Origin of the sequence: Polycladidibacter stylochi (assembly GCF_001562055.1) — a bacterium.
Lineage (GTDB): Bacteria > Pseudomonadota > Alphaproteobacteria > Rhizobiales > Stappiaceae > Pseudovibrio > Pseudovibrio stylochi.
Genome location: NZ_LLWE01000029.1, coordinates 1 through 54,871 on the forward strand (window position 1 = coordinate 1; position 54,871 = coordinate 54,871).

Consider the following 54,871-nt stretch of genomic DNA (forward strand, 5'->3'; position numbering starts at 1 on the left):
CGGCCCAACATGGCCATCGGCGGCATAACACCTGCCACTAAACTAAAACTGGCAGCGTAACTCTACAGCCAAGCTCCTCCAAAAATGGGGGGATTTCCGGGATACAGTAGTTTGATGATAGTTAAATATTGAATGTTCCGATTTTTTTACATATTTTATAGTAGATTGGGTTATCACTATTAGATTTTTCTTTCATAAGGAGAGCTATAGTTGTCTCAAATAGTGGATTGAATTTATAAAGAGATTTCTTTTTCGCCATTTGCCAGTCATTACATTTTGAAGCAATCTATAGCTGCAAACACCTATCGAGCTTTTCCTATTGAAAGTGCGTAAGCGTGAAGCAATCCAAGAGCCTCGAAAAGTGGTCGACAATAGTTAGGCCATTAAAATTTTTCAGTTTTTCGGAATACGGGTACACAATAGGTACATATTCAAGATTATTTGCTTCCTGCCTACTGCCTAGTAGTACAGCCACCATTATCGTATTAACTAATCATTTTAATTAAGCTTAGAGCTCTTATCGTCTATTGATTTCTAATTGCATAAAGCTGATAACACTGAATTTATTGAGGCCTATTTTGGACCAACTACTTCTTGAATAAAATATAAAGCAAATCTTGGATACCTGTATGGCTGCAACAGCCCTTAACAGTTTGAATACCAATTTCCTCTTCATTCGTCCCGCTGATTAACTGCTCTCCTTAACCGCGCTAATTCCCCACTCTATGAAAGTGCAAGAATGTCTCCTATCACAAGCTCATTAGTCTGAAGGCAGTAGATCTTTTGCAAAGCCGCCTACGGCTGCTAAGGCTTCATGCACCACTTCAATGCCTGCACCTTTTTTTGTGGCCCCGGTGGTTAAGATGCGGCGGAAATGGCGGGCACCTGGCACCCCTTGAAAGGTGCCGAGCATATGGCGGGTTATCGCAGCCAAGCGCTCGCCCTTCGCAAGCTGTTCCTCGATAAACGGTAGATACGCCATTACCGCCTGATTTGCTGTGAGCGGTGGCATATCGCTTGCAAATACCTCTTGGTCTACATTGGAAAGAAGCATGGGGTTTTGGTAGGCAGCGCGACCCATCATAACACCATCGACTTGCTTTAGATGCTCTTTGGTTTCTTCTAATGTGGCAATACCCCCATTGATACCAACAAAGATATGGGGCAAGCGCTGTTTCAGGCGATACACAAGCTCATAGTTGAGTGGCGGCACATCGCGGTTTTCTTTGGGGCTAAGGCCCTTAAGCCATGCTTTACGTGCATGAACCCATAGGGCATCGGTACCTGCAGCAACAACTGCGTCGGCCAAAGCATTGAGTGCCGCCTCTTCGTCTTGCTCATCAACACCAATGCGGCACTTGGTGGTAACCGGAATGCTCACCGCGTTCTTCATGGCGGCGATACAATCGGCCACCAGTTGCGGCTCTAACATCAGGCAGGCGCCAAAACGGCCGGATTGCACACGGTCTGAAGGGCAACCAACATTCAAGTTAACCTCGTCGTAGCCCCAATCTTCTATGAGTTTGGCGCATTGCGCCAGTACTTTCGGGTCTGAACCGCCAAGTTGGCAGGCTACCGGCTGCTCTTGCTGGCGATTAAACTGCAAATGGCGCTCTTTATCTCCATGGATAAGTGCGCCCGTTGTTATCATTTCGGTATATAACAATGCCTTTTTGCTGAGTACCCGATGGTAGGCACGGCAATAGCGATCGGTCCAGTCAAGCATCGGTGCAACTGAAAATACCGGCGTGCCCAGGCTATAAAGCGTTTGTTTTTTTTCTGGCATTTCTATTATTCCAACTCAACTTTATAACCCGGTGTTTATTCAAGAGGCCTTGCGTTGCTGACGCAGCCGCTGATTTTAGCGCAACATATAATCAAGATTAGCATGCAATCAAGACCGCTGTTGATTGCCGGCCTTCGGTTTCAAACCTTAAAGCAATGCCCAGCTGCCTTGCATTGGTATTTGCAAGGCATTTAGGCGCAAAAAAGCCACGGCGAGTATCACCGTGGCCAGAATTGCATGCGAACTGCCTTACTTGAGTACAAATGACAGGGCTAAGAACACCCCACCTGACAATAATGCGGTTGCCGGCACTGTAATGACCCAAGCAGCAATAATTGTCATGAAACTGGCGCGCCGTACGAGCAGGCGATTACCGGAATCGCTTTTTTCCTTTTTATAGTCCTGTGTGCCCGTGGACTTTTGTACATAAGCGATTCTGCGTTTTGAGTTCTTGGTGTACCACTCACGGAAGAAACCAACACCAAAAACACCGCCAACAGCGATATGTGTTGAGCTAACCGGCAGGCCAAGCCAAGAAGCGATAATAACGGTGATGGCAGCAGATAGCGCCACACAATAGGCGCGCATGGGGTTGAGTTTGGTAATCTTCTCCCCAACCATTTTGATGAGCTTGGGCCCAAAAAGCAGTAAGCCAAAGGAGATACCAAAAGCACCTATTATCATTACCCAGAGGGGGATTTGCACTTTTGCAGCAATTTCACCGTATTCTATACCGTGTACAATTGCAGCCAAGGGGCCAATGGCGTTGGCAACGTCGTTAGCACCATGGGCAAAGGATAAAAGAGCTGCAGAGAAAATCAGTGGCCCACGGAACAATTTACGCAAGGACTGATTGCGATTTTCTAACCCCTCTGACTGGCGACGAATGATCGGCTTTGTGACGAACCAGCCAACAAAGAACATGGCAACTCCGATCAACAAGGCCATTTGCAAATCGATCTTGACGATTTTCTTAAGCCCTTTAAGTGCTAGATAAGCGGAAAAAGCCCCTGTCATTATAGCAATAAGCAACGGCACCCAGCGCCTTGCTGCAGCTATTTTATCATCCTGATAAATGATAAATGTTTTGATGAAGGCTAGAAAAGCTGCGGCAATCAGGCCGCCGAGCAGTGGAGAGATAACCCAGCTCGCGGCAATGGAGCCCATAGTGCCCCAGTTAACGGCCGCAAAACCAGCAGCCACAATACCCGAACCGGCAACGCCGCCGACAACAGCATGTGTGGTGGAAACCGGTGCACCAATCCATGTGGCGAGGTTTACCCATAAAGCTGCGGAAATAAGTGCAGCCAACATAACATTGACGAAAACATAGCTATTTTGCGTGCTGGCCGGATCGATAATGCCTTTTGATACTGTGGAGACCACATCACCACCAGCAATCAACGCACCAGCACTTTCGAAGATGGCTGCGATGATTAAGGCACCGCCTATGGACAGGGCCTGCGAGCCTACGGCGGGGCCAACATTGTTGGCAACATCATTGGCACCAATATTGATGGCAAGATATGCGCCGATACCTGCGGCTGCAATGATAATGCCACCGCCATAACCGCCGGAAACATAAAAGCTGGCAACCATCATTGCCACAAGAAGGAAAACAAATGCAATTGCAGGTGCCAACAGGCGTCGCGCCATGGTAAAGCCTGCAATTTCAAGCCCGACAAACTTGTCTAAATCTTTGTCCAGCGTAGGTTTTTTTGGTGAATACGACATTCGGCTACTTTGTTACTTCTAATAGCTCTGTTTGCAGGACGCTTTAGAGCGGACGTGGGGTAAAAGGCACATTCCGTTTCTATCGCTTGACCTATTACATTTATAATAAGCCCCTACCTTCGGTTTTCTTTAAAAGCCTGCTTTCGATGCTGTGCCGGTGCTACAGTGGCCGATACATACAAATCAACCACTTGCGACATATGCACAAAAAAAGCATACTTTGCTGGCTCGTTCATACGATTACTTAGCCCCTGTGGGAAGAGCTTTGTCACGAAAACGCAATAAAAAATTATAAGTAATTGTTATTATTAATTAATTTACTGAATAAAATCATAATATTATTCAATATCATAAATATAATTCGACTTACCCATAAAATCTGCTAGTAAACCTCAGGGTGCACCTTGAACAAGACGCTTGTAACTTGTTTCATAGGTGTGAGATGTTTGGTTTCGGCATATTTTGAAGTTATGAGGAAATATCATGAGCGCCAGGATTTATAGCCCAGCTAAAAATGCGATGCAGTCGGGTAAGGGCAAAGCAGGCAAGTGGGTTTTATCTTACGAACCCGAAACTGCCAAAACAATTGACCCGCTTATGGGGTATACCTCTAGTGGTGATATGAGCCAGCAAATTAAAATTACCTTCTCCTGCAAGGAAGAAGCTGTTGCCTATGCCGAGCGTGAAAACATTGCGTATAAGCTAATTGAACCACGCAAGAAGAAAACCCAAATTGCTTCGTATTCAGAAAATTTCCGCCATGACAGAATTGCTCCGTGGACACATTAAATTCAGCATTGAGTTTATAAGTTTTCTGCCTTAAAAGCATCGTCGCTACAAATGTAGCGATACGCGGTCCCTTAGCTCAGCTGGATAGAGCACCGGCCTTCTAAGCCGACGGTCGCAGGTTCGAATCCTGCAGGGATCGCCATTCTTTTCAATAAGTTACAGCATTTAGCAAACCAAACTGACCCAATGTTTTACAGTGTGTTTTACAGTTTTGTTGCTAAGCTGTTGTAGCGCGCAACTTCGTAATGGAAAACGCGCAACTTCGTAATGGAAAATAATGCGCCGCGCATTTCAAAGAAATAACAGCCGATAAGTTATTCCAGTTCACATATCTTCAAATATCGGCTTAAATTTACCAAGAGCCTCATTCACATTAATCAATCCAATAATGCAACGCTGCTGATCTACAATCCATTCTGCAGCTACGCTGAATGGTACGCGTCGCTGCGCTAAAAGTGCCTTCATAATGACTGGATGCATGACGCCTAGCAAATGGGTTACCGCTTGTTCGCTGGCACGCTTTAGTACGTTTTGAATGAGCAGATCCAAAGCTTTTTGTCGCTCTGGGGGCGGCAGGTTCTTTGCGGTGCATATTCTGCTGGCCTCAATTAATCTGGCTGGCTTTATGGATATTGTTGAGGTCTGCTCAATCCAGTGATCATAGGCCATTGTTGCAGAAGTGCAGTTAATTAAACGGCAGCAGGCAATAGCTACACCATCTTTCAATACGACCACATACTCAGCCTCTGGTGTGTCATATTGATCATATTCCCAGCCTTGGTGTTTACGGACCTGTCCCATGGATTTTTGATCGTATGCCAGTCTGTCAATGAAGCTTTCAGCCCTAAGTATATGCTGGGCAGGCCATGCCTTACATCCAGAACTCGCCTGCTTCCAATTTGTTATAATGACTTTCATGGAACCTCTCGTTTCTTGAGGCACTAAAGTCGGTTTCTATAAGTTTGGGCAGGGTGACATCAAACAATGCCCAGTCGTGCTGCTGCAGATATAGCGGTGGCTGCATTTCCATTTTCAAGTTTTGAATAAACTTTGCGCAGGTGCCAATTAATGCCATCGCGGGTGATATTCAGAGTGTCAGCGATTTCTTCGCCGGACATACCTGCGGCAAGATATTGAAGAATTTCCTTCTGGCGCGGACTTAATGATTGCAAAGGGTGTGAAAACAGGTCTGTGTCATAAGTTGCAAGTGATTGAGAGTGAAAAATCGCCCCTGCGCCAATGGCTTGATCTGTCTGCTGACGGTCAATTCTCTGGGTGGATCCAAATGACAGGCAGAACCGAGCGCCACCCGGACCCAGTAGAGGCACTGCAAACCCGTGGCGTAGGCCGTGAGAAGCCGCTGCCTCCAATACCCTTGTCTCCTGCTTGCAGCTAGTAAGTTCATGCCAATCTAGCGCGATACCAGCTTTTACGCAGTTATTGATGACTGGATCGTTCGCGTTCAACTCCTGCTCAAAATACTCGTCCACCCACGCATCTGGATAATTTAAAAGCACCGCAGGAGATCGGTGATCTATCCCTACATGGCCACTCAGGCACCCATAGGCGACGTATTCGATTCCCAATTCATTACATTGAGCAGCAAGTCTGGCAAAACTCATGTGGTCAAACTCCATTAATAACTACACACATGATTAGTTATCAACAGTTGAATGACTTTTCAATTACATTCATTTGGAGTGGTAAATACTCACAAATTGTAAACAGCAATATACATCGCTATTCATGTCATACAGCAAGTGAACGAGTAACAACTCTGGATAGCCGCTCAATCTAACAAAAACTTAATCACATCCGGCAGGGTTGCCAGCTTGTTTTTAGCTACATTGCCCTCTGCATCAGCCTTACTCAGTGCCAATTGATAGGCGCTTGCAAGTATACCGCTAATCTGTGCGCTCTGGAATTCATCTAGAGATTTCCGAGCTTTAAGCTCACTCAGTACGATTTCAAAAACTTGTTTAAATACAGTTTCATTTATAGAGCCGGAAAGCACAGGCACTCTTTCTTCACCTGATATCAGCCAGTTTAGGTCCGTACCAAATTGCTCGGCGTATCTAGCCAGTAAATCAGCCGGTGGCTGGCGCTTATTCAGCTCGTAATTGGAGAGAGTTGATTCAGCTATTCCAAAAAGAGTGGCAACTGATCTGCGCGTGCGTGGCTCACGAGCTATGGCCATGCGCTGCCCTAATGTTTGGTCGTTTGGCATCCATGTCTCCACAAAACACTTGCCAACATAGTCATATGACTGTTAGCTTATTCACAAATGTAACAAAGTGAGCGCAGTTATGAACAAACCGGCCCGCGATAAGTTTGACGTCCAGAGACGATTGGCGGCACAAAATCGCACATTAACAAGCCTTGCTCGTGATGCCGGTTACTCTGAGTCGCTCTGTCGTAATGCTTTTTACCGCCCAACCCTTATAGGTGAAGAGCTAATAATTGCAGCCACAGGCTATTCCGGACACGATTTATGGCCAGATAGATATGACTGCCACGGCAAACGGCACGTCCAACAAGGAAAAACTACGCCGAAAACATTACCCGCACAATGTCAAACAGATTGCCAATATTTAGCTACAGAACAGTGTAGCACGCACGTTTGTAGTTGTTTGCCTACTCATGGGAGCAAGCAATGAACGACCTCTGCAAAACATGGGGGATTGACGACTTGGGAGAGACGCGTGCTCTCCAAGGCACCGAGGTGAGCGCGGCATTAAAACTGGAACTGAGCGAGGCTATGGCTCGCAGCCCTCTCAGCCGCGCCGAAATCGCCCATCGAATGACGCTTTATCTGGGCACTAAAATTAGCGAAGCACAGTTAAACCAGTATGCAGCCCCTTCTGCTGGTGACAAACAAATGTCACTACCCCGCCTTGCTGCTTTTATTCACGCGACGAATGACAGCCATCTCATCCAGTTTTTACCATCGCTATTTGGCTTAACTGTCATCAATCAGCGCCAGCGTGCCCTCTTGGAAAGAGAGCTGTTAAAGGAACGTTTAAAGGCGCTTGAAAGCGATATTGCACTTGCCGACGCCACCTATCGGGGGAGCAGCCAATGAAACAATGGTGGACTAGGCGCGAATTAATTGCCGCTCGTTTACCGGGCTTATCATCGGCTGCTGCTGTATCACGTTGTGCAGTGACGATGAATTGGGCAGAAAATCCCGAAAAGTACCGGCGTAATGCAGGTAGTGCTAGCGGCACTTACGAAGTTCATTACACATTACTACCAAGAAAAGCGCGGGATGCGATAGCGGCCAAAGAGGCTATGGCACGTATAAATAATGCGCCAGTAAACGAAAGCTGTGAGCAAATCGGCTACAAGCACGATGCGGCCAGCAACGCTATTGAGCGAAGCGAACTTGATGCCAGAATGGCAATCCTTTCAGCCATTGAAAACTATCAGAATTCAGCGAATTGCAGCTTTTCCAAGGCGCTAGTGGTTGTTTCCCATCAATACAATACGGGTGAATTTAAAATCGCCACTTGGGTGAAGGACGCAATACCATCCTTTAAAAAATCGGCTGTCTACAATTGGCGATCAGCCATGAAAAATGGTGATTTTTCGGCCCTTGCCAGTACGCGCAAACTGTCGCGTGCACAAACTGGTGTGCTGGAGGTTGCGCATAGCGGTGCTGTCAAACAATTCATCCTCGGGTTGATTGCCAAGCAACCGCATCTGAGCTGCAAACCGATACGCGCCGCGGTGATTGCCAAGTTTGGCGAGTGCTTTGAGCTGGTGGTCCGTTCTGGCGAGGTCAAAACCGTTGCCTGCCCGCCGCTGCGCACCTTCCAGCATCATATCAAGGCATGGAAACAGGAGCACGCCAACGAGCTGCTACGCCTCACCAACCCCGATAAATACAAGGGCAGTGTGCGTATGGTGGCCGCTGGCGGTGCCAGCGCCAATATCCACCGCCTGAACCAGTTATGGGAAATTGATGCATCACCCGCCGATGTCATGACCACCGAGGGCCGCTGGCATATTTACGCCTGTGTTGATGTATTCTCGCGCCGCGCATTGGTACTGGTGACACAAACCCCGCGTGCAGACGCTGTGGGTGTGCTCATTCGGGACGCCATTGCAAAATGGGGTGTGCCAGAGGCCGTAAAAACAGATAATGGTAGCGACTTTGTTGCCAAACAGACAGAGCGGCTGTTCGCCGCCCTTGGCATTGAGGTGCTGACCTGTGATGCCTACAGCCCCGAGCAAAAGCCCCACGTGGAGCGGTTTATTGGCACATGGCAGCGTGGATTTGCCGAGTTACTGCCCGGCTATGTGGGCCACAGCGTTGCGGACCGCTCCGTCATTGAATCGCGCAGGAAGTTTTCTGATCGGCTCGGCACATCGGATGCCGAGATATTTGCGGTCGATCTATCCCCGCAAGAGTTGCAGGAGGCTTCTACCCAATGGGTAGAGACAGTCTACGAGCACAATCGCCACGGCGCATTAGGCTGCACGCCATTTACCAAGGCACAGCAATACACAGGCTCCATTAAAACGGTTGGTGAAACCGCACTCAATGTGCTGCTGGCGCCAATTGCCAGCGGCAATGGTATTCGCACAGTGACAAAATCGGGCATCCGCTGCAACAACGAGCACTATCTGATCGGCAACGTGATGGTGGGCGAGCGGGTGTTCTGCCGCCAAGACCCTCGCGATCTGGGCAAGCTGTTTGTGTTTTCAGATGACGGCGAGCAGTTCCTCGGCCATGCCTTTGCACCGGTGCTGGCTGGGCTGGATCCGGTCAAAACCATCGCGCATGTGCGCAAAATGCAAAAAGCGCTGGAGGAAGAACAGATCACCTCCATGCGTCGCCAGATGCGCAAGATCGGCCCGCGCGATGTGTTGAACGCGGTGCTGGAACAGGGCCAAAGCAACATCACAGCCTTCCCGAAACCAAGCGAGACACACAGCACACCAATGCTTTCGGCCGCTGGCGAGGTGACAAAACTCACCCAGCCGGAACTGCCGGACGGGCTGGATGATGTGATGGCGCAAATAAAAGCCGAGCTGGATAGTGAGGCAGTACAGCCAGTACAGCCAGAACAGCCCGCCCAGCCCTCAAAGACACCAAGACAATCGCGGCCAAGCACGGCCGCAAACACCCGCCCCATTAAGGCAGAGAGCCAGTTCGACCGTTATCGCCGCGCATTGGCCTTGGAAAAACGCATCAGCGCAGGCGATCCGCTGAGTGAGGCTGATGCCCGTTGGCTGGCAGGATATCGCGAAGGTGCGGAATACAAATCCATGAAAATCATGGCTGACGAGTTCGGGGAGAGTTTTCTGGAGGGCTAGACCTTCCCAAAAAAAAGACCGCTCGAAAGCGGCCAATCTTCTAATGAGGACTAAAACATGACAGGTAACCGGAATGTTGTCAATGGCGGCTTTGCACCGCTTAAAAATGTCGCTCTAGCCATGCAACTGGCGAATAAGCTGATTGACCGTGATTTTAGCTTACCCGGCTTTGGTGTCTTTTATGGCCCCTCTGGGTTTGGCAAAACCCAGTCGAGCATTTTCGTCCAGAACAAAACCGGTGCCACCCGCATCGAAATTGCTGATAGCTGGACGAAAAAGAAAATGGTCTCGGCCATCTTGATGGAGCTGGGCGTACAAAAACCGCGCGGCACCATTGCCGATCTCACCGAACAGGCCATTCACCTGCTCTCGGACAACCCGCATCAGCCGCTGATTATTGATGAAGCGGATAAGCTGATTGAGAAAAAGCTGGTAGAGCTGGTGCGCGAAATCCAAGAGCACAGCCAAGCGCCCGTACTGCTACTGGGCGAAGAGCTGTTGCCGCAAAAGCTGGAACAATATGAACGCGCCCATAACCGCGTGCTGGAATTTGTAGGCGCATTGCCATGCGATCTGGCCGACACACAAGCGCTGGCCCGCTGCTATGCCCCAAAACTGGACATCATGGAGGATCTGGCACAGCGCATTTGCGATGAAACCCATGGCCGCGCAAGGCGCATTGCCACCACTTTGGTGGCTGTGCGTGAGTTTGCCACCAATGCCGGGCTGGAGCGCATAGGTAGCGCTGACTACACCGGCAAAATCATCTCTGGTGCGTCTCCGGCAACACGGAGGCTGGGCAAATGAGCAAGATATTCGCAGTTGATGTGAAAACAGCCCAGATCAAGCGTGGTTTCCACCACATCTGGCAGGTTATCCGCGAGCTGGATAAGACACAAACAGTGTTTACCGCCACTGATATTACTCAAAAATGCAGTGCAGGTGCCGATAGCGATGTACGCGACTACCTTAAGAGGCTGGTACTGGCGCAGTTTATCGAGCCGGTACGCTTTGGCCAGATGCAGGGCTACAAGCTGGTGCGCAGGCAACTGGCGTATCCACGTATCCGCCGCGATGGCACGTTGCTGCCCATGAAAGGGCAACAGCATATGTGGAATGCCATCCGCCAGCTCAAATGGTTTTCCGCACAGGATTTGGCTATTGCCAGCACCACCGACTGTTATCAGCCCACCCGTGCGACAGCGCAGGCATACCTGCGCAAACTGGTACAGGCCGGTTATCTCTCGGTACGCGAAACCGGCAAGCTCAAGTCGCATCTTTACCGTCTCAAACCGACGCAAAATACAGGGCCACAAGCGCCGCTGATCTTGAGAACCAAAGTGGTGTTTGACCCCAACCTCAACAAACTCATGGAAACCATCAGCGCACAGGAGGAGAGCAATGACACTGCGTGACATGCGCCCCTTTAGCGAGCAGATCACGGATTTTTGGCAGCCGGTGCCAGACTGGGTGGCCGCACTGGCTGGTGAGTGTGACCGTACCAGCCAAGTTAAGGTCTCCCGCCGCTTGGGCGTATCCAATGCACTGATCTCCGGCACCTTAAAGCGCTCGTACAAGGGCGATCTCAGCCGCATCGAGGAGCTGGTGCGCGGGGCACTGTTAAGCGAGTGCGTCGAGTGTCCGGTACTGGGCGAAATCACCCGCGACATCTGTCTTAACAACCAGAGCCGCGATTTTGTCGCCACCAGCAGCGTGCGCACACGTGTTTATCGCGCCTGCCGCTCCGGATGCCCGCATTCCAAACTGGAGGAGAGCTAATGGAAGTGCCGATCATTATCACGTTGAACTATGTGCGTGAAAAGCTGCTGGAACAGGCAGCGGGCGCACCCATGAGTCAAAAGCTGTGCCTTGATCTTTCCGACATGTGCGAGCAGGCCGCCCGCGCGGCAACGCAGCTGGAATTGAGCCTGCCGCACAGCACCCTTCAAGAGCTTTTTAATCCGGCTTTAAAGGTTGCGGCTGAGCCGGAAAGAGCAGCCACGATCATCCCGTTCAAGCAACGCCCGTTCAAACAGCGAAAGGTTTCCAAATGAGTGAGCAAGCAACCCAAATGAGTGAGCAAGAAGTAATGTGGAAGGATGGCAAGGGCCGCTTGGTGCCGATCAGTGCCATTAAAACAGAACACCAGATTGAAGATGGTCTGGTGCGCACTGTTGCTATCAAAGCCGCCGAGCTATCGCAGCTTTTAACTGAGTTTAAAAGCACTGTTCTTGAAGAAACGGAAGGGTTTAAAGACCTGCTGGCAGGCGAATACGGTATCAAACGTGGTGGCAAGAAGGGCAACATGACGCTCACCAGTTACGACCAGAGCCTCAAGCTGGAAATCCAGAACACAGACCGCATCGTGTTCGGTCCCGAGCTGGAGGTCGCCCAGCAGCTGATAGACGAGTGCATCAAACGCTGGTCGGTTGGAGCCAATGATCATTTAAAGGTCATTGTGCAAAGCGCATTCGAGACCGATCGCAAGGGCAATCTGTCGGTTGCCAAAATTATGGGGCTGCGCAAGCACGATCTGGATGATCCGGATTGGCGTAAGGCCATGGGTGCCATCGCCGATGCCATTCGCCCCTATGAAACGGCCACTTACGTGCGCGTTTATCAGCGCAACGAGCGCACCGGTGCCTTTGAGCCGATCACTCTTGATCTGGCGAAAGCGTAAGGGGGCATTATGGGCGATTTATCACGCGATCAGGATGCCATGACCATGCAACACGCCATGCTCATTCGCGATGTGTGGGCACGTCGTGGCTATCCGCTCACCATTTCTGTGGTGAGCGAGATAACTGAGAACGGCAGAGTAACGTGGATAGCCTCTGGCCTGCGTAATGGCCTGCCCCATGGCTGGACTGGCGTCAAAGCACCGGTGCAGCCGCTGCCAATTACAAGACTGCGCAAGGGAGGCTGCCATGATCCCGCGCATTGACCATTTGACAGCGCAGCAATTAACCAGCATAGTGGCGGGTGAGGCGTCAGAACCTCTCACGAAGCGGACACCGCACCCGTCAGCCTGCGGTATTTTTGTGCCCGGAATCTATCCGGCGCACGATCTCGCTATGGGCGGGAGGGCGGTGAATACAATACCCGTAAGGGGAATAAACCCGCCTTTTCTTTGTGAAGGTTCTGAACCTCCCGCTCACCAGTGGGTCGTCAGAAACTCTCTGTTGAGTGGTTCCCAAACTGCCAACAAAGAGGCTTTTGATATGACCCATGCGAATAGCGCCCACAATGCGCTGAGAGAAATCCGAAAAACCCTTGATGACATGGATGCGGGGCTGCTGGAGATAAGAAGTCTGGCCAGCGCTCTTGTAACTGTTCTCGACCAGAGCAAGCAGGATGCCTCTGCCCATGAAACGGTTCATGTGCTCGCCCGTCTGCTGCACGAGCGTGCAATCTCTCCCGACCTTTCCGCCGATCGCACCAACCACAATCTGTGCGTTGTTTATGACTGTCTGACAGCAAAGGAATTCGGCCATGCATGAGATCAGTTTTATCTATTTCGAACCCTACATCATCCGCATGATCAATCGGCCCACAGCTCCGCTGTTTATGGTCAGCGATATTAGCCGGGTGCTGGGCTATTACAGCAGTATCCACCTGCGCCGTCGCCTTGCCCCCGAACAGCGCCATTTATGCCAGCTGCCCACCCGCTTCGGGTTGCAAACATGCATTTTCACCGATGTTGTCGGGCTGGAGCAGATGTTCAGAACCAGCCACAAACCCCGCACAGCCAAGCTGGCAGCTTTTCTCATGGGGTGCGCGCAGGGGCGTGGGCAACCGCCGCTACAAGTACCTCAATCCATGTCGAGCCGCGAAATTGCCGAGCGTTGCAACAAGCAGCATAAACATGTCATTCGCGATATTGAAAAGATGCTGGATGACCTGTCAGAAGATCGGCTCAAATTTGAGCACATCTCAAAAGACAGCTATGGGCGCGACCAAAAATCCTATCTCTTGCCTAAAGACCTAACTCTCACTCTGGTTACCGGCTACAACGTCAAGCTACGCAAGGCCATCATTGACCGCTGGCAGCAACTGGAAGAACAGGCATGGCAACGGCACTTTGCTGGTCCTTCGCTGGTGCTGGATATGCCCGCCGCCCATAGCGAGTTGCAACGCAAAGCCGCTGCCTATGACAAGGTGGCACAGCTGTTGGGAGAGCACTAATGCCAAGCCACAGTAATCACAAAAGTGTTTGGCAGCCGGTGCAGCTGTCAAACACCATGGAAAAGGGCCTATCAAAAGATCGGCCCAAATTTGAGGTGAGCTATTTTTCCCATAAAGACAAGCGGTTTAAGCACATTACGCAGTGGGTCAATAAACACGTCATTCGTGACATTGAAAAGATGCTGGATGAGTTAGAAATAGGACACCTCAAATTTGAGGGCACCTATCAAACCCCACAGAGCAAAATAGCAAAATGCTACAACCTTCCCAAAGACCTAACTCTCACTCTGGTTACCGGCTACAACTTCAAGCTACGCAAGGCCATCATTGACCGCTGGCAGTTGGCGCAGCTGTCAAACACCATGGAAAATGGCCTGTCAAAAGATCGGCCCAAATTTGGGCCGATCTATTTTTCCCATAAAGACAAACGGCTTAAGCACATTACGCAGCAGGCCAATAAACGCACAGTGATTTTGGAAACCATTGCAAATGGAGGTGTGGAATGACGTCGATAAAAGCCTTGTTTGGCCGCGCCCGCCAGCTTGGACTGGCCGAGGAAGACTTGCGGGATGTGGCCCGCCAGATCACCGGCAGTGACAGTTTGCGTGGTCACAGCCGCGATACCTATGAGGTGATTCTACAGCGCATGGGTCCAGCGCCACGCAGCACCAAAGCATCCTCACCATACCTGACCAAGGCGCGGGCGCTTTGGATTGCCGGATACAATCTGGGTCTGGTGCGCGATAAACGCGATGCCGCTTTGTATGCATTTATCAAGCGGCAAACCGGTTTGGATCATGGTACATGGCTCAGCCGTGAGCGCGATGGCAAGCGGGTAGTTGAAGCACTCAAGGGGTGGCTGGCGCGTGATGGCGGTGTGGACTGGAGCACAGATAACAACCAGCCTGCACCATATAACAACCCGCGCTTTCAGGTGGCGATTGCCATTTACCGCGTGCTCCAGCAAGTGGCGGGAACACAAGAGGAATCAACCTTGCGTGGCCTACAGTGTTTTATCGAGGCCCATACCGGCTTGCAAAGCCTTACGCATCTCACACCCGCACAGTGGATAAGGGTGCAAAACGCACTTGGCGAACGGCTACGTGATGTGCGTGGCGGTCTTGGCAAAGCCGCAATTCGCCGCGCCTCTTGAGGAGAAAGGGATGCCGATGGATCGCCGTTATTTCACACCCAAGATGAATGAAATGATTGAGCTGGCAGGCATATCTCAAGTGGCGGTTGAGATGCTTATCAAAAGCCATGGTGGCTGCCGCATCCGCATCCCGCGCAGCCCCGGTGCGGACCACTGGCTATGCGGGCTGATTGGCGCAAAAAACGCTACGTTACTCTCCGATTATTATGGCGGCGAGGATATCGATCTACCGTTAGGGCCGTTCTCGTCATCTGCAGAGCGGCATCAGGCCATCCGGCGGCTGGATCGTGAGGGCCTGAATTATAACGAAATCGCCAAGCTTACCGGCATCAACCGGCGTACTGCCATCCGCCACGTTAAGGGTACCAGCAACCGCAGCCAGCAAGAACAACCGGACATGTTTGCCGGCCACCACCCGCGACCAAAGCGAAAATAACAATGTCAATGCAGAATAAAGATTCTTTCCCCTAGGGGCGGTGAACCTGTCACCGTCCCTTTTTACTGCACGTAATGGCAATCTTTGAGCGTTGATTGTTTGGAGTTGCGTGCATGAATAATATATTGTCAAAACGTTCTGTGAGTAAGCTTGAAGACATCCACCCGGATTTACTTCAAGTTGTGTTGCGGGCCTGTGAGTTAACCAGCCAGCCCTTTCAAATTAGTGAGGGTCGACGCACACTTGAGCGGCAAAAAAATCTTTTAAAACGCGGAGCCACCCGCACATTGAATTCGCGCCATTTAACCGGCCATGCGATTGATCTCTATGCAACCGAGGAAGACGGCTCCGGCGCGTTATGGCAATTCTCGCTTTATTGCGACATTGCTGATGCCATGTTCGCCGCAGCAGACGAGCTGAATGTGGATCTGGAATGGGGTGGCAATTGGTCATCATTTCGCGATGGTCCGCACTTCCAGCTTTGCTGGCAAAAATACCCCGCTGGCTCCAATCCCGAGTTTCCAAATGCTCAAACGCAAGTAGATAAACAAGGCGTTGTGCTGGCCGCAGGTTGTAGTGGTGATCTGGTGACAGTTCTACAGCAAAGTCTGAAAAAGCTGAACGCAGGTTTCTTGAGTATAGACGGCGATTTCGGCCCGCAAACGCGGCTGGCCGTTAAGCGGTTCCAGCGCCAGCAGGGCCTAGCGCCTGATGGTATCGTCGGTCCGCAAACCCGCAAGGCGTTGCAACGCGCCTTGCAACAATAAACATCAACACATGCACGCGGCCCCATCATCAAACCTCAAAACCCCGGCTTTAAAGGAGCTTTAAAATGACCCCGACCAAATCCGCTTGGGCCTCGAAAATCAACTGGACAGCCACCATCGGCGCACTGGCAGCCGTTGCTACCGTGTTCGGCATTGATATCGACCCGGCATTACAGGCCAAAATCGCCGCTTCCATATCGGCGGTATCCGGTGTGGCGGTGGTGATCTGGCGCACGTGGTTCACCAGCAAAAAAATCGGCTAGCTGATGGGCTGGCTCACCATGATCACCGCACTCGTTAAATTTCTGGGTGCGGTGGCAACATACTCAAAACAGATGCAATCAGAAAAAGCAGGCCGCACTCAGGTGATCGCACTGCTTTTGCAAAGGATGAGCGATGACCTGCAATTGGCCGCGCGAACGCGTACTGAGTTTGATCGTGATTTACTGCGCAATCCTGAGCGGCTGTACGACGATGACGGCTACAAACGCTCCGGAGATGGGTGATTTGCCACGCATGCAATGCCTGATTTTTACGCCGCTCGGCTGGCACGAAAATGACACGCGCCGAACCATTGAGGGCGTCAAACGCCACAACGCTGTTTATGCCCGCCAATGTTCGTCGATCATTCCCATCGCCAAACCGGAGATAGAGTAGTGAACCAAGAGGCCCAGATCGAACAGGCACGAAAGCGTGTTGAAGCCGAGGCCCGCGAGGCGATTACATCTATCCAGCAACAGCTGGATGCCAGAGGGTGCGAGCGCTGTGTCGATTGCGAGGCGGTTATTCCAAAGCGTCGCCGCGCGGCGAGCCCCAGTGCCATTCGTTGCATTGATTGCCAGAGCCGCTTCGAGATTGAGGGAGGCCGGTAAATGTGGAGCGCCGAAGATTTGCGAAACTGGCTGGCGGTATCGCTCTCGACCATCGCCATCATCACCACCATCTGGGGCTGGTTGCAAACCCGTGCCCGTGACAACTCCGGCAAAATTGAGCGCTTGTCAGAGCGTTTGGTGAAAACCGAAGGCACGCTCAAATCATTGGAACGCGAGCTGGAGCATTTGCCGAGCAAAGAGGCGGTGCATCAGATCGAATTGACGCTGGCCGAGGTGCGCGGCGGTCTTAATACCATGGCCACGTCGTTCGAGAGCATCAAGCGCACCACCGAGCGCATTGAAAACCACCTGATGGAGAGCGGTAAATGAATTATGCCGACAAAATAAATTCTGATGTGCGCCTGATTGTATTGCGCGCACTCTATAACGAGCCGGATTATTCCTTGAATTCGTCGATCCTGACCAAAATTCTGGAGGAGTTCGGCCATGTGAAATCGCGTGATTATGTGCACAATCAGCTGCGCTATCTGGAGCGCGAAGTACAGGCGCTCACATTGCGCAGTGCCGGGTCTATACTCATCGCCCAGCTCACACAGTCGGGGCGCGATCATGTGGAGCGCCGCTGTGTACTGACTGGCGTTGATCGCCCCTCTCCGGAGGCATGATCAATGGCAAAAGAGCGTGCCAGTCGTGGGCGTTTGTCCGATATTGATCTGCTGCCGGACGAAGCGCAAAGCGTGGTGGAATGGGCAGCGCAGGAGCTGGCAAAAACCGACCGCACCCAGCAAGACATTCTGGAAGAATTTAACAGCCGGTTGAAGATCATTGATCCAACGCTCGGTCCCATATCCAGATCGGCGTTCAATCGCTACTCCATCCGCCAATCAATCATGACAAGGCGTCAAAAAAACACCCGTGAAATCGCCAAGGCGATGGCGCTCAATCTGGGCACACAAAGCTCTGATGAGGTGACAATTCTGGCTGCGGAAGCCATCAAGACATTGATTTTTGAAATCCTTGGCGATGCAGGCGAAACCGGTCTTGCACCGGTTGAGGCCATGCGGTTGGCCACGGCGCTCAAACAGGCCACAGCAGCCCAGCATATTTCCTCCGATCGCAGGGCCAAGGTCGAGCGCGAGTTTGAAGAAAAGGCGAAGGCGGCCGTTGACCGTGTTGCCAAGAAAAAAGGCATTTCCAAAGACGCGGCCAATACCATCAAATCCGCCATTCTGGGTGTGGACATGGAGGGTAAATAATGAGCGCACCCGTTCGCCAGAAACAGATAGAGAGCGCCGAGCGCTTAACAAAACGGCAATGGGCAGAACTGCGAGCCGATAGTGGGCGCGTAACTCCAGCAGTCGGCAATCTGGCAGACATGGGACAAACAGATGTGCTGCTGGGGTATCAGCAGCGCTTATTGCTAACAACCGCCAGCCATCAGGTGACAGTGGTTGAAAAATCACGCCGAACCGGTGCCACATGGGCGCTGGGGGCCGATGCGGTTTTGACCAGCGCAACGGCAAAATCCGATGGCGGCCAGAACACATACTACATCGGCTTTAATCTGGAGATGGCGCGCGAGTTTATCGATTGCTGCGGCGAGTGGGCGAGTGCCTTCCATAATCTGGCAGTCGAGATCGAGGAGTATTTGTTTACCGATGGCAAATTGCCGGATGGCAAGGACAACAATATCCAAGCCTTCCGGATCCGCTTTGCCTCCGGTTTCCAGATCGTGGCGCTTTCCTCCAAGCCGCGTTCATTGCGTGGCCGTCAGGGCTATGTAATTATTGACGAGGCCGCGTTTCATGACGATTTAAAAGAGCTTTTAAAAGCAGCCCTTGCCCTGCTTATGTGGGGTGGTAAGGTTTGTATTATTTCCACTCATGATGGCGACGAGAACCCGTTCAACCAGCTGGTGAATGACGTGCGTGCGGGACGCAAGCCCTACGCCTTGCTGCGCTTTGATCTGGATGATGCGCTTATCGAGGGACTGTATGAGCGTATTTGCCTGCGCACAGCCGTGGTTTGGAGCGCAGAAGGCGAAGCGCTGTGGCGCGAAAAGCTCATCGCCTCCTATGGCGAGGGCGCAGAAGAAGAGCTGTACTGTGTACCGTCAAAAGGTTCCGGCGCTTATTTGCCAAGTTCGCTTATTCGCGCCCGTATGGAAGACGTGCCGGTGCTGCGCTGGTCCTGTCCGGACGGGTTCGTACATGAGCCGGAAGAAAAGCGCATCGCTGATACCAATGACTGGTTGGAGGAGCATGTGGCTCCGGTGCTGGCAGCGCTTGATCCGGATCTGCGCCATCATGCCGGGCTGGATTTTGCCCGTGTGGCCGATTTGACTGTACTATGGCCCTTGCAGGTGCAGCGCAATATGGCCCTGCGCACACCGTTTGTGCTTGAGCTGCGCAATGTACCGTTCGAACAACAAAAACAAATCCTGCTCTATGTGCTCAAAGCCTTGCCACTATTCTCCTCTGCCGCCCTTGATGGTGGCGGTAATGGTGCCCATCTGGCCGAGGTTATCCAGCAGCAGTTCGGTGCACACTGTATCGAGATCATTCTGTTCAGCCAGAGTTTTTACCGCGACAATTTTCCTGTTCTGAAAGCTGGGTTTGAGGATGGCGATTTTGCTATCCCCAAGGATGATGACATCCACAACGATTTTCGCGCCATTAAAACCCAGCGTGGCATTCCGCAGGTGCCGAGCGACCAGCGTACACTGGAGCTGGCCTCAAAGGGCAAGAAACGCCATGGCGATGGCGCAATTGCAGCGCTGCTAGCCAAATATGCAAGTGATATGGACGTGGCCGAATACGCCTACATTACACAGCTAAATGATGAGCTGGACAGCACCGACGAGGATGACTGGGACGATGAGGCAACCCTTTATAATGCGCGCACAGATGGATTGGTCTGATGGATTTAAAAGAGACTTTAAAGCGCTTTGCAAAGCCTAAAAAACTGGCTCAGCGCCAAGCAACCGCCACCGCGCAGGGTGTGCGCTCGGTGGTGAGCGAACCGGTTGCCAATGCGCTGACCCCGCAAAAACTGGCGGGTATTTTGAAGGCGGCCGTTGACGATGACCCGGCAGATTTTTTCGAGTTGGCGCAGGAGATGGAGGAACGCGACGGCCATTACGCATCCGTGATCTCAACCCGCAAGCTTGCGCTGATAGGGCTGGAAGATGAACTCGGTGCAGAAGACAGTGACAAAAAAGCCTTCGAGATTGCCGAGGCTGTGCGCACGGACATTTTAGAGAACCCGCTGTTTGATGGTCTCAAAATGGATTTGCTGGACGCGCTCGGCAAAGGGGTGGCGCTGGTGGAAATCACGTGGGACACATCCGGCCCACGCTGGAAACCCGCCGCCTTTGACTGGGTGGATCCGCGCTGGCTGCAGTTCGACAAAGAAACACGGCGCGAAATCCGCCTCAAGCAGGATGAAAGTGCAGAGGGCACCGCGCTGCAAGAGTTCAAGTATGTCACCCACTTGCCCAAGATCAAGTCGGGCCTGCCGGTGCGCGGCGGTCTGGCGCGGTTGGCTGTTTGGTCATGGATGCTAAAAAGCTACACGCTCAAGGATTGGGCGGCGTTTGGCGAAATCTTTGGCCAGCCCCTACGGCTTGGCAAATACAGCGCCAATGCTAGTGACAAGGACAAGCGAGCGCTGCTGCAGGCGGTGCGCTCAATCGCCCGTGATGCAGCCGCTATCATTCCGCAATCCATGGATATGGAGCTGATCCAGAGCAAATCCTCTGGCGGGGCCGTATTTAAAGAACTGGCGGAATATCTGGACAAACAGATAAGTAAAGCGGTGCTTGGCCAAACCATGACCACCGATGATGGTTCCTCCCAGTCACAGGCTACTGTGCACGATGATGTACGATCCGACATCAAGGCGGCGGACGCGGCGCAGCTGGCTAGATCGATTAATACCCATTTGATCCAGCCCTATGTGATGCTCAATTTCGGGCGGCAGGAACACTATCCCGTTTACAAGCTGGTGATTGATGAGCCGGAAGACCTCAAAACCGAAGTGGAAATTCTGGATACGTTGCTAAACAATGGTCTGGACGTATCGCGATCGCAGATACGCGATAAATTCGGTTGGCGGGCACCGGAGGATAAGGAGGACGTGTTCCTGGGCAAACAGAAAGAGGAACCGCATAAACCTGCCAATAAGCCGCCTATGAGCACTGCACTTAACCGCCAAAAGCTGCCAAATGACGCGCATGAACACACGCATGATCACCCGGATCACTTGGACACGATCATCCAAGACGGGCTGGCCGATTGGCAAAAGCAAGGTGACCCGCTGCTGGATCCGGTGATTAAAGCGCTGGAGCAAGCCCACGATTACACGGGTTTTTTAAAGGCGCTTGAAAGCTTGATGCAACAGCAGGATATGGGTCCGCTAACCGATGCGCTGACGCAGGCCACCATCACAGCACGCATGAGCGGGGCAGCGGATGAGTGACACATTCCGCTTTGCGCAAGGGCCTGCGCCGGAGGTGGCTGCCTATCTGGATGCCCGCACGGTTGCCGCCAGTTTCGATTGGCGCGACATCTACGGCCAAGAGCACGCGTTTAATTTTACGGTCGCCAAAGCCACGCAGCTGGATGTCTTGACGCAGCTACACACGGCCACACGCACTGCGATTGATCAGGGTCTGCCGTTTGAAGCGTTCAAAAAGCAGCTCACGCCCGAATTGCGCGCTATGGGCTGGTGGGGCAAGCAGGAAATGCGCGACCCGAAAACCGGCGAACGCAAACTTGTCCAGCTGGGTTCCAACCGCCGCTTGAAAACCATTTACTGGGCCAACACCCGCACCGCATATGGCGCGGGCAAGTGGCAGCGGGCGCAGCGTACCAAAAAAGCGCTGCCCTATTTTGTGTATCGGCTTGGGGTGTCCAACGAGCACCGCCCGCATCATGTGGCCAAGGAAAATGTGGTACTGCCGGTTGACCACCCGTTTTGGGATACGTGGTACCCGCCTAATGGCTGGGGCTGTAACTGCTGGCTGCGACAGATCACCAGACGCGAGGCGGAGCACTATGGCGGCGAGAGCACCCCGCCACAGGTGCCAATGCGTGAATGGACTAACAAGCGCACCGGCGAGGTGTTGCAGGTGCCCGAGGGCATTGACGCAGGTTGGCAAACCAACCCCGGCAAGAGCCGCGCCCGCAATCTGGCACAGCATCTCAGCGGCAAACTGGACGCAGCGCCCGCGCCACTTCGCAGTGCAGCCATGCATGACATGCTGAATTCCCAAGTCTTCAAGCAGGTGCAAGGCGGCGCGTTTGGGACCAGTAAAGAGGTGTTTGTGCCAGTTGCCATTGTGCCGCAAAATGTTGCCAAACAAATGGGCGCGACAACACGAGTGGCGCTATTCTCACCAGAAGATGCGGCCAAGCAGATTCGCAAGCGCGACGGCTTGGATGGATTGAACCTGCAGCCTAATGACTATTTGAAAGTTCAGCAACTCTTGGACAATGGTGTCATATTACATGAACGCGAACGCAGTTTCTCGGCTTTCGGCCTTGTCGATAATCGTTACTGGTTTGCAGCCTTCCGGGTGACAAAAGATGGCAAACAGTTGTTTTTGAAGTCATTCCGAAGAGCGAATGATAATGAACCTATTAATAGGCCGCGGAAGTTCAAAACAATTAGGGAAGGTAAGTAGCGCCCTGAGAGCCGGAAACCGCTCCCAGAGGGTTTCCCCTCGCATCGCAGGTGCGATGGTTGTCCGTTGCGTGGGCGCTGTCCTATAGTTAGGTGCATTTTGATTTGCAATCAAGGAGATTTTAAATGCGCTTTCTTTTAGGAATACTCTTTTCTTGCTTCTTAACCATTTCGGCCCAAGCCAAAACATACACCTTGGAGGAAGTCGAAAGCTTTGTTTATCAAGCCAATCAACTACTGGAGTACCAGAACATCGTCTTACTGATGGAGGCAGAGGAGTTTGAAGAATACCTTTACAAGCGGTTTTATCCGCAATTTCGAAAGGCAAGCGATAGAGGACATGACTTTTCTCCTCGTGAATTGCGCCATTGCCAATTGTTAACCGAATTCGTGGTCCTCTACGCAGATGAGGTTATCAGCTACAAACGGGGCAACACAACTCTCGCAAAGTTTATAAGAGAATCCGATAATCAACTCGATTTAATTTACGACATGCAGAGCATTTGTGAAGAAGGCATGGAAGCCTTCAAAAACAACAATTCAGAATAAACGCCATAGAGGCGTCTCTACAACCTCTCTGGTATGTTGGGGCACGGCGAACCCAAACGCCGCCCCAACCTTTCAAAACCCCTTTTAACGGCGAAATACTTCCCGCCACTCCACCCCCACATTACAATTAGCCCGTGTGATGGCCCGTTCCTGCTGTCACCGTGCCTAAAAACGGGTTCGTGCCGCATACTCGCGCCATGAACACGAAACCACACCATCTTGCGGCAACCGGTATTGCTCTGGCGCTCAATCGCGCTGAGGAGAAATCCGCTGTGCCATCCATGATTGAGCTGCTACCCAAGGGGCGCATGCAGGGTATTGACGGGCGCGAGTGGCGCAACAGCCAGCCTGATGCGGTGATTGCAGCGTTTAACAGGCAAGGCAATCCGCTACCTGTCGATTACGAGCATGCCACGCATCTCAATGATGGTCAGTCGGCACCGGCCAGCGGCTGGATCAACCGCCTTGAAAACCGTGATGGCGCGATTTGGGGGCATGTGGAGTGGACCGAGGCGGCCAATAAAATGATCGCCGCGCGTGAATACCGTTTCATCTCGCCTGTTTTTACCTACAGCGCATCTACCGGACAAATTTCCGCGCTGCGTTCTGCTGCGCTCACCAATCTGCCTAATCTCAAATTAACAGCGCTTAACAAGGCAGGCTCTGGCCACACGCCGGAGGCACGCGCTCACATTCCTTTTGAAACACCCCTCTTACCGGAGAGCACCATGAACAAAGATCAGCGGCTGGCGCTGTGTCGCCAGCTGGGGCTGGCCGACGAAGCATCGGACAGTGCCATTTTGCAAGCGGTAACCAAGCTGCAGGATGACACAAAACTGGCCATGAACAAGGCGCAGCAGCCTGACAGCAAGCTGTTCGTGCCGCGTGCCGATTATGAAAAGGTCTCAGGCGATCTTATCGAGGCGCAAAACAAAATCAATGAGGCGCACCACGCATCCATTGAGGCCGAGGTGGATGCCGCAATCAAGGCTGGCAAAATCGCCCCGTCAAGCAAGGACTACCATCTGGCCGCGTGTAAAGCCGAGGACGGTCTAAAAGGATTTCGCGAGCTGGTTGGAATGCAAACCTCCATCAAGGAGCCGGGCGCTGGCAAAAAAGGCGAGCCGGACACCAAACTGGCTCTCAACAAGGACCAGCAGAGCATTCTTGCAAGCCTCGGCGTTGACTTGAATGACGAGAAACAAAAGGCGGCCGCACTGGCTGATTTGAAGGAGGCAGGAGCATGCTGACACGAGGCCGCTTATATGAACGGCGGGCGGGCGAACGCATCACCCTGCCGCTAGCACCGCAAACCGGCATCTATAAAGGTGCACTGGTGATGGTTGAGGGAAACACTGCTGTGCCCGGCAAAACCGCAAAAGGTTTGGTGTGCGTGGGCATTGCCGAAAATAGCGTTTACCCGGCGGCTCCCGGACAAACCGCCAGCGTCGATATTCGCCGCGATGGTTGGTTCCCGTTTGCCAATAGTGCCGATGACCCGATCAGCCGTGCTGATATCGGCCGCGACTGCTTTGTGGTTGATGACACAACGCTCGCCAAAACCCATGGCGGCAACACCCGTTCGGTTGCAGGCATCGTTCGCGATGTGGATGCCACCGGTGTCTGGATCTCGTTTAAATAGGTGCTCCCATGGATTTAAACCATACTAATTTGCGTACTGCCGGTGTCGGTTTTAAAGCCGCTTATAATATCGGTTTTAATAGTGTTGCCCCGCTGTGGCAAAGAATCGCCACCGAGGTGCCATCCTCCACAAGCGAAAACGAATATGGCTGGCTGGGCGCGTTTCCGGCCATGCGTGAATGGCTGGGCGAGCGTGTGATCAACCAAATCGGCACCCATGATTACACACTCAAAAACCGCAAGTTTGAAAGCACTGTCGCGGTGCTGCTCGACAAACTCGCCGACGACAATGTGGGCATTTATCGCCCGCTCATGCAGGGCATGGGCGAATCGGCGGCCCGTCATCCGGACGAGCTGGTATTTGAAGCGTTATTGGCGGGGTTCAGCCAGTCCTGTTATGATGGCCAGAACTTCTTTGATGCCGAACACCCAGTGCTGGATAAAGACAAAAAGGAGCAACCGGTCTCCAACCTGTTTGGCGGCAAGGAAAACAACCCGGCTTGGTTCTTGATGGATACCAGCCGTGCACTCAAGCCGCTCATTAGGCAGGTACGGCAAAAACCTGAATTTGCCACTCTCAGTGACATTAGTTCAGACCATGTGTTCAATCTCGACGAGGTGCTCTACGGCGTCAAATCCCGCGAGAATGTGGGCTACGGGTTCTGGCAGATGGCATTTGCCAGCAAGCAGGAATTTACCGCCGAGCACTTTGCCAAAATGTACACCGCCATGACCTCGCAAACTGGCGACTATGGCAGGAAGCTGGCGCTGCGCCCGAATGTGCTGCTGGTGCCAAGCGCACACGAAGATGCGGCCAAGGTGCTGATGAGCGCCGATAAAATCAATGGCGAGCCGAACCCGCACAAAGGCAAGGTCGAGGTCGTGGTTTCTCCGTGGCTGAACGACTAGCTCTGTGGCTGAACGACTAGCTCTGCCATTACCGCGTAAGTTCAAAGGGTAAAACCATGCAAGAGAACACGACAACGAAACGGGCGGTGACTGTCACCGCCCTGACAGATCGCCGACGTGGTGGGCTAAAGTTCCTCAAGAACCAGCCGGTGACGGTGCCACTTGGCGAGGACGATAAGAAACTACTTGATACGTTGATGGATGATCCAATCCTCAATGTGTCAGCACCGTTCGAGCTGGAGCCGGAGGAAGGTGAAGAAGAGCCGAGTGCTGGGGATGATGCGTCGACTGGCGGGAGTGAACCACGCAGCCGCAAACCGGCCACCAAAGCACCTGCCAGCTAGCACAGCGTTGGGGTGACATTTCGCCTAGACCCGCCGCGCTGGATTCGTTCAACGTGGCAGGTGTTCTCTGACTGCAAATCAACATCTAGATTATTGAGGTGAAGCATGAAGGATACTCAAGATGGTTTTTTGTTTGAGAGCGAGATTGCTGACCAGATGGGGCAGCTGATGCTCGAGGCAGTCGATCGCTTAAAGGTGGTCGATGACCTTTGTCCCGGATCTCAGGCAAAATGGTCATTTGAGTTGGACGGCATAACCTTCCAAGCCTGCATAAGCGTCTTGCCAAGTTCTGAGCCTGAGTGAGATACCAAGGATCAATGGACAAACGCGCCGTTGGCATAACACGTCTTTCGGTTTGCAGGCAAAACAAGGTAACCCCTCTACAAGTTGCCTTTGATGCACATTTTTCTTCATAGCTTAAAGTTTTAAAAGAGGTATGCGATGACTTGTTTGTGCCCTCATTGCGGCTTTGATCATGCCGAGGAGTTTCCAGGGGAGCTGCCCTATGATGATAATGCAGATCCGGAGTTTGGTTGCTTTTCATGTGGTGAGACATTCTTCATAAAAACTCATATTTCTGTAAGCTGGAAAACGTTTGAAACTGAAGACGAATATGATCTCGCTTGAAAATTCAGAGGTAGTTATGCATGAATTTCAAAATGACGCTCTGTCCAGTTCAGAAGTGGTTGAGCACATGGGGCAAATGCTATTGGATACTGCGGATCGGTTGAAAACGATTGATAGTGTGTGTCCCGGCTCACAAGCTAAATGGTCATTTCTGTTGGACGGACAACGCTATGAAGTTTGCTTGAAATTGTTGCAAGAAACCGATCAATCAAGCTAACGGACCCTGCAATGAGCTACGCAAGCATTGACGAGTTAACCCGCGCCATTGGCGAGGACGAGCTGCTGACATTGGCGGACCCGCAGCATAGTGGCAAAGCCGATCTGGCGCTGGTGCAAACGGCGCTGGACGATGCCAGCGCACAGATTGATGGCTATCTGACCATGCGCTACCAACTGCCATTGGCAGGTAAACCGGTGGTGCTGCGCCGCCAAGCAATTGATATTGCCGTTTATCTGTTGGCGCAAAGCCATGCACAGCTCACCGAGGCCATTGAGACCAGATACAAACACGCGGTGCGGTTTCTAGAGCGTGTGGCCGATGGTAAGGCGGGGCTGGGACTGGCAGAGCCGGAGGCCACTAACCCCGGCGATGCGGATGGCAGTGACAATGTGTTGTTCGACGCACCGCCTGAACGGGTGATGACCCGCCAAAACCTGCGCGGTATGTAATGTCTACCGGTTTTACCGTTGATTTTCCTATTGATGAGATCAGCCGAGCGATCAGTGCGCTGACCGATTTACGCACGTTCGAGCTGCGCGATGCCATTGGCGCTCTGGTTGTCAGCCAGACCCAGCGGCGCATTGACGAGGAGAAAACATCCCCCTCCGGCGAACCATGGGCTGCCAACCGCGAGGGCAGCGAAACGCTGGTTAAAACCGGCGCGCTGCGCGATACCATCGACCTCCGGCTGGAGGGGGATGACATTATTGTCGGCACGCCGATGATCTACGGCGCTATCCACCAGTTTGGCGGCACGATAGTGCCCAAGGAAGCGCAGCATCTGGTGTTTAACGCCGGTGGCCGCAAAATCTTTGCCAAACAGGTCACCATTCCGGCGCGGCCATTTCTGGGGCTATCTGCTGACAATACACGGGAAATCGAAGAGCTGGTGACCGATATTTTAACGGAGCTGATTGAATGAGCGCTTACCCCGATCCAGACACGTTGCTAGATAATATCTGCAAGCAGATTGAAGCAATGAACATCTTTGCCGATGTGGAGGTGTTGCATGGCAAGTTTCGTATTGAGGATCTGGATACGCGCAGCTTTCGCAGTCCATCTGCATTTGTAACCATGTCCAGCGCCACCCCGCGCATTCAGCACGCAGGGCAAGTGCGGCTGATGTGTGCGCTTGCTGTCATGATTGTTGCCAAAACGACGGACCGGCGCATAAGCGCGTGGCAAGCGGCAACCAAAACGCTGGAGCTTTGCCATCGCAATATGTGGGAGCTGACACAAATCAGCCAGCCAACGGATTTCCAGATCATTCCGGTGGTCTCCAGTAGTGAGCGGCAAAAAAACCAAACGCTGACCGCCCTCACATGGAAACAGAATTTAACTCTAAGCGAGCCGCAAACGCCCGCCAAACCTGCAGAGCGAATTGCAGAGGACCGGCCCCATGGTTGATGCAAGAGACATTCGCGCGCTACAGGCGCAAATTACCGATCTGCAAGCGCAAATTCGCAATATGGTGCGCGTTGCCACGGTTACGTCATTTGACGCCACAAACAACCGCTTGGTGGCACAGGATCAAAGTGATGGCGATAGTGACAGGCTGCAAACACCGCCAATCCCGTTCCTGCATCAATCAGGTGCTGTGCAGCGCCGGGCAACCATCAGTGCCGGGGAACAGGTGCTGGTAATATCGCCATGTGGCCAGTTCGGCCCAGCCAGCTTCGCCATACCGATCGGTAGCACAGAGACCAACCCCAGCCCGTCGGCGGCAGAGGTGGAGGATGTGACAATTGTTGGTGAAACAACACAGCGACTATTGCCCGAGCAGGCCGAACTCACATCTAAGCGCGTGGACCTTGGCGCGACTGGCGGACCAGCGGTGGCGCGGGTTGGCGACATGGTGCAAATTGATCGTGGCTCCTCCAGAGGGCTATGGCCGATTGTCACCGGCGCAAAGCGAACATTCGCGCAGTAAATTAACGGGCGAAACGCATTCCTTTTAATAGCCTTTAAATGGTGAGGTAGTGATGGCCCGAACTCCCGCAAAAACCGCAAAACCAGACGAAGCGAAACAGCCCGTATTACCCGAGGGCTATAGCGCACAGGATGCCCGTATCCTGCAGCGTGAGGTGATGATTGGTAAACTTTACAAGGTAGGCACACTAGTGCTGATCAATGATCGCGGCGACGTCAAATTCAACGCGCATCATGACATTCTCGTTCTCACCCGTGAACTGGTCGAAAACTGGGATGCAGCCGGATTTACCACGGCATACGCGTAAACATGCTGGTTGGTATGGACCGCTATAACGGGGCCGAGCTATCCGGCCCCGAGCGGGCCTTTCAATCTGTAGAAGCCACGCTGGAAACCCCGCGCAAATCGCAGGTTGGTGCACGTGGCTACGGCTCCGATTTACCCTTGCGCATCTCATCTCCCATGAATGAGGAGAGCGAGATCGAAATCGCCGCCGATCTGGTGGATGCGTTTTTATGGGAACCCGAGCTGGAACTGCTCGACTACCGACTGGAGCAGGCAACACCGACCGGCATGCTGCGCATTTCATATCGGGCAAAATTTATCCCCTCTGGCAAAATCCACACCCGCATTATTGAAAAGGGAGTGCGCATATGAACGATCTATCGTTATTGCCAGCGCCCTTGTTGGTTGGCGAGCCAAGCGTTGAGGACATACTGGCACGAAAACTGGATGTGTTTTTGCGTCATTATAAAACCGAGACAGGCAAGGATTTTACAGCGCTAACAGAGAGCAGCCCTGTTGTATCATTGCTGCGCGCGGCGGCAGAGGATGAGTATAACGAGCGCTTGCGCCAGAATGCCCGTTATCGTGCCCGTTTTGTCTACTTTGCAGATGGTGACAATCTGGATCTTTTGCTGAGCGAAGAAGGCTTGCAGCCGGTTGCTGGCGAGAGCCGTGCACGCAAACAGGAGCGGATACGATTACAACGGGCCGGATCCTCTGCAGCTGGTCCGGCAGAGTGGTATCGCCGTCATGGCATCGGGGTGGCTCCGGACGAGATTGCCGACATAAAGGTCGATTTCCCGCAGCTCTCGCATGTGCGTGTCACTGTACTGGCGAGCAATGCGACGGGCATTCCAAGCTCTCAGCTCTTGCAAGCAGTGAATGCCCGTCTGCAAGCGGATGATGCGCATCCGGATGATCATATTGCTGTTTCTGTTGTCCCGGCTGTTGGCGTGCCGGTGTTTGTCCATGCCGCAATTGTGTTCGAGCGCGGCGCGGATCAATCCATTTTAAAGCCACTTGAAACCGCCTTTCACATGACATGGGCTGCCAAGCGTGCGCTGGGGCGCAAACACGCATGGAGCTGGATTTCGTCGCAGTTTATGGGCGCTGGCATTGTTGATGTGCAAAATCTGGGCGCACCACCGCCAGATATCTTGCCTAACCAAGTGCCGCTGCTGAGCGCAGTTAAACTGGAGCCACGGGTACAGGGCGCACGATTACACGGCAAGGGAGAGAGCGCATGAGTCTGCCGCTACCTGTGAGCGCCACACCGCTCATGCGGGCGCTGGCTGCTGCCATGGCCCTGCCAGATGATATGCGGGCGCTGCCAGAGCGCATAGCACAGCGGTTCAACAATCCGGCAGATGAGGACTTGCCGTTCCTGATCTGGGAATGGGGACTGGGCGTTGTTGTCAATTACCTGCAAGACCCGCGCGCTGCGCTTGCAAAGGGGCGCGCGTGGCAGCGCATACGCGGGACTATTGACGCAGGCCACATGGCCCGCGAATGGATTGGCGTGAGCGCAGACCATGAACAACATGCACAAAAATACACAACGCTGCACTTGGATGCCCCAACGAGCGGACGGCAAAGCGAGGCAGTAATTGCACTTTCCAAAGCGTCAGTGTCATTGCGTTCTCATCTACATCGCCTCACGTACAATCTGGACCATCGCGCATTCCAGTTCGCAAGTGATCATTCCCGTTATGGCCATATGATTTATGGCGCAGATAGCGGCGTGCCGTATAGCTCGATCGGACCGTTATTGTCATATTTAGATCACGCGCATTTCACTGTCTCTACTGAGGCCGATCCGCTTGCAATTTTCTCTCAAGTAGTCGTGAGTGTTGCGCATTTAGAGGGCGACATTCGTTATGGCGCAACGCAATTGCCAGCAATTTCAACTCGTAGCGCACTCGCAGCTGTCACCGCTGTAGAGCAGGTTGAAGACTGGCAAACTACTATTAATGTTGGCGGCCAAGCAGAAATCATAGCGGCTCCACCTAGCGGGTTACCGCCAGATACGCACCTTCCGGGCACAAGCCCCCAAACCATTTTTGTTGTTTTCGAGGACTGATATGTCGGTTTACACAAATTCAGGTCGTGCCACGATTGTCGAGCAGGTCCAGAAGATGATCCATGGTCACCCCGGTAGCACCATGATTGCCGTAGGCACTGGCCAGCATTGGTGGGGTCGCAAGCTCGTTGAAACTCATGTTTTTTCAACGCAGCGGCAAATCCAGCTTGCTCACCCGCCACATGATCTTGCCGATGTGACGTTGATTGTAGATGGCGATGATCATCCAGCCCATCCACAAGCCTATGATGTGCGCATGGATGGTCGTATTATGTTGTCTCCCAATAGCGCCGTTGCTGATGGTGCCAAAGTTACAGTCAAATACCGCGCCCATGTACCGCCTCCACCCTTGGCTGTATCCGGTTTGGTGAATGAGGTTGGCCGCACGCGTATCGCCGGACTGTCGTATCTGGAACATATCCCACAAGGACAGGTACCCCAAGGTGATTTCATTACGGTTGGCGGGATCCACTACCAGCTGGTTGATCACCCAACTCGCATGCTGCTCATACGCGGCAAGCTGGAGGCTGGAGACGCGGTTGGCGATGACATCAACGAGTTTGCGCTGATGACTGGCTGCAAAATTGCCGATGATGCACCGAAAGATCAAATCTATTACGACGCCGATCAGGTGGAAATAACTGGTACGGCGCTGGCAATCGAGCGCCGCCTACCGGTGCCGCGTGACGGCACGCTTGGCACTGATTTTGCTCTAATTCTGGTGATCTAATGAAGCTACCTGCAAACGCTCAAAGCGATTATAACCCTGACGATAACCGCACCTCGCTGCTTTATGGCGAAGGCGAGTATGCCTTTGCCATTGACCACTCGGTTGCCCGCGATATGGGGCACCGCCGCATCGCGTCGATTGGTGATGCGTTATTGGTAGATGGCAAGCTGACCTCCGGTGGCACTTTGACCATTGATGGTGATGGAACGGCCCATCTGGAACCCGCCCAGCTTTACACTGATGGGCTGGTGCGTGATCTGGGTGCGGCCACTATTGCATTGCCAGAGGGGCAATTGTTTATTGGTGTAATGTTGGCAATGCGTGTGGTGCCGGGTGAGCCGTTTATTAACCCTGCCTATCTTGCACTGGCAAAACCCCGCGCCGCGCAAGTTGAAGAAGTGCCAAGCTGGGCGCTCTCCACGCAAGTACCAGATGATACACCGGAAACGAGCTACCGCTTTTTCCCGATTTACGAAATCAATGATCGACAGCTGGTTGCCTATACACCGCCACCGGAACTCACCGGCTTTGATGCGCGGCTCGCCCGCTATGACAGGCAGGCCAACGGTCACTATGTGGTCGAGGGCTTGGATGTAGCTTTTGTCAGCAAGCAAGCAGATAAAAGCCTCCTCTCGGTTAAAGAGGGGCTAGCCCATGTTTGGGGGCTGGAGGTGATCAAACCCAACGCCACGCCGTTTGATCTGCCCTTCGATCCGGATTTGGAAATCATCAAGGCCGAACCACACTATTTCAACGATGGCGGGTCTGGCTCTCTCACCATCACATTGAATCGCACACCGATTGCGCAAATCTCCGATATCTCAGTGCTGGAAGAAAAAACGGTTGAGGTCAAACGCGGTCTGGTTGCGGGAGGCCGCGACGCGCTCCCTGATGCGCAAATCGCCGGTATTGTCGAGATTAAACAGGGCGACACTACTTTTGTGACCGGTAACGATTACCATCTGTTCGGCGATGAGGTGGACTGGTCGAAAAACGGCGGTGAACCGGCAACAGGCTCCACCTATCAGGTCACATACCGCTACAAACGATCAATTGATGCCGACGCACAAACCAGTACATCGGTGACAATCTCCGGTGCAGTTACCGGCACGCAGGTTGAGATTGATTACAGCCACCAGATGCCACGCATTGATTTGCTGGTACTGGACCGTGATGGCGTATTCAAACGGGTCAAAGGCGTATCGCGGCCCTATCGTCCGCAAGTGCCACAAGCTGCACCAAACGATCTCACCCTCGCACAAATCCACCACACTTGGGACGGTGACCCGACTTTGGTGAATGTTGCTGTGCGCCGCGTACCCGTCTCGGAGCAGGAACGCACGCGAGAGTTGGCCATAACCGCCATGAACGAGGTAGGACGATTGCAACTACAACTGGAGGCTGGCAGCGCCAACGGCTATGCAAAAAGCAGCATCTGGGTAGATAATTTCATTGATGACAGCCAGCGCGATGCCGGAGTGGATCAAACACTGGAAATCGTCTCAGGCTTTTTAACCCTGCCGCTGACCGCCACCTTGATCCATGATCTGGGCGACGGGATTTGGCAAAACACCTATGATTATGAAGAAGTGCTGGTGCAGCAGCTGGCAACCGGCTCTATGAAAGTCAATCCCTATCAGGCGTTTGAACCGTTACCTGCCAAGGTCAAACTCACACCTGCCTCCGACCAATGGGCGCAAAACGTGACAAAGTGGCGCTCGGCCATCACCCAGCGGCTCTCGGATGTGCGCCGGTTTATTGGATCCGGCCAGAGGGCGCGCACAAATTCCGATCTGGTGAGCACAAGTGCCACGCAGGTGCTCTCGAGCCAGCAGCGCGCGGCCGAGTTGCTACGCGTACGCGATGTCGCCTATGAGATCGCAGGTTTCGAGGCTGGCGAGCGTTTGATAAAAATCCGCTTTGATGGCCGAGATTTACCGCTACCGGATCCGGCACCGATTGCAGATCAGGGCGGCGTACTTGTCGGTGCCTTCACGATCCCTGATGGTGTGCCAGCCGGTTCCAAACTGGTGGAATTTTTGGGAGATCAAGGCAGCTTTGGCGAGGCCAGCTACATTGGCCGTGGCACCATCACGGTAACAGAAATGCGCCGCGTCACCACCACCCGCCGCATTCTCACCACGCGCCGCTTTGATCCATTGGGCTACATCTGGACACCGCAAGAGCGGATGCCGCTGGGTGCGGTTAGCGTTAAGGTGACAGATATCGGCAATCCCGATAATCCGATAATTTTGCAGGTCCGCGAGACACTCGCCAGCCAGCCAACCGGCCTGCCATTGGCCGAGGTCGAGCTGGATATGCACGGCGTTAAAGTTGGTGACATCTTGCGCTTTGAGCTGCCAATGCCGCTCTGGCTGGAAGCTGGTACCGAATACGCCCACGTATGGCTGAGCGATGATCCAACCCATGCACTGGCCATTGCCCGGCTAGGAAAGCGCGATCCGGATCATGGATGGGTACGTGCCCAGCCCAATGTCAATATGGTCTGCATATCATCGTCCAACAACACCGCATTTTCCTACCACCATGACCGCGATTTATGGACGGTGATTGAAAAAGCGGTGTTTACCAGCACCAAAACACGGGTCGATCTGGGCGCACTGCCAGCCACAATCGCCACCGATCTATTGGCATTGGCCGGCGTGGAACACCCAAGCGCCGAAACCCGCGTAGAATTGATCCTCACCCGTCCTGACAGCAGTGAGATCCGCATGTTGCCGGGCGAGGTTATCAATCTGCCAGAAGAGCTAAACGAAGAGCTGCAGGTCTCGGTTGAACTGGTTGGCACGAATGCGGCTTCGCCGGTGATGCTGGCCAGTCCGCAGCTGGTACTGGCGCAAATCGAGCAAAGCGGCAGCTACGTTTCAAGGGCATTTAAATGCGGTGACAACCGCACCGTTGAGATCACCAGCTTTGAGCGTACACCCGGAGCCAGTTCATTCGAGCTCGCCATCCGCACCGCTGATGACAACTGGCTTGATGTGCCGCTTCACGCCCAAGAGAACCACGGGGATGGCTGGCACAAAAAAGTGTATCGCCGCGCCGATGTCAGCACACCGGAAACAGCTGTGCGCATCACCGCCAAGGGCAGCGCACGGGACCGGCCAATTATGGCTTACATCTATGCCGCCCCGCTTGATGTCAGCGTTTAGAAAGGTTCATGATGAGCACCACAGACAATAAAAACTATCCGCTGGCCGTATTAAGCGAAAGCGAGATCGATTGTCTCTTGCGTTTGAACGACGCCATCAAAGCCATTGATGGTGACGTGGCAGCGCTGGCGCTGGCGATTGTCGCCGCCAAAAACGATGCCATCGAAACAATCATGGGCGGGGCGACACAGGCCGAGCTGGATACCATCAAGGAACTGGGTGAACGGCTGAATGATGATGCGGATGCAATAGCTGCGATAATGAAAACAATGGCGAGCAAGGCTGACATTCAAAAGCCTAATATATTTAAAAAAATGCAGACTTTTGCTGCTGGGATCTATGTGAAAAGCCGTAGAATTGTGTTCAACATAGCGGATGACGCTGATCTGTCGAGTAGTGATAATGTGGACTGCATATGGCATGATGATAGTAAAAATCGGCTGCATATAGTCTCTGATATGCCGATAGGGACAGAGGGCAAAGATGGTAAAACCATCGTAGAGGCGGCTGGGTTCACCAGTAAAAATGGTGACGTGCTGGCAAGTGGTGATGTTGCCACCATTGATAGTATTTCATCTGATGATAACCAGCTGATAAATGTTGGCGTATTTAGGGAAATTCTGATTAAAGGTGGTGTTGATATTGATGTCGATTTAATTAGTGAGGACACCAGTGATCTTATTGTCTCGTCTGAAAAGTATTTCCATGCTCAATTTTTGCTGATTGGCGCTGGTGGCGGTGGTCGTGGGAATGGTCAAGAACAAAAATGGCAACATGGTGGACGTGGCGGCCGTCTATTACATAATTGTCTACTTGATGAAATCTTTGATATCACAGTTGGTAAAGCCGTGACCATACCTGAAGATGATGTTGATGGTGAAGAAGGTGGAGCAACCAAAATCAGTTTTAAGGGGGCAAATGTTGAATATTTTGCTAGCGGTGGTAAGGGCGGTTTGGCATTAACAAGCCCAATTTTCGCAATGGATGGCAGCGGTTTTAAAACGCAAGGGGAAGTTACAGAACCAAGTGCTGGAGAAAGTCTCGCATATCTGAACAGATACGGATTTAATCCAGTAGTGGCGAAGATATTTAAATATATAGATGTTACAAGTTTTCATCATTTTCCAGCCGGAACGACCATTGGTACAAATCTGTACGTACCAAGAGCCGCAATAACGCAGGATGGAAATATTATCGCAGGTGAAAGGGGGGTGGCAGAGGAAAATCCACTTCACGGTATGAATTATAGTAACGCAACAGCAGGTGTGCATGGACTGGCGATATTACTAAAGTTTCGCCATGCATTTTAAAGCCTGCGTAATCTGTCACCGCCCCCATATCATTACTGATTGTATAGGGTCTTCATAAACCGCATGGAGACCCTTTATGGCTGCCCAAGACGAATTTCACCATGGCCTGCGCTTCAAGCGCAAACTCGGCGATAGTATCGGCGCGATTAGCGTGCATGACACCAACACGGTCGGCATGAACCTCACAGCTCCCGATGCTGACAATTCATTGCCGCGCAATGAGCCGTTTCTCCTTTTCAAGCACGATCATGAAAAGCGCCTGAAGCTGGGTGAGACCGGTAATGCCAAGCGCAGCCTTGATCGCTTTTTTGCCGGTGTTGCCTCTGCTGCCGTACTGGTCAACTTATACGAAACCGGCGCGACTACTGACAAAACACTGGAAAATGCAGCCGGTTCTGAAGCCAGCCTCACTGGGCTTTATGCCTTGGTCGCTGCTGTCAGCACCTTCGGTATTGCTCCAAAAATTCTACTCACACCGGGTGTGACCAATTATCGTGTCGATAATGCCGCCAATCCCGTGCTGGCCACCCAGTCGCTCATCGCCAAGCAGCTCGGCGCAGTCCACATATCCGGCGCTCCGGGCACAACCGACGCTGATGCTTTTGCTTTCCGGCAAGACTTTGATGACGAGCGCTTGATCCTGTTTGAACCGTTCATCAAAACGGCACAAGGTCTGGCTTCGCCCGAGCCGTTTGTTGCCGCGATTGGTGTCAACACAGATGTCGAGGTTGGCTATCACGCCAGCTGGGGTAACAAGGTGGTACCCGGGGCGCTGGGAATATCGCGCCCGATCCAGCATCATATGCGCCACTCGGATAACCGCGCCAATTATCTGCTCTCGCACCAGATCAACACATTTATCAACCAGCAAGGTGGCTGGCGCACATGGGGCGACTATGCCGCCACGACCAATGCTGCACGCCAGTTCTACTGTCAAACACGGGTTCGTGACATCATCAACGAGGCATTGTCCCGTCATATCTGGCAAGTGGTATCCGACCCCTTGATTGCCGATAAGGTCTCCACACTGCTGGATCGAATGAACGCACTGCTGTTTGATTTGGTGAACGAGGGTAAGCTACTGGGCGGTACTGCATACTTTGAGGGTGACCGCAATTCGGTTAACGCACTCGAACAGGGCAAAATCACCGTGAACTACAAGTCATTCGCGCCGCCACCGATCACCCAGATTAATGTCGAATATGAGGACGAGCCGCAATATCTCGACCTCCTCGTGGCCGATGTGCTCAAGCAAACCCAGTTCAAGGCATAGGAGGCGCATATGAGCAGATTACTGATCCCGCGCGACTTTAACCTCGTCATCAATGGCAACCAGAACCTCTATGGCCAGCTGAGCACGGTCACACCCGGCGGTATTGAGGTGGAGCGCAAGGACTATCGCGCGGGCGGTGCAATGCTGGACCGCCAACCGATCACCGGTTTCAAGTTTAAGCCCTTCAAGTTCAAAGTGGCAGCCTATCCAGATGGCTTTGATGCTCTGCCAATTGGCGAGCAATTGATCCTATCGTTTACAGAGTACCTCGTGGACGAAAATGATGGCAGCGAGCACGGACTTCGCCATGTTTACCATGGCGAGCTGGACTTGCCCGGCGAGTCTGATCGCAAACCGGGTGATCTGCCCGAGTGGGACTATGAGGTCAAGAACACCCGTCTCTATCAAAAGTTCAAGAATGACAAGTTGATTGATGAAGGCAGCTTGAAAACCAATTCTTTGATGCTGAATGGTAACCGTCTCTGGGCAAAGCGACGTTCGTACCTACAGCTGGGTTAAAAGCGTTTTTAAAGGGTTTAAACATGAATGAATACAAACTGATTGACCCAATTGACAAAGGTGATGGCTCGTCCATCACCACGGTGAAACTGGTTAAGCCGCGCCTGTGTCATATTCAGAAATTTATGCTGGCGATAGGCTCGGAAGTTTTGGCCGAGGTGTTGACCAAAGCAGCCGCAGGCAAGCTGGATGCAGCAACCGGTGCCGATTTATCGCGCCATCTGCTCAATGCCGACCGGTTTAACGCATTCAATCATGCAGTCGGCCATTATCTAGCGCTTGATGACAGTGATGCCGAACAGCTTGGATTGGAAGATTTGATCGAAATCGGTCGCCGGTTAACGGTTTTTTTTCCAGCTATCCAGAGGGCGCTGGCAGCTACCTCATAAACTGCGAAGCGGTACTTGTGGAACTGATGCTGCATTGCGGCGGCGGGCCTGATGGCTGGTTGCAGATGGAGTTCGAGGCCCTTGTCCGGCTCCATATAAAACTACGCGATCAGCTGAAGAGGACAAATGCGTGAGTGATCTCAACTTCAAAATGGTGCTGCGTTTTGTCGAGCATGTGACGCCCAAGGCGCAGGCTGTTGCCCGCGCTGTCGAGCGCATGGCTGACAAGGTTGAACGCTCTACGCAAGATATGGCCCGTAAAACCAATGCAGCGTTTGATCGTGCCTTTGATCAAAAACGCATTGATAAACGCATGAGCCGCATTGAGGCTCGTGCCAATAAAATGCGCGGCAAGCTGGCAGGAGCGCTGGCCATGGGCGCAGCTGTTGTTGCACCGTTGATGCGCGTAGGTGATTTCGAGCACAAAATGGCCAGCCTTGGCAATGTGGCTGGGCTAACCAGTGACAAACTTAAGAAGATTGAGGCGGAGCTACGCAAAAGCGCTGGTACAACCAACCAGTATGCCACAGAGTTGCTAGGTGGCCTAAACTTGTTGATGAGTGTTGGACTTCACGACAAGGTCGGAATTGATGGCACAGTAAAAGTCGTTGAGAATATCGGTAAAACCGCGACTGCTACCGGAGCGAGTGTGGAGCACCTGTCAAGGGTCGGATATGCGGCCTTGGGCAACCTCAATGTTGCTGTTGACGATTTGGGCGAAGCATTTGAGGTGATGAGTGCCTCGGGAAAAATGGGCGGCTTTGAACTCAAAGACATGGCCCAGCATTTTCCGGGACTGACAGCATCTGCCAAAAATTTGAGAATGGAAGGTGTTGACGCCGTAGCCAAGCTCGGTGCTGCCTTGCAAATTGCCATGCGCGGCGCAGCGGACCCCGCCGAGGCGGCCAATAATTTCAAAAATTTTCTGGCTAAATTTGAAGGCCCTGAAGCGGTAAACAAGTTTAAAAAAATCGGCATTGATCTGCACACGGAGTTGGATAACGCCATCGCCAATGGCAAAGGCCCATTGGAATACATGCTGGTGCGCATCCATGACCTTGCCGAAGAGAACCCGCGTATCATTGGTGAGTTGTTCGGTGATATGCAGGTCCAGCAGTTTTTAAAGCCGATGATTGCCGACTTGGATGATTATAAACGCATCCGTGATGACAGCCTGAATGCCTCTGGCGGTATAGACCAGGACTTCAATCGCATGATGGACACGATGATTGAACAAGGCAAGGCGGCAGGTATCGAGTTGGATAACATCAACTCGCGCTCTTCGGCTCTGCTTGGCATAATCAAGGAAATTATTGCTGAGTTTCGCAGCTGGCTCAAAGTACTTGATGATTTTGCAGGAAAGAACCCCGAGCTAACGAAATTTCTCTTAACTGCCAGCACCGGTTTGCTAGCATTTGGCGTGATTGCTCGGGTTGCCGGTTTTAGTATCAATCTGGTCGCCGGTGGCTTTACCCGCCTGCAAGGGGCTGCATCCAAGCTGTTTGGAGCCAAGTGGCTACGAAGGATCAGGCTTCTCACCAGAATGCGAAAAATCTTCACCGCGCTTCGGCTTGCGGTTATCCCGTTAGCCGCTGGTCTGGCAACGCTTAGTGCCCCAATCGCAGCAATTATCGGGCTGCTGGCACTGGGTGCGTTCGTAATTTGGAAATACTGGTATCCTCTGGAAGCATGGTTCGATGGTTTTTGGCAGGGCATCGCCGAAGAAGCAGAAAAAGGCTTTGCCAATCTTGATAAAACATATGAAGAAACAAAAGCCTCACTAGCCGGTTACTTTTCTGATTTGGGTGATTTACTGGGACTGGATGAAGAACAAAAACAAAAAATCAAAACGTTTTTTGAAGATGCCTTTGACTTTTCTTGGATTGGTGAACCTCTGGATCGGGCTTACTCGCAAGTCAGTGAATTTTTTAATAATCTTTTCTCTCAAGAAGAGCTGAGCGATGAAGAGCGGGCCAGCCTAGAGGCCAAGGGGAAAACAGCTGGAATAAGTGTGGCATCCGCCTATTTCGACTGGGTCTCATTCATGCTCACCGGTCCACTCAAGCTCACAAAAATTGGGGCAGAATGGGGTTCCTCGCTGATTGCCGGTTTTAAAGAAAGGTGGGCTGAGTTTAAAGCGTGGCTGGAGCGACAGATCAATACACTCAAAGAGTTCTTCAAGTTTGATTTTGAAATTAACTGGCCAGACCCTCCGGATTGGCTCATGAATATGGGGAAATTTTTAGGTATTGTAGACGATCCTCAACCTGCGGCCAATGATAATCGGGCACAGGCAATCCCGCCATATCTTCCGGCAATATCACCGCAGGTTGATCCTGTTACAGCCCTTCAGGACTTTACAGCATCACTCGGACCGCAATCCTTAGACCAGTCGAAAACCATCAATCAGACCAATCATTATACCGTTAATGTCACTGCAGGCGGCGGTGCGCTTGCTAACCGGTTAATGGGGGTTGCCGCTGCTGCCAATAACCGGGCGCTGCGTGATACAGATTAGGAGGGAGCATGGCACTACTTGCACTTGGTCCTCACCGCTTTCGGATCGAAGGGCTGAACTATCAAAAACTGGAGCGTGAATTTGCTGGACGCTGGAAAGAGCACTTTACGGCAAATGGCAGCCACGTGGATCAGTTTTTAGGGGCAACGCCGCGCACTCTTATGCTCTCAGGTGTGTTGTTTCCGCAAAGCTATGGCGGATATGAGGCGGCTGTTGCGGTCGGTCTCAGCATAGAGCGTGGCCATATTCTGCCACTATTTTCAATCACCAAGCCGTTTGGGCTTTATAAAGCGCTTTCGCTACGTTTATCCGACGAGACGACAGGGCCAGGTGGAGTCATTGAAGCCTCTTACGAGCTGGAGCTCTCCAGCTTTCAAGGCACCTTGTACCGTAACACGCTTCTATCCGGTATGGCGCAGGGTGTAGACGGGCTAATTTCAAAGGCAAGTGACACAGCTGCACAGCTGGTTAAAAGGTTATTTTAATGGCGGCTCACATCAAAACACGCATGAGCAAAGATGGCGATATGGTCGATCTCATTGCCTATGAGGAATACGGCAATGAAGCAGGCCGCTCGGCGATTCACAAAGCTAATCCCGCTCTGGCTGATCATGGCTTGGTATTGCCTGCTGGAATAGTCATCGTAATTCCAGAATTTGAGCAACCAAAACAGCCAGCTGTACATGGTGGAGTGACCGCCAGATGAAACCAGTTTGCCTGTTGGAATGGGATGGTAAGCAATCGCAATTGGTGACAAAACAGCTGCTATCGCTCACCCTAACTCTCAACTCCGGCAACGACCCGGATAAATGTGATGTTGTTTTAGCGGATCCATTCTTGCAACTACCTGCACCAAGAGAAAAAGCCGAGCTGATTATTACACTTGGCTATTTTGAGGGAAAACAGCGTCGTTTCGGGCCATTCAAGGTGGACCAGTACACACGTGAGGTGGAGGCGGAAGAAGGTGACATTATGGTCATCACCTGTACCTCGGTAGATTTTAACGGCAAGGGAAAGGAGCGGCGCAGCGCGAGTTATGAAAACACAAGTCTAGGTGACATAATCAGAAGTGAAGCCGCACGAGACGGCTATCAGGTGGAGATTGATCCGGCATTAGGAGCCTTTCAGTACAGTCATTTTTCTCGCGATAGCCAGTCCCTCTATCAGATGATCGGTGATTTGGCTGATGTCCATGATGCCATTGAAAAGTACTCTGGCAAAAAAATAGTCGTTCTCCCCAAAGGCGGTGGCAAGGACATCATTGGGCGAGAGCTACAGCATCGGCTAACGCGGGCAGATGTGCAAACGCTTACCTTCACCAAGGATTTTAAGGCGCAATATGGTGGTGTCAAAGCGGTGGCCGTTGACCCGAAAAAAGGAAAACGGATCAGCGCCGTGAAGAAGCTGAATAAAGACGATCCTTATTATGAAATCAGGCGCTTGTTCCCGGATAAAAAAGTTGCCGAAAAAGCAGCAGCTAGTAAAGCCAAACAGCTAAAGCGGGCGCAAAAGCGTGCCTCAATCAAGACCAGACAAGGTGATCCTGACCTATTGGAACAGATTGACCTACATTTGGCTGGTTTCGCCCCGGACATCGATGGCATCTGGACACCTGTAACCGTTACCCATGAATACAATGCAGAGACGGATGGATATACAACGACAGCTGAATGTGAGCCAAAAAATTGAGGCGAGAGACCCGGAAGATTGAGCTTCCGGATGTCGGGTTCAAGCACCAACCAGACCCCGACCGATGTAGACAAGCATAACATCGCTCCCGCCACATAAACTCACCTAAGCAGATGAGCAGGAGCTTTATTTATGCGAGAACTGGAATGGAGTCTATCCGCTGCAACAATTGCACAAAACTTCTTTTTAAAACGAACCTAACGGCCACAAAAGGCCGAATTGAAATCAAATGTACCCGCTGTGGCACATTTAATGATGTGAGATCCGCCGAGATCCAATCCAAGGCATATTACCATGCAACCAACAACACCCGTTAAACCTGTCGCGCCGTATATTGGCGGAAAACTCCAGCTTTCAAAACACATTGTAAAACGGATTAAAAGTATCCAGCATGATAACTATGTTGAACCCTTTGTGGGTATGGGCGGTGTGTTTCTGCGCCGTGATCATCAAGTGAAATGCGAGGTCATAAATGATATCAGCCGCGATGTTTCGGGCTTGTTTCGCATTCTGCAGCGGCATTACCCACAGTTTCTGGATGTGCTTAAGTACCAACTAACAAGCCGGTCGGAGTTTGTGCGCCTGTCTAAAACAGATCCTGAAACCCTGACTGATCTGGAGCGGGCTGCCCGCTTTCTTTATCTCCAGCGTACCAGCTTTGGTGGTAAAGTGGACGGACGAACTTTTGGCGTCTCTCTGCGCCCCGCACGATTTGACCTAACAAAAGTGGTACCATTGCTGGAAGATGTACACGAACGTCTGTCGGGCGTTACGATTGAATGCTTGCCATACGAGGACTGCATCAAGCGCTATGATCGACCAGAGACCCTGTTCTATCTCGACCCGCCATACTGGGATACCGAGCACTACTATGGAAAAGGGGTTTTTTCCAAAGCAGATTTTACAGCGCTTGCCGAGCTTTTAAAGGGCATTAAAGGCAGGTTTATAATGTCCATAAACGACACCCCGGAGATACGGGAAATCTTTCGCGACTTCGCGCAAGAGCAGGTCAGTCTGAACTACTCGGCAAGCGCTCATAAAGGTAAAAAAGCCTTTGAATTGCTCATTACAAACGCGGCGTGCACGTGAGCAATGTCATTGCTGAGATAACCTGAACAAAGCAATGCCATGAGCTGGCAATGCAGTCGCTGTGCTCCACATGTCCAGTGTAAAAAACAAAGGAGTTTACAATGGACGATCAAACCGCAAACGCTGCAGTCAAGGCGACACTTGAAGCGCTTGTAAAGCAACTTGAGGACACGACAAGCAGAGCCAAGTTGGCGCTTGAAGGTTTTACTGAAAACCGGGACCTGCAAAGCCAGCGCAATATAGTGTTCGGTGGGTTGGCAGGATTAGAAACCCAATTAACCGGTGCGACACAAACACTGAAAGGAATTGAAGCAATACATTTAGCTGCGCGGAAATACTAAGCAAATCAGGTGGAAAAGTTGAAATCAAAAAGTGGCGGTTTTCTGCCACTTATACTTTTCCATCCGCTCTACAAAATGGAAAAGTTCGTGACGCTAAATCGCAGAAATCTGGGATTCCTAAAAATTACCCACTTACAAAATTGCAGGATTTTTCCATTTCGAAGTTGCGCGGCATTTTCTAAGAGGGTGACAGCTAGTTCAACATAAGCCATTGAAAAACCGTATATTCCCGCCTAATCCCACTTATTCCCGCAAACTTTTCCAGATTCCATTACGAACTTGCGCGTTACAGCTGTTCACGCTCGAGTCTCATTAGCCCGTAAATATAACACTGCCGAGTGCGCTAGAGCTCCCTTTGAAGAGTTAACGCTAAAGAATTCTCTATTGTTATTTAACAACTTGAAATATTTTCTGGCTTTTCTCTTGGTTAGAAAACAAGTGGCGACATTGGCTTTGTCTTATGTTTTCATCCCACTCATAATAGAAACTCACAGAAAATGTGGCAAATATATCATCCAACTCAACAAGAGTTCAAAATCTGCTTCATTTTACTAGTAAAAATCAAGTTAATACACATTTTTTATCGATATAAATATCATGTATTTTTTTAACTATTTAATTACCAATATTTTGCTGTGTTTTTTTACATGACAATACTCGTTGTACTTGGTTTTGAATTATAAAATAGAAGCAGGTTGCGAGCGATGATATCTGGCCAATTGAAAGGCAATTGCAGTTGCAAGCATTATTGCGTCATAAATACGGTTATTATTCGTAGGCACAATTGCAGCAATTTGCTTACGGCACTCAAGAAACTAGGCCTTACTTGCCTAAAACATTTCGTTGTTGGCGCGTATGCTTTGGCATTTATATTGGCTTATGTTTTATCTACTCATGCGGCCGATTATGACGTCGAAACCATTGAAAAAAAAGAAAGTTCGCGAGTAAAACTACTCGAGAACTGGGATTTTGTAGCCGGACTATATGCTGAATTGCCTTGGGTTTCCGGTTTCGTACAGGCTGGGCCGGTTGGGTCGAGTGTATCTTTCACAGCGCATGACGCTCTCGACACAATCCGGTTTGCTTTTTTTGCAGACTTGGAAGCCACCTATAAAAAGAAGTACTCTTTTTCTATTGACGGAGCATACGGTGACTTTGGCAAGTCTGTTCAACTCAACGCAATAAACCGCGTGGGTTTTACGTTTCAACAAACTGTAATTGAAGTACGTGGCGGTTACCGGCTATGGCACGAGGAAGATTCATTTATCGAGGTGTTTGTAGGCGGCCGTTATTGGGATGTGGATGCAAATTTGCAGCTGTTTCGCCCTGAAAGGCCCGACCCCTTTAGCGGATCGAGTGGTTCTTTTTGGGTTGATCCATTTTGGGGCTTTCAGACTAACTTCCAGATATACGGCCCTCTACGTTTTCGCGGTCTTGCCGATATTGGCGGATTTAGTGGCTTTGGTCTGGGCTCTGACTTCACGTACCGCGTACAAGCGGGTTTGCAATACGAATTTGAGAGCGGCTTTGGCTTAGAGGGGAGCTTCAAAGCACTCTATGCCAATTATGATAACGGCAAACCGGGCCTGCAACGTTTTGTATGGGACACAACCACAAGCTTGGCTATTGGGCGGGCCTACTACAAGTTTTAATCTAGGCTAGAATGTTGATTTTTTTCCGCTTTTCTCACGTCAATTTGCTCTCTCGAGATTCTACTATCAAGAGATCTAAAAGTTTGTGTCTGCATTGATTTTCATGTTTGCCGTTGATTGCCGAATTACCAACTCGGGCATCAAGCGCGTGCGCCGCACAGGCGAAGTATCACCTTCTAGCCTTTGCAGGAGATGTAAACCAACATCCCTACCAATTGCACTTGGATTCGCGCGAACTGTTGTTAAGGGTGGTGCCCAGAGCTCCGTATCCTTGAGGCCATCAAAGCCTGTAACTGCAACATCTTTGCCCACTTTGACACCGGCTTTCATAAGGGCAGTATAAACCCCTGCTGCTACGATATCATTTTGGCACATAATCGCTGTATAAAACATTGGATTTTGAATGAGGTCTTGGGCAATTTGTTTTCCAAATGCCCTTGTGGCATCACCGGAAATTATTCTAGATGTTGCCATGGAGATACCTTGCTCTTCGAAGGCATCACAAAAACCTTTTGTACGTAACCGCCCTGTACTAACGCTTTCGCGCCCACCAACTTTGACTATTCTTCGATGACCTGCATCAAGGAGATGCTTGGTTACTAATTTTGCACCTTGATAATCATCGGCTCCAACGAAATCAAAACTTAAATCCGCCAGCTCTCGTGTGCTTAAAACGCACGGGACCTTACGCGCCTTTATTAGCGCCATGTCTGCAACTTCAGTGCCATTGGAAGGTGCTAAAACAATTCCGGCAACACCCTGCCCGACCATTTCTTCAATAAGACGACGCTGGCTTACGACATTATCATTCGTGTTTGCCAGAAGAGGTAGATAACCCTTTTGCGCTAATACTTCTTCAAGGGCTACCGTTTGTTCGGACATGTAGGGGTTGGTTATGTCCTCTACTATTACGCCTATGAGATTGGATTTTCCGCTTTTTAATTTGGAGGCATTATAATTGGGAACGAAGCCCAATTCCTCAGCTGCTGCAATAACTTTTTTGCGCGTCGTTTCCGAGATACGTCCTTTGTTATTCAGCGCGTTTGACACTGTGCCAATAGAAACACCTGCAAACTTGGCAATATCAACGATAGTAGGTTTTGACATTATTCGATTCCATGAACAGAACTGGAATTATTAATCGATTGATGAAGTTTGGCAAACTTCCAAACGTGGATATTTAGCTATCTTTCATGGCTCGATATTGAACCGGAGTTACACTCGTGTACCTCCGGTTCAATCTATTAATTCTATTAGTTCTCGAAGATGGCCCCCAGACTTGCAGAGGATACCATTTTGGAGTAGCGGCCTAAATAACCATCTGTGACTTTTGGCGGTAATGGCTTATGAGATTGGCGACGCTCTGCCAACTCCTCGTCACTAACTAAAACATTGATTGTTTTGGCTTTAAGATCGATCGCAATTTTATCGCCTTCGCGTACCAAACCAATCGGTCCACCCTTACTGGCCTCAGGTGCACAATGGCCGATTGCTGCACCGCGTGTTGCACCAGAAAAGCGTCCATCAGTTATGAGTGCAACTTTATCATCCAGCCCAGCGCCGCAAAGGGATCCGGTTGGCAAGAGCATTTCACGCATACCGGACTGAGGCCCTTCATAAATGATCACAACCACATCACCCGGTACAATTTTACCGGAGTTGATAGCGGTAACCGCATCTTCCTCACGTGTAAACACACGGGCTGAGCCAGTGTATTGCTTCATTTTGTCGTCGACAACGCCGATTTTGACCACAGCACCTTCAGGAGCGATGTTACCGTAAACAACAGCGAGGCCGCCTTCTGCTTTGTAAGCTTCAGGAACCGAGCGGGCAACATCGGAACTTTTTGCATCTAGTTTGCCAATAAGCTCGTCAAAGTTAACTGCTGAAGCTGTCAATGCGCTACCATCGAACATGTCACCATCTTTCAAGTGCTTCATGACAACTTTTAGGCCACCAACCAAATGAAGGTCTTGAATGTGGAACTCACCACCTGGTGAAAATGAGCAGAGTTTTGGTACTTCACGACTGATCTGATCGAAATCATCCAGATCCAAGTCTACATCACACTCATTTGCGATGGCCAACAAATGCAGCATGGTATTTGTGGAGCCGCCTATAGCCATATCAACCGCCATAGCATTATGGAATGCAGTGCGTGTCATGATTTGGCGCGGTAAGACCTGCTTTTCGAAAAGCTCCATAATTTTGATGCCGACGTCTTTAGCCAAACGGTTGCGCTCGCTATAGGTTGCCGGAATGGTCGATGAACCTGGCAGCGTCATACCCAAAGCTTCTGCCATGATATTCATGGAATTAGCTGTACCAAGGTGGGCGCAGCAACCGATTGTGGGTCCTGCAACATCTTCACGCGCTAGCAGTTCATCCATATCAATGTGACCAGCGGCATATTCACCAATTGTCTCACACATCATGGAGCCGTCAATGCGCTTATTATCAAAATAACCCGGCTCCATACATCCGCCCGAAAGCAGCACACAAGGAATATTAAGACGGCCAGCTGCCATGAGGGCTGCTGGTGTGATTTTATCGCAGTTGGTGATCAACACCATTGCATCGAACTGATGGCCTTGGATTTGCACTTCAATGGCGTCGGCAATTAATTCGCGGCTTGCCAATGGATAGTGCATTCCCACATGTGTCATGGCAATACCGTCGCAAATTGAGGGCATTGTCATCTCAAATGGATATCCGCCGGCTTCATAAACACCATATTTTACACGCTCGCATAACTGACGAAGGTTTTGGTGCCCCGGGATAATCTCGTTATAAGCGTGAATGACCCCAATAATTGGCTTCGTTGCCAAATCCTTATCACTCATACCGGCAGATTTGAGCATAGAACGCTGATTAGCAGCAGCATAGCCTTTGGTAATAATATCAGAGCGTTTAGACATTTTATTATCCTTTTATTCTAGCCAAACAGCGTCGGCAACAGCAGCGATATCTGCGGAATATAACTGACCAAAATCAAGCAGATCATCATGGCAACCAAGAATGGGGCGATTGCTTTGAATACGGCTTCAATGGAAAGATCAGCGACAGATGAGGAGACGAACAGATTGACACCCAGTGGCGGTGTACAAAAACCAATCGCCAGATTGACAGTCAGGATCACGCCAAAGTGAATTGGGTCTACTCCTACACTCACGGCAACTGGTAACAAAATTGGTGTAAGGATGATGATTGCTGCGACTGTTTCCATAAACATACCAACCGCGAGCAGTACGAGGTTCAGCAGCAAAATGATTACGTACATGTTGTCAGAGAATGACGTAATCATGTTGGCAACAGTATTCGGGATTTGCTCGATAGTCAGCAAGCGGCCAAAGACAAAAGCCATAACTACCATTACTAGGCAAGTGGCAGCGGTCAGTGAGGATCTGGCAAGGATTGCAGGCAACTCGCTAAACTTGATTTCCTTGTATACGAAGAGGGAAATAAATGCTGCATAGATAACGGCAACACCTGCGGCTTCAGTTGGCGTAAAGATACCACCATAAATACCACCCAAAATGATAATTGGTACGAGAAGCGCCCAAATGGTGTTTCCATTATCTTCCTCTGCTTTTTGAGCGGCCAGTTCCTCTTTTGTAGAAACGAGGTCATTTCGGTCACGCAAGAGGTACTTGGAAACGAGCACGTAGCTAATAGCGAAGAGAAAACCGGGAATGAGACCCGCCATAAACAACTTGCCAATAGATTGGCCCGAGGTAACGCCGTAAATAATGAAAGGAATGGAAGGTGGGATCATGACACCCAACATACCGGAGGCTGCGGTTAGGCCGGCAGAAAACTCTTTCGGGTAACCACGCTTCACCATTTCCGGGATCATGTTGGAGCCAATAGCCGCAACGGTTGCCGGTGAAGAGCCGGAAATGGCGGCGAAGAACATGGAAGCCAACACATTTACATATGCAAGTCCTGCCTTTAAGTGACCCACACCGCGGGCTGCCATGCCAACAATACGTCGTGACAAGCCACCTGACTGCATTATATCGCCAGCAAGAATAAACATTGGCACCGCTACAAGTGGGAAGTTATTCCCCCCCATAACCGCACTTTTTAGGAGCAAGATATCACTGGGCGTTCCCGGCAGGAAGCTCATGACAAACAAGGAGGCCACACCAAGAGCAGCACCAATTGGCATTCCCAGTAGAACGAGTGCAAAAAAGCCAAAGAATAAGACAATTCCTGACATGGTCTACCCTTTCACGCTTGTGTTGGCTCGCAATGAAGACAGCTTTTTAAGCGCTTTGCAGTCAACAATCATGCTTTGTAAAATCCGAAATGAAGCAAGAGCTGCCCCCACTGGCATTGACCAGTACAAGAATGCGAGGCTGATACGGGTTGAAGTTCCAGGTACGAAAAGTACAGGTGATGTTTGCTTGATAACAAACGGGCTGGTTGCCTGTGCATTACCGCGAACAGCCAGATAAGCAAAGAAAACCAGCATTACCGCTGAAAGAAACAGACCAAGATATAACTGGCCCTTTTGCGAAAGCTTACCAGAAACGATGGTTACTGCGACGTGTTTACGTTCTTTATAACCATAGCTAATACCTAGCCAGATAAACCAGACAAATAGCCAACGGACTAATTCTTCTGACCAAGAGAGAGAGTTCTGCACCACGTAGCGCATAAAAACCTGAAGGAAGATAAGTATGGCGATTGATGCCAAAGAGACAACAAGCAGGTCCCGCTCCAGATACTTATCTAGATAGGCTAGCATTTTCATTGTTTTGTTCACTTAAACTGGAGGAAAAACGGGGCCACTAGGCGCGACCCCGACAAATGCTGAAATTTATTTCAATTCAGCTTCTGCTTTGGCAACCGCTGCCATAAGCTTACCGTAGGCTTCTTCGCCTACCAGTTTTTGGAACTCAGGCTTGAGCTCTTTGATTTTGCTTTGGAACTGAGCCATTTGCTCAGGGGTAAGCTCATTAACTTCGTTACCCTGCGCACGGAACCAATCAACTAACTCTGGTTCTTCTGCCTTGATGAGGTCCTGCTGGTACTCGGAAGCTTCAATTACAGCATCAGAGACGATTTTTTGCTGCTCTGCTGAGAGACTTTCGTATTTAGCAGGGTTCATTACAACAGTGTAAGCTGAATAAACGTGGTTGGTTAGTGAGATGTACTTATTCACCTCATGAGTACGCATGGAGCGGATATTTGAGAGCGGATTTTCTTGCGCGTCAATCACACCTTGTTGTAGCGCTGAATATACCTCACCAGAAGCCATCGGCATTGGGTTAGCACCCAACTTAGACCAAGCAGTAATGTGCGCATCAACTTGCATGGTGCGTAGTTTCAAGCCTTCTACATCCGCTGGTGTGTAAACAGGCCCGCGACTGTTTGTCAGCTGACGAATGCCGATTTCAAACCAACCCATGGATTTAAGACCAATAGGTTCCATTTTTTCGCCAAGCCAATCACCGTATTCACCCAAGAATACTTTACGGGCAACTTCACGGCTTGCAAAAGTATAAGGCAATTCTGTTGCTGCAAAGATATCATCCCAGCCTGATAGAACGCCGACGGCTTCCGCATTCAAGTCAATTTCGCCCATTTGAACGAATTCAAGTAACTCACGGCCTTCACCCAATTGACCTGCTGGGTAAATTTCAACTTCAATATCGCCATTCGTGCGTTTTTCGACAATTTCTTCGAACTTTTGCCATGCTTTATGCATATGGTTCGATTCCGGTGCCCCATGAGCCACTTTAAGAGTGACATCGGCAGCTAGTGCAGTTCCAGCCATAAGGATTGATGCAGCCGCAAGGCAGATAGAAAAACGTTTTTTCACAGTGATACTCCCATTATTTTTTGACTTCCCTTGAGTCAATTCCAATAAAATGAAAAAACGTTTTAGCAACAAGCTGGGAGCTCTACGTAAGCAATAGCGCTGGTATATTAAAAGCTGTGGCGTGATTGAGATGCACATATTTATTTTCAAAGAAAAATCACTTACCAAAACCAAGCGCTTTAGCGCCAATCACGTTTGCTTCTTAAAATAATGATTGAATTCTAGTATGTTAGTCGATGCTTTATAAAGTGAACCATTCTATTGGCTCAATTTTCTTTTATATATGAACTTCTTCGTTACTCGTTTTACACGAATACAGTTGGTTTACCAGTTCTGAATTGCGACAAAATATCACCCCATTTTTTTGAAAATTCAGTAGGTGGATAACTGTTTATAGAATTTGAACACAAGATTTGAGAGAATAATTGCTACGAAAAACTCTGGGTTAAGATGCTCAATTATTGAATGATAGATTTATAACGAGTTTGAAAATTTCAATATAATACGGGGAGCACCACTGGTCCCCCCCGCAATTAACGCTGAAACGTTTTACTAAGCCGCTATAGATTTTCGTGCTATTTCAGGCATTTTTCCATGGAATTTGCCACACCCTCGATGAGTTGCAAATACATGTCTGGGCCTGGCGTTAATTCTGCGCCTAATGGGTCAATTTTTTCCAGTTTTGTATGTTGCTCTTGTGCCAAAACTTTAATCGTTTTTGGGTTGAATTGCGGCTCGTAAAAAGCACATGAGATGTTTTTGCCATCTAAACGTTGGGAAATTTCGCGCATCTGCTTAGCGCCTGGAGTTACTTGCGGGTTAAGCGTCATAGAACCGGATGCATGTAAACCATAGTGCTTTTCAAAGTACTGATAGGCATCATGGAACACGATGAAGCCCTTATTTTGATATGGTTCAAGCCGGTGCTTAATTTTCTCATCAAGCTTATTTAGTTTCGCAATGGCATCTTTCGTATTTTGTTTGTAGCTTTCAGCGTGAATCGGGTCTTCTTTTTCAAGCTTTGCACTTATTGCTTTCAACATTGCTATGGCATTATGTGGATCTAACCATAGGTGAGGGTCGGCATTTCCATGATGTGCGTGGCCATCATGATCTTCATGCTCGCCATGACCTTCCTCGTGCTTTTCATGGTCTGCATGTTTTTCATGCTCTTCATGATGTTCACCTTCGTGCTTATCGTGAGCTTCGTCATGATCATGATCTTTGTGATCGTTATGATCCGCGTGCTCTTTATGCCCCTCTTGTTCGTGCTCGTGTTCTGCATGTTCATCGTGTTCTTCATGCGCGCCATGACTATGCTTTTCAAAACCATCACCCGTGCGACGGCTTAAAATTTCCATTCCTTGAGCTTCCGAGAGCTCTGTCACACTGGCATTTTCGGCTAATGAATGGAGCGGTTTTTCTAAAAATGTTTCTAACTGCGGACCAACCCAGAACACGATATCTGCATTTTGCAAATCTCGTGCTTGCGATGGTTTTAAGCTATAGGTATGTGGAGATCCGGCTCCGGTAACAATGAGCTTTGGTGTTGTCACACCTTTTGTAACTGATGCGACTAGCGCGTGGACAGGTTTGATTGACACCACGATTTGCGGTGCCTCGTCAGCTTTGGCATGCGAGGCAAAACTGGCTGTTAGCAAACTTGTTGCTAGAAGCAGCTTGGAAACATTTTTTTTAAAAGAAGCACTTTTAGGGAAACGATAATAGGTCACTTGATCCTCATAGATGCACTATCATGAAGTTACGTTTGCGATGGGGTTGGCTAGCTCTTGTGGGGCTTGGTAGCTGGTATACTGATACAATATAACATCACGAATGTGATAATATAACATCGCAATAAGCGCAAGCTTTATTTCTAAACTGTTTATTGTCATGGCTACACACTGACAAATTGCCGGTTTTTTGTTAGAAGGACGGAAACAGGATGCTATAAATGGCCGAAATTAAAGACGACCTAGACCGAAAACTGATTGCAATTCTACAGGCCAATGCACGTGAGCCTGTTTCTGCCATTGCTAGAAAACTGGATGTGGCTCGCTCTACTGTTCAAGAAAGAATAAGCCGCTTGGAGAGAAGCGGTGTCATTGCTGGCTATACCGCCATTCTTGGGGATTTGGAAGAAGGGCAGAAACTACAAGCTTTGGTCATGCTTTCTGTTTCGCAGCAACACTCACGGGAATTGGTGAAGCAGTTGGAATCCTTTCCCGAGATAAAAAGCTGCGTGACCATTTCCGGCGAATTTGATGTGTTTTTGGTGGTTGAACCCAATCGTCTTGAAGACCTCGACGATATTTTGGATGACATTGCTGAAATTCCCGGCGTTCTGCGCTCACGCTCTTCAATTGTGCTTTCGAAGCGGTTTGAGCGGCAAAAACCGTTTTTACCCCGCGCCAGTATTCCACTTGGGTAACTCTTCCTCGATCTTTCTTACGCTAGATTATACATTTTGCTGGATATTTCGTCAATTTAACGGATATCAATATCTAACCCGTTATTTCCATCCCTAGGAAGTGAACGTAAATTCACTTAGCCTTTCCTCTTAGAGTTTAGGGAGGAGTGGACATGACGAACTGGAAACTAGCTGTTATAGGGGCGGGGAAAATCGGGCGGACGATTGCCAACCTGCTACATGCTGGCGGCACCTATCATGTAAGTGTTTTTGATCAAAACAAAACAGCTTTAGATAGTCTGCCGGAGTTTATTGAATGCCATCATGTGGACATTCAAGATGGAGAGAGGTTAGAGAACGCATTGCGCGGACACAATGCTGTCATCTCTGCTGCACCTTTTTACCTTACCGAAACAATCGCCCAGTCTGCTTTCAATGCTGGTGTGCATTACTTTGACTTAACCGAGGATGTTGCTTCTACAGCATTTGTCGAAAAGCTTGCGCGCGGCGGAAAAACTGCTTTTGCTCCGCAATGCGGTCTTGCGCCCGGCTTTGTGAGTATTGCTGCCAGTGCTCTGGCCAAACAATTCGACTCGCTTGAGAGCCTTGTTTTACGGGTTGGTGCGCTACCGCGCTTCCCAACAAACAGGTTAAAATATAACTTAACCTGGTC

The 54,871-nt window shown here is 50.8% G+C and carries 68 protein-coding genes and 1 tRNA gene (1 of these 69 cut by a window edge); 57 read left to right on the forward strand and 12 right to left on the reverse strand.

The window, feature by feature from the left end; translation table 11 throughout:
• Window positions 1-760 precede the first annotated feature (760 nt).
• The 3 genes from dusA to AYK67_RS17700 form a co-directional block, all read right to left on the reverse strand.
• Entirely contained in the window at window positions 761-1,786 is a 1,026-nt protein-coding gene (gene dusA, locus AYK67_RS12650) for a tRNA dihydrouridine(20/20a) synthase DusA (RefSeq protein ID WP_068087363.1), read from the reverse strand.
• A 249-nt stretch (window positions 1,787-2,035) separates the two neighbouring features.
• Window positions 2,036-3,520 (reverse strand): inorganic phosphate transporter, encoded by a 1,485-nt coding sequence (locus AYK67_RS12655; protein WP_068087366.1) that lies wholly within the window; start codon window positions 3,518-3,520, stop codon window positions 2,036-2,038.
• 113 nt (window positions 3,521-3,633) lie between these two features.
• A complete protein-coding gene (locus AYK67_RS17700) occupies window positions 3,634-3,756 on the reverse strand; it encodes a hypothetical protein (protein WP_274533528.1) in 123 nt (40 codons plus the stop codon).
• A gap of 247 nt (window positions 3,757-4,003) precedes the next feature.
• On the opposite strand from AYK67_RS17700, the gene AYK67_RS12660 reads away from it, so the two are divergent.
• Both AYK67_RS12660 and AYK67_RS12665 read left to right on the forward strand, forming a co-directional pair.
• Window positions 4,004-4,309 (forward strand): ETC complex I subunit, encoded by a 306-nt coding sequence (locus tag AYK67_RS12660; protein ID WP_068087369.1) that lies wholly within the window; start codon window positions 4,004-4,006, stop codon window positions 4,307-4,309.
• A 65-nt stretch (window positions 4,310-4,374) separates the two neighbouring features.
• Window positions 4,375-4,451 (forward strand) — tRNA-Arg (locus AYK67_RS12665).
• A gap of 182 nt (window positions 4,452-4,633) precedes the next feature.
• Here AYK67_RS12665 and AYK67_RS12670 read toward each other — a convergent pair.
• The 3 genes from AYK67_RS12670 to AYK67_RS12680 all read right to left on the reverse strand — a co-directional run bounded on the left by AYK67_RS12670 (window position 4,634) and on the right by AYK67_RS12680 (window position 6,536).
• Window positions 4,634-5,227 (reverse strand): acyl-homoserine-lactone synthase, encoded by a 594-nt coding sequence (locus AYK67_RS12670; protein WP_068087373.1) that lies wholly within the window; start codon window positions 5,225-5,227, stop codon window positions 4,634-4,636.
• Window positions 5,228-5,286: 59 nt separating this feature from the next.
• A complete protein-coding gene (locus AYK67_RS12675; protein WP_068087377.1) occupies window positions 5,287-5,931 on the reverse strand; it encodes a LuxR family transcriptional regulator in 645 nt (214 codons plus the stop codon).
• A 167-nt stretch (window positions 5,932-6,098) separates the two neighbouring features.
• Complete coding sequence (locus tag AYK67_RS12680) at window positions 6,099-6,536, reverse strand: helix-turn-helix domain-containing protein (protein WP_068087380.1); 438 nt, start codon at window positions 6,534-6,536, stop codon at window positions 6,099-6,101.
• A gap of 79 nt (window positions 6,537-6,615) precedes the next feature.
• Between AYK67_RS12680 and AYK67_RS17785 the strand changes: the two genes are divergently transcribed.
• The 53 genes from AYK67_RS17785 (at window position 6,616) to AYK67_RS12940 (ending at window position 45,958) form a co-directional block, all read left to right on the forward strand.
• Window positions 6,616-6,966, forward strand: coding sequence for a helix-turn-helix domain-containing protein (locus AYK67_RS17785; protein ID WP_082735808.1), 351 nt, complete (start codon window positions 6,616-6,618; stop codon window positions 6,964-6,966).
• Entirely contained in the window at window positions 6,963-7,391 is a 429-nt protein-coding gene (locus tag AYK67_RS12685) for a hypothetical protein (protein WP_068087383.1), read from the forward strand. The genes AYK67_RS17785 and AYK67_RS12685 overlap by 4 nt, the downstream gene beginning before the upstream one ends.
• A complete protein-coding gene (locus tag AYK67_RS12690; protein WP_068087386.1) occupies window positions 7,388-9,631 on the forward strand; it encodes a DDE-type integrase/transposase/recombinase in 2,244 nt (747 codons plus the stop codon). The genes AYK67_RS12685 and AYK67_RS12690 overlap by 4 nt, the downstream gene beginning before the upstream one ends.
• 57 nt (window positions 9,632-9,688) lie before the next feature.
• Complete coding sequence (locus AYK67_RS12695) at window positions 9,689-10,438, forward strand: AAA family ATPase (RefSeq protein WP_068087389.1); 750 nt, start codon at window positions 9,689-9,691, stop codon at window positions 10,436-10,438.
• Entirely contained in the window at window positions 10,435-11,046 is a 612-nt protein-coding gene (locus AYK67_RS12700; protein ID WP_068087391.1) for a hypothetical protein, read from the forward strand. Before AYK67_RS12695 ends, AYK67_RS12700 begins: the two co-directional genes overlap by 4 nt.
• A complete protein-coding gene (locus tag AYK67_RS12705) occupies window positions 11,033-11,410 on the forward strand; it encodes a transcriptional regulator (RefSeq protein ID WP_208976296.1) in 378 nt (125 codons plus the stop codon). The genes AYK67_RS12700 and AYK67_RS12705 overlap by 14 nt, the downstream gene beginning before the upstream one ends.
• Window positions 11,410-11,685 carry a hypothetical protein gene (locus AYK67_RS12710; RefSeq protein ID WP_068087394.1) on the forward strand — a complete coding sequence of 92 codons (276 nt, stop codon included), beginning with the start codon at window positions 11,410-11,412 and terminating at the stop codon, window positions 11,683-11,685. The genes AYK67_RS12705 and AYK67_RS12710 overlap by 1 nt, the downstream gene beginning before the upstream one ends.
• A complete protein-coding gene (locus tag AYK67_RS12715; protein WP_068087397.1) occupies window positions 11,682-12,311 on the forward strand; it encodes a DUF3164 family protein in 630 nt (209 codons plus the stop codon). Before AYK67_RS12710 ends, AYK67_RS12715 begins: the two co-directional genes overlap by 4 nt.
• Window positions 12,312-12,320: 9 nt before the next feature.
• Window positions 12,321-12,575, forward strand: a complete 255-nt coding sequence (locus tag AYK67_RS12720) for a hypothetical protein (RefSeq protein WP_068087400.1) — start codon at window positions 12,321-12,323, stop codon at window positions 12,573-12,575.
• Between the two features lie 238 nt (window positions 12,576-12,813).
• Window positions 12,814-13,131, forward strand: a complete 318-nt coding sequence (locus AYK67_RS17170; protein ID WP_156453154.1) for a hypothetical protein — start codon at window positions 12,814-12,816, stop codon at window positions 13,129-13,131.
• Entirely contained in the window at window positions 13,124-13,816 is a 693-nt protein-coding gene (locus AYK67_RS12730) for a Rha family transcriptional regulator (RefSeq protein WP_068087406.1), read from the forward strand. The genes AYK67_RS17170 and AYK67_RS12730 overlap by 8 nt, the downstream gene beginning before the upstream one ends.
• Window positions 13,816-14,322, forward strand: coding sequence for a Rha family transcriptional regulator (locus tag AYK67_RS12735; protein ID WP_068087410.1), 507 nt, complete (start codon window positions 13,816-13,818; stop codon window positions 14,320-14,322). Before AYK67_RS12730 ends, AYK67_RS12735 begins: the two co-directional genes overlap by 1 nt.
• Window positions 14,319-14,969, forward strand: coding sequence for a regulatory protein GemA (locus AYK67_RS12740; RefSeq protein WP_068087413.1), 651 nt, complete (start codon window positions 14,319-14,321; stop codon window positions 14,967-14,969). The genes AYK67_RS12735 and AYK67_RS12740 overlap by 4 nt, the downstream gene beginning before the upstream one ends.
• A gap of 10 nt (window positions 14,970-14,979) precedes the next feature.
• Window positions 14,980-15,405, forward strand: coding sequence for a helix-turn-helix domain-containing protein (locus AYK67_RS12745; protein ID WP_068087416.1), 426 nt, complete (start codon window positions 14,980-14,982; stop codon window positions 15,403-15,405).
• A 113-nt stretch (window positions 15,406-15,518) separates the two neighbouring features.
• Window positions 15,519-16,172, forward strand: coding sequence for a peptidoglycan-binding protein (locus tag AYK67_RS17460; RefSeq protein WP_162265107.1), 654 nt, complete (start codon window positions 15,519-15,521; stop codon window positions 16,170-16,172).
• A 65-nt stretch (window positions 16,173-16,237) separates the two neighbouring features.
• Entirely contained in the window at window positions 16,238-16,435 is a 198-nt protein-coding gene (locus tag AYK67_RS12755) for a hypothetical protein (RefSeq protein WP_068087419.1), read from the forward strand.
• 3 nt (window positions 16,436-16,438) lie between these two features.
• The gene (locus tag AYK67_RS12760) at window positions 16,439-16,678 is read left to right on the forward strand and encodes a hypothetical protein (protein ID WP_068087422.1); all 240 of its coding nucleotides are present in this window, start codon (window positions 16,439-16,441) and stop codon (window positions 16,676-16,678) included.
• Between the two features lie 150 nt (window positions 16,679-16,828).
• Window positions 16,829-17,044 (forward strand): TraR/DksA C4-type zinc finger protein, encoded by a 216-nt coding sequence (locus tag AYK67_RS12765; RefSeq protein ID WP_068087425.1) that lies wholly within the window; start codon window positions 16,829-16,831, stop codon window positions 17,042-17,044.
• On the forward strand, window positions 17,045-17,374 hold the full coding sequence (locus AYK67_RS12770) for a DUF2730 family protein (RefSeq protein WP_068087427.1): 330 nt from the start codon (window positions 17,045-17,047) through the stop codon (window positions 17,372-17,374).
• Complete coding sequence (locus tag AYK67_RS12775; protein ID WP_068087430.1) at window positions 17,371-17,670, forward strand: VpaChn25_0724 family phage protein; 300 nt, start codon at window positions 17,371-17,373, stop codon at window positions 17,668-17,670. Before AYK67_RS12770 ends, AYK67_RS12775 begins: the two co-directional genes overlap by 4 nt.
• Window positions 17,671-17,673: 3 nt before the next feature.
• Window positions 17,674-18,261, forward strand: a complete 588-nt coding sequence (locus AYK67_RS12780; protein WP_068087433.1) for a DUF3486 family protein — start codon at window positions 17,674-17,676, stop codon at window positions 18,259-18,261.
• Entirely contained in the window at window positions 18,261-19,925 is a 1,665-nt protein-coding gene (locus tag AYK67_RS12785; RefSeq protein ID WP_068087436.1) for a terminase large subunit domain-containing protein, read from the forward strand. Before AYK67_RS12780 ends, AYK67_RS12785 begins: the two co-directional genes overlap by 1 nt.
• Window positions 19,925-21,484: a DUF935 domain-containing protein gene (locus AYK67_RS12790; RefSeq protein WP_068087439.1), complete on the forward strand. Its 1,560-nt coding sequence runs from the start codon at window positions 19,925-19,927 to the stop codon at window positions 21,482-21,484. The genes AYK67_RS12785 and AYK67_RS12790 overlap by 1 nt, the downstream gene beginning before the upstream one ends.
• Window positions 21,477-22,691 carry a phage head morphogenesis protein gene (locus tag AYK67_RS12795; RefSeq protein ID WP_068087442.1) on the forward strand — a complete coding sequence of 405 codons (1,215 nt, stop codon included), beginning with the start codon at window positions 21,477-21,479 and terminating at the stop codon, window positions 22,689-22,691. Before AYK67_RS12790 ends, AYK67_RS12795 begins: the two co-directional genes overlap by 8 nt.
• A 125-nt stretch (window positions 22,692-22,816) precedes the next feature.
• Entirely contained in the window at window positions 22,817-23,239 is a 423-nt protein-coding gene (locus AYK67_RS12800; protein WP_068087445.1) for a hypothetical protein, read from the forward strand.
• A gap of 197 nt (window positions 23,240-23,436) precedes the next feature.
• Window positions 23,437-24,489, forward strand: coding sequence for a phage protease (locus AYK67_RS12805; RefSeq protein WP_068087448.1), 1,053 nt, complete (start codon window positions 23,437-23,439; stop codon window positions 24,487-24,489).
• Window positions 24,483-24,881, forward strand: a complete 399-nt coding sequence (locus AYK67_RS12810; protein WP_068087451.1) for a hypothetical protein — start codon at window positions 24,483-24,485, stop codon at window positions 24,879-24,881. Before AYK67_RS12805 ends, AYK67_RS12810 begins: the two co-directional genes overlap by 7 nt.
• Window positions 24,882-24,889: 8 nt before the next feature.
• Window positions 24,890-25,789 (forward strand): Mu-like prophage major head subunit gpT family protein, encoded by a 900-nt coding sequence (locus AYK67_RS12815; RefSeq protein WP_068087454.1) that lies wholly within the window; start codon window positions 24,890-24,892, stop codon window positions 25,787-25,789.
• Window positions 25,790-25,845: 56 nt separating this feature from the next.
• A complete protein-coding gene (locus tag AYK67_RS12820; protein WP_068087457.1) occupies window positions 25,846-26,133 on the forward strand; it encodes a hypothetical protein in 288 nt (95 codons plus the stop codon).
• Between the two features lie 105 nt (window positions 26,134-26,238).
• Window positions 26,239-26,436, forward strand: a complete 198-nt coding sequence (locus AYK67_RS12825) for a hypothetical protein (RefSeq protein ID WP_068087460.1) — start codon at window positions 26,239-26,241, stop codon at window positions 26,434-26,436.
• A 340-nt stretch (window positions 26,437-26,776) separates the two neighbouring features.
• Window positions 26,777-26,977, forward strand: coding sequence for a hypothetical protein (locus AYK67_RS12835; protein ID WP_156453156.1), 201 nt, complete (start codon window positions 26,777-26,779; stop codon window positions 26,975-26,977).
• 11 nt (window positions 26,978-26,988) lie between these two features.
• Window positions 26,989-27,429, forward strand: coding sequence for a gp436 family protein (locus AYK67_RS12840; protein ID WP_068087467.1), 441 nt, complete (start codon window positions 26,989-26,991; stop codon window positions 27,427-27,429).
• Entirely contained in the window at window positions 27,429-27,902 is a 474-nt protein-coding gene (locus AYK67_RS12845) for a phage virion morphogenesis protein (protein WP_068087470.1), read from the forward strand. Before AYK67_RS12840 ends, AYK67_RS12845 begins: the two co-directional genes overlap by 1 nt.
• Complete coding sequence (locus AYK67_RS12850; RefSeq protein WP_068087473.1) at window positions 27,899-28,387, forward strand: hypothetical protein; 489 nt, start codon at window positions 27,899-27,901, stop codon at window positions 28,385-28,387. Before AYK67_RS12845 ends, AYK67_RS12850 begins: the two co-directional genes overlap by 4 nt.
• Complete coding sequence (locus AYK67_RS12855; RefSeq protein ID WP_068087476.1) at window positions 28,380-28,910, forward strand: phage baseplate assembly protein V; 531 nt, start codon at window positions 28,380-28,382, stop codon at window positions 28,908-28,910. The genes AYK67_RS12850 and AYK67_RS12855 overlap by 8 nt, the downstream gene beginning before the upstream one ends.
• Before the next feature lie 52 nt (window positions 28,911-28,962).
• Entirely contained in the window at window positions 28,963-29,217 is a 255-nt protein-coding gene (locus AYK67_RS12860) for a hypothetical protein (protein WP_068087478.1), read from the forward strand.
• Window positions 29,218-29,231: 14 nt separating this feature from the next.
• Window positions 29,232-29,567: a GPW/gp25 family protein gene (locus AYK67_RS12865; RefSeq protein ID WP_162265108.1), complete on the forward strand. Its 336-nt coding sequence runs from the start codon at window positions 29,232-29,234 to the stop codon at window positions 29,565-29,567.
• The gene (locus AYK67_RS12870; protein ID WP_068087485.1) at window positions 29,564-30,442 is read left to right on the forward strand and encodes a baseplate J/gp47 family protein; all 879 of its coding nucleotides are present in this window, start codon (window positions 29,564-29,566) and stop codon (window positions 30,440-30,442) included. Before AYK67_RS12865 ends, AYK67_RS12870 begins: the two co-directional genes overlap by 4 nt.
• Complete coding sequence (locus tag AYK67_RS12875) at window positions 30,439-31,275, forward strand: phage tail protein (protein WP_068087488.1); 837 nt, start codon at window positions 30,439-30,441, stop codon at window positions 31,273-31,275. Before AYK67_RS12870 ends, AYK67_RS12875 begins: the two co-directional genes overlap by 4 nt.
• A 1-nt stretch (window position 31,276) precedes the next feature.
• Complete coding sequence (locus AYK67_RS12880) at window positions 31,277-32,005, forward strand: hypothetical protein (RefSeq protein ID WP_068087490.1); 729 nt, start codon at window positions 31,277-31,279, stop codon at window positions 32,003-32,005.
• Complete coding sequence (locus AYK67_RS12885) at window positions 32,005-35,178, forward strand: DUF4815 domain-containing protein (RefSeq protein WP_068087492.1); 3,174 nt, start codon at window positions 32,005-32,007, stop codon at window positions 35,176-35,178. Before AYK67_RS12880 ends, AYK67_RS12885 begins: the two co-directional genes overlap by 1 nt.
• Window positions 35,179-35,186: 8 nt before the next feature.
• Window positions 35,187-36,488: a type II toxin-antitoxin system HigB family toxin gene (locus tag AYK67_RS12890; protein ID WP_068087495.1), complete on the forward strand. Its 1,302-nt coding sequence runs from the start codon at window positions 35,187-35,189 to the stop codon at window positions 36,486-36,488.
• Window positions 36,489-36,564: 76 nt separating this feature from the next.
• Window positions 36,565-37,761: a phage tail sheath protein gene (locus tag AYK67_RS12895; protein WP_068087498.1), complete on the forward strand. Its 1,197-nt coding sequence runs from the start codon at window positions 36,565-36,567 to the stop codon at window positions 37,759-37,761.
• A 9-nt stretch (window positions 37,762-37,770) separates the two neighbouring features.
• Window positions 37,771-38,280, forward strand: a complete 510-nt coding sequence (locus tag AYK67_RS12900; RefSeq protein WP_068087501.1) for a phage major tail tube protein — start codon at window positions 37,771-37,773, stop codon at window positions 38,278-38,280.
• A 23-nt stretch (window positions 38,281-38,303) separates the two neighbouring features.
• Complete coding sequence (locus AYK67_RS12905; protein WP_068087503.1) at window positions 38,304-38,669, forward strand: hypothetical protein; 366 nt, start codon at window positions 38,304-38,306, stop codon at window positions 38,667-38,669.
• A 130-nt stretch (window positions 38,670-38,799) separates the two neighbouring features.
• Window positions 38,800-41,187 (forward strand): phage tail tape measure protein, encoded by a 2,388-nt coding sequence (locus AYK67_RS12910; RefSeq protein ID WP_068087505.1) that lies wholly within the window; start codon window positions 38,800-38,802, stop codon window positions 41,185-41,187.
• A gap of 8 nt (window positions 41,188-41,195) precedes the next feature.
• Complete coding sequence (locus AYK67_RS12915) at window positions 41,196-41,672, forward strand: phage tail protein (RefSeq protein ID WP_068087507.1); 477 nt, start codon at window positions 41,196-41,198, stop codon at window positions 41,670-41,672.
• Complete coding sequence (locus tag AYK67_RS12920; protein ID WP_208976297.1) at window positions 41,672-41,893, forward strand: tail protein X; 222 nt, start codon at window positions 41,672-41,674, stop codon at window positions 41,891-41,893. The genes AYK67_RS12915 and AYK67_RS12920 overlap by 1 nt, the downstream gene beginning before the upstream one ends.
• Window positions 41,890-42,876 (forward strand): phage late control D family protein, encoded by a 987-nt coding sequence (locus tag AYK67_RS12925; protein ID WP_068087510.1) that lies wholly within the window; start codon window positions 41,890-41,892, stop codon window positions 42,874-42,876. The genes AYK67_RS12920 and AYK67_RS12925 overlap by 4 nt, the downstream gene beginning before the upstream one ends.
• Window positions 42,877-43,022: 146 nt before the next feature.
• Entirely contained in the window at window positions 43,023-43,193 is a 171-nt protein-coding gene (locus AYK67_RS17790; RefSeq protein WP_156453157.1) for a Com family DNA-binding transcriptional regulator, read from the forward strand.
• The gene (locus tag AYK67_RS12930; protein ID WP_068087513.1) at window positions 43,171-43,965 is read left to right on the forward strand and encodes a DNA adenine methylase; all 795 of its coding nucleotides are present in this window, start codon (window positions 43,171-43,173) and stop codon (window positions 43,963-43,965) included. Before AYK67_RS17790 ends, AYK67_RS12930 begins: the two co-directional genes overlap by 23 nt.
• A gap of 101 nt (window positions 43,966-44,066) precedes the next feature.
• Window positions 44,067-44,306 carry a hypothetical protein gene (locus AYK67_RS12935; protein ID WP_068087516.1) on the forward strand — a complete coding sequence of 80 codons (240 nt, stop codon included), beginning with the start codon at window positions 44,067-44,069 and terminating at the stop codon, window positions 44,304-44,306.
• A gap of 872 nt (window positions 44,307-45,178) precedes the next feature.
• Window positions 45,179-45,958, forward strand: a complete 780-nt coding sequence (locus AYK67_RS12940; protein WP_156453158.1) for a hypothetical protein — start codon at window positions 45,179-45,181, stop codon at window positions 45,956-45,958.
• Between the two features lie 75 nt (window positions 45,959-46,033).
• Here the strand turns inward: AYK67_RS12940 and AYK67_RS12945 are convergent, their stop codons facing one another.
• The 6 genes from AYK67_RS12945 to AYK67_RS12970 all read right to left on the reverse strand — a co-directional run bounded on the left by AYK67_RS12945 (window position 46,034) and on the right by AYK67_RS12970 (window position 53,521).
• The gene (locus AYK67_RS12945; protein ID WP_068087522.1) at window positions 46,034-47,065 is read right to left on the reverse strand and encodes a LacI family DNA-binding transcriptional regulator; all 1,032 of its coding nucleotides are present in this window, start codon (window positions 47,063-47,065) and stop codon (window positions 46,034-46,036) included.
• A 146-nt stretch (window positions 47,066-47,211) separates the two neighbouring features.
• A complete protein-coding gene (gene ilvD / locus AYK67_RS12950; protein WP_068087524.1) occupies window positions 47,212-48,876 on the reverse strand; it encodes a dihydroxy-acid dehydratase in 1,665 nt (554 codons plus the stop codon).
• Between the two features lie 17 nt (window positions 48,877-48,893).
• Window positions 48,894-50,180, reverse strand: coding sequence for a TRAP transporter large permease (locus AYK67_RS12955; RefSeq protein WP_068087527.1), 1,287 nt, complete (start codon window positions 50,178-50,180; stop codon window positions 48,894-48,896).
• Window positions 50,181-50,183: 3 nt separating this feature from the next.
• Entirely contained in the window at window positions 50,184-50,717 is a 534-nt protein-coding gene (locus AYK67_RS12960; RefSeq protein ID WP_068087530.1) for a TRAP transporter small permease, read from the reverse strand.
• 66 nt (window positions 50,718-50,783) lie between these two features.
• Window positions 50,784-51,788: a TRAP transporter substrate-binding protein gene (locus AYK67_RS12965; RefSeq protein WP_162265109.1), complete on the reverse strand. Its 1,005-nt coding sequence runs from the start codon at window positions 51,786-51,788 to the stop codon at window positions 50,784-50,786.
• A 575-nt stretch (window positions 51,789-52,363) separates the two neighbouring features.
• Window positions 52,364-53,521, reverse strand: coding sequence for a zinc ABC transporter substrate-binding protein (locus AYK67_RS12970; protein ID WP_068087536.1), 1,158 nt, complete (start codon window positions 53,519-53,521; stop codon window positions 52,364-52,366).
• 221 nt (window positions 53,522-53,742) lie between these two features.
• On the opposite strand from AYK67_RS12970, the gene AYK67_RS12975 reads away from it, so the two are divergent.
• Both AYK67_RS12975 and AYK67_RS12980 read left to right on the forward strand, forming a co-directional pair.
• A complete protein-coding gene (locus AYK67_RS12975) occupies window positions 53,743-54,219 on the forward strand; it encodes an Lrp/AsnC family transcriptional regulator (protein ID WP_068087539.1) in 477 nt (158 codons plus the stop codon).
• A gap of 152 nt (window positions 54,220-54,371) precedes the next feature.
• Window positions 54,372-54,871, forward strand: partial view of a saccharopine dehydrogenase family protein gene (locus AYK67_RS12980; protein WP_068087541.1) — the start only. Its footprint extends 616 nt past the window's final position; only the first 500 of its 1,116 coding nucleotides appear in the window; the start codon lies at window positions 54,372-54,374; its stop codon lies off the right edge, out of view.

Excerpts from the sequence above, each read along its gene's own strand:
- dusA (WP_068087363.1), bottom strand. The coding sequence starts at position 1,786 with ATGCCAGAAAAAAAACAAACGCTTTATAGCCTGGGCACGCCGGTATTT.
- AYK67_RS12655 (WP_068087366.1), bottom strand. The coding sequence starts at position 3,520 with ATGTCGTATTCACCAAAAAAACCTACGCTGGACAAAGATTTAGACAAG.
- AYK67_RS17700 (WP_274533528.1), bottom strand. The coding sequence starts at position 3,756 with ATGAACGAGCCAGCAAAGTATGCTTTTTTTGTGCATATGTCGCAAGTG.
- AYK67_RS12660 (WP_068087369.1), top strand. The coding sequence starts at position 4,004 with ATGAGCGCCAGGATTTATAGCCCAGCTAAAAATGCGATGCAGTCGGGT.
- AYK67_RS12670 (WP_068087373.1), bottom strand. The coding sequence starts at position 5,227 with ATGAAAGTCATTATAACAAATTGGAAGCAGGCGAGTTCTGGATGTAAG.
- AYK67_RS12675 (WP_068087377.1), bottom strand. The coding sequence starts at position 5,931 with ATGAGTTTTGCCAGACTTGCTGCTCAATGTAATGAATTGGGAATCGAA.
- AYK67_RS12680 (WP_068087380.1), bottom strand. The coding sequence starts at position 6,536 with ATGCCAAACGACCAAACATTAGGGCAGCGCATGGCCATAGCTCGTGAG.
- AYK67_RS17785 (WP_082735808.1), top strand. The coding sequence starts at position 6,616 with ATGAACAAACCGGCCCGCGATAAGTTTGACGTCCAGAGACGATTGGCG.
- AYK67_RS12685 (WP_068087383.1), top strand. The coding sequence starts at position 6,963 with ATGAACGACCTCTGCAAAACATGGGGGATTGACGACTTGGGAGAGACG.
- AYK67_RS12690 (WP_068087386.1), top strand. The coding sequence starts at position 7,388 with ATGAAACAATGGTGGACTAGGCGCGAATTAATTGCCGCTCGTTTACCG.
- AYK67_RS12695 (WP_068087389.1), top strand. The coding sequence starts at position 9,689 with ATGACAGGTAACCGGAATGTTGTCAATGGCGGCTTTGCACCGCTTAAA.
- AYK67_RS12700 (WP_068087391.1), top strand. The coding sequence starts at position 10,435 with ATGAGCAAGATATTCGCAGTTGATGTGAAAACAGCCCAGATCAAGCGT.
- AYK67_RS12705 (WP_208976296.1), top strand. The coding sequence starts at position 11,033 with ATGACACTGCGTGACATGCGCCCCTTTAGCGAGCAGATCACGGATTTT.
- AYK67_RS12710 (WP_068087394.1), top strand. The coding sequence starts at position 11,410 with ATGGAAGTGCCGATCATTATCACGTTGAACTATGTGCGTGAAAAGCTG.
- AYK67_RS12715 (WP_068087397.1), top strand. The coding sequence starts at position 11,682 with ATGAGTGAGCAAGCAACCCAAATGAGTGAGCAAGAAGTAATGTGGAAG.
- AYK67_RS12720 (WP_068087400.1), top strand. The coding sequence starts at position 12,321 with ATGGGCGATTTATCACGCGATCAGGATGCCATGACCATGCAACACGCC.
- AYK67_RS12730 (WP_068087406.1), top strand. The coding sequence starts at position 13,124 with ATGCATGAGATCAGTTTTATCTATTTCGAACCCTACATCATCCGCATG.
- AYK67_RS12735 (WP_068087410.1), top strand. The coding sequence starts at position 13,816 with ATGCCAAGCCACAGTAATCACAAAAGTGTTTGGCAGCCGGTGCAGCTG.
- AYK67_RS12740 (WP_068087413.1), top strand. The coding sequence starts at position 14,319 with ATGACGTCGATAAAAGCCTTGTTTGGCCGCGCCCGCCAGCTTGGACTG.
- AYK67_RS12745 (WP_068087416.1), top strand. The coding sequence starts at position 14,980 with ATGCCGATGGATCGCCGTTATTTCACACCCAAGATGAATGAAATGATT.
- AYK67_RS17460 (WP_162265107.1), top strand. The coding sequence starts at position 15,519 with ATGAATAATATATTGTCAAAACGTTCTGTGAGTAAGCTTGAAGACATC.
- AYK67_RS12755 (WP_068087419.1), top strand. The coding sequence starts at position 16,238 with ATGACCCCGACCAAATCCGCTTGGGCCTCGAAAATCAACTGGACAGCC.
- AYK67_RS12760 (WP_068087422.1), top strand. The coding sequence starts at position 16,439 with ATGGGCTGGCTCACCATGATCACCGCACTCGTTAAATTTCTGGGTGCG.
- AYK67_RS12770 (WP_068087427.1), top strand. The coding sequence starts at position 17,045 with ATGTGGAGCGCCGAAGATTTGCGAAACTGGCTGGCGGTATCGCTCTCG.
- AYK67_RS12775 (WP_068087430.1), top strand. The coding sequence starts at position 17,371 with ATGAATTATGCCGACAAAATAAATTCTGATGTGCGCCTGATTGTATTG.
- AYK67_RS12780 (WP_068087433.1), top strand. The coding sequence starts at position 17,674 with ATGGCAAAAGAGCGTGCCAGTCGTGGGCGTTTGTCCGATATTGATCTG.
- AYK67_RS12785 (WP_068087436.1), top strand. The coding sequence starts at position 18,261 with ATGAGCGCACCCGTTCGCCAGAAACAGATAGAGAGCGCCGAGCGCTTA.
- AYK67_RS12790 (WP_068087439.1), top strand. The coding sequence starts at position 19,925 with ATGGATTTAAAAGAGACTTTAAAGCGCTTTGCAAAGCCTAAAAAACTG.
- AYK67_RS12795 (WP_068087442.1), top strand. The coding sequence starts at position 21,477 with ATGAGTGACACATTCCGCTTTGCGCAAGGGCCTGCGCCGGAGGTGGCT.
- AYK67_RS12800 (WP_068087445.1), top strand. The coding sequence starts at position 22,817 with ATGCGCTTTCTTTTAGGAATACTCTTTTCTTGCTTCTTAACCATTTCG.
- AYK67_RS12805 (WP_068087448.1), top strand. The coding sequence starts at position 23,437 with ATGAACACGAAACCACACCATCTTGCGGCAACCGGTATTGCTCTGGCG.
- AYK67_RS12810 (WP_068087451.1), top strand. The coding sequence starts at position 24,483 with ATGCTGACACGAGGCCGCTTATATGAACGGCGGGCGGGCGAACGCATC.
- AYK67_RS12815 (WP_068087454.1), top strand. The coding sequence starts at position 24,890 with ATGGATTTAAACCATACTAATTTGCGTACTGCCGGTGTCGGTTTTAAA.
- AYK67_RS12820 (WP_068087457.1), top strand. The coding sequence starts at position 25,846 with ATGCAAGAGAACACGACAACGAAACGGGCGGTGACTGTCACCGCCCTG.
- AYK67_RS12825 (WP_068087460.1), top strand. The coding sequence starts at position 26,239 with ATGAAGGATACTCAAGATGGTTTTTTGTTTGAGAGCGAGATTGCTGAC.
- AYK67_RS12835 (WP_156453156.1), top strand. The coding sequence starts at position 26,777 with ATGCATGAATTTCAAAATGACGCTCTGTCCAGTTCAGAAGTGGTTGAG.
- AYK67_RS12840 (WP_068087467.1), top strand. The coding sequence starts at position 26,989 with ATGAGCTACGCAAGCATTGACGAGTTAACCCGCGCCATTGGCGAGGAC.
- AYK67_RS12845 (WP_068087470.1), top strand. The coding sequence starts at position 27,429 with ATGTCTACCGGTTTTACCGTTGATTTTCCTATTGATGAGATCAGCCGA.
- AYK67_RS12850 (WP_068087473.1), top strand. The coding sequence starts at position 27,899 with ATGAGCGCTTACCCCGATCCAGACACGTTGCTAGATAATATCTGCAAG.
- AYK67_RS12855 (WP_068087476.1), top strand. The coding sequence starts at position 28,380 with ATGGTTGATGCAAGAGACATTCGCGCGCTACAGGCGCAAATTACCGAT.
- AYK67_RS12860 (WP_068087478.1), top strand. The coding sequence starts at position 28,963 with ATGGCCCGAACTCCCGCAAAAACCGCAAAACCAGACGAAGCGAAACAG.
- AYK67_RS12865 (WP_162265108.1), top strand. The coding sequence starts at position 29,232 with ATGGACCGCTATAACGGGGCCGAGCTATCCGGCCCCGAGCGGGCCTTT.
- AYK67_RS12870 (WP_068087485.1), top strand. The coding sequence starts at position 29,564 with ATGAACGATCTATCGTTATTGCCAGCGCCCTTGTTGGTTGGCGAGCCA.
- AYK67_RS12875 (WP_068087488.1), top strand. The coding sequence starts at position 30,439 with ATGAGTCTGCCGCTACCTGTGAGCGCCACACCGCTCATGCGGGCGCTG.
- AYK67_RS12880 (WP_068087490.1), top strand. The coding sequence starts at position 31,277 with ATGTCGGTTTACACAAATTCAGGTCGTGCCACGATTGTCGAGCAGGTC.
- AYK67_RS12885 (WP_068087492.1), top strand. The coding sequence starts at position 32,005 with ATGAAGCTACCTGCAAACGCTCAAAGCGATTATAACCCTGACGATAAC.
- AYK67_RS12890 (WP_068087495.1), top strand. The coding sequence starts at position 35,187 with ATGATGAGCACCACAGACAATAAAAACTATCCGCTGGCCGTATTAAGC.
- AYK67_RS12895 (WP_068087498.1), top strand. The coding sequence starts at position 36,565 with ATGGCTGCCCAAGACGAATTTCACCATGGCCTGCGCTTCAAGCGCAAA.
- AYK67_RS12900 (WP_068087501.1), top strand. The coding sequence starts at position 37,771 with ATGAGCAGATTACTGATCCCGCGCGACTTTAACCTCGTCATCAATGGC.
- AYK67_RS12905 (WP_068087503.1), top strand. The coding sequence starts at position 38,304 with ATGAATGAATACAAACTGATTGACCCAATTGACAAAGGTGATGGCTCG.
- AYK67_RS12915 (WP_068087507.1), top strand. The coding sequence starts at position 41,196 with ATGGCACTACTTGCACTTGGTCCTCACCGCTTTCGGATCGAAGGGCTG.
- AYK67_RS12920 (WP_208976297.1), top strand. The coding sequence starts at position 41,672 with ATGGCGGCTCACATCAAAACACGCATGAGCAAAGATGGCGATATGGTC.
- AYK67_RS12925 (WP_068087510.1), top strand. The coding sequence starts at position 41,890 with ATGAAACCAGTTTGCCTGTTGGAATGGGATGGTAAGCAATCGCAATTG.
- AYK67_RS17790 (WP_156453157.1), top strand. The coding sequence starts at position 43,023 with ATGGAGTCTATCCGCTGCAACAATTGCACAAAACTTCTTTTTAAAACG.
- AYK67_RS12930 (WP_068087513.1), top strand. The coding sequence starts at position 43,171 with ATGCAACCAACAACACCCGTTAAACCTGTCGCGCCGTATATTGGCGGA.
- AYK67_RS12935 (WP_068087516.1), top strand. The coding sequence starts at position 44,067 with ATGGACGATCAAACCGCAAACGCTGCAGTCAAGGCGACACTTGAAGCG.
- AYK67_RS12945 (WP_068087522.1), bottom strand. The coding sequence starts at position 47,065 with ATGTCAAAACCTACTATCGTTGATATTGCCAAGTTTGCAGGTGTTTCT.
- ilvD (WP_068087524.1), bottom strand. The coding sequence starts at position 48,876 with ATGTCTAAACGCTCTGATATTATTACCAAAGGCTATGCTGCTGCTAAT.
- AYK67_RS12955 (WP_068087527.1), bottom strand. The coding sequence starts at position 50,180 with ATGTCAGGAATTGTCTTATTCTTTGGCTTTTTTGCACTCGTTCTACTG.
- AYK67_RS12960 (WP_068087530.1), bottom strand. The coding sequence starts at position 50,717 with ATGAAAATGCTAGCCTATCTAGATAAGTATCTGGAGCGGGACCTGCTT.
- AYK67_RS12975 (WP_068087539.1), top strand. The coding sequence starts at position 53,743 with ATGGCCGAAATTAAAGACGACCTAGACCGAAAACTGATTGCAATTCTA.